The following is a 57671-nucleotide window of genomic DNA, read 5'->3' on the forward strand; positions in this document are numbered from 1 at the left end:
TCTTTTGCGCCGATGGTAGTTGGGGGCTTCCCCCTGTGAGAGTAGGACGTTGCCAGGCATTCCAAAAGCATTCCGTAATGGAATGCTTTTTTTCTGCTGTATATAAAAAGCAGAGGAACAGGTGTCCCAGTTTCTGTTTGAACATATGACATTGGGACAAGGATGGACTGTATCACATGATCAAAATAAACTTGTAATCTGAGGTTTTTTTGGATTATAATGGTACTAATTTAATAGTTATTAAGAGTGGTCGAGAGAACTGGTTCAAAGACGCCACAGCAACCTGCTAGATCTAGATAGTAAGGTGCTACTACCAGCAAAGCTATTTACTTTGGATGATAAAAACGGATGTGAGGCTCCTTTTTGTAATCTACTGCAAGAAGGAGTTTTTTTCTGATCAAAAGGAGGCTGTTAAAATGGAATACTTTATTGTTGAAAACGGTAAGGTAAAGGAATTAACCAAAGAAGAGTTTGAGAAACTTGAAGGTACACCTATGGATGAACATATTAAAAACATGACTGTAGAAGAATTAGAAGCATTTAAAAAGGACCGTCATGAAAAGTTTATTAAACCGTTGATGAACCACAATATCGCGGAAATAAAAAAAGAAAATATGTAAAGGGAGGTGTTCTGTTAAATGGGAGTTCCATTATCAAATTATACAGTTCTTAAATACTTAGCAGATGGTACGGAAAAGCAGAATGCCAATAGAAAAAGTATTGAGATGGAATTAGCATTAGATGCGTTAAGAAACTATAGTGTTTTTGCATTTATCATTCATGACCCTACCGTGCATAAAGATTTTCACGAGCTATTTGAAAGACAATTCAAAAGCCTGCATAACAGTTCAGGTGAGCACTTGGTCTTCTTTGGTTTGGTGGATTCCCCAAGTAATTATCGTTTAGTTGGGAGAAAGCCATATTATCAGGATGTAAGGGATATGGTGGACCTTTATGAAAATGAGAAACAAGATGAACTCGATCCAAGTTACACGGCATTCGCTATTGCAAATAGTTTAAATATTCAACCGGAAATGCTACCTGCCATAGTGGTAACCCAAGATACTCGATTACAAACCTACCGTTGGTATAAAACCTGCCCGGATAAGATAGAAACACAAATGAGCAGATTAACGGGGATCTCCTATGAAATGAACTATTATAAAGAAAATGAACAATTGCCTTTAGAGGAAAAACAAAACATTCTTTATCAATTGTTAGATGAGCAAGATATAGACCTATGTAAGGGAATGGGAACGACAAAGCTAAATAAAACTATGGCTAGGACCTTATCAGATTTGTTGAGTTTTCTTATTGATCAAGAAAAATATTCAAGTGATAATCAACACATCCAGAAAATGGCTCGCAAGCAACAAGAATTAGCTATTAGAAATATTGAATTGAGTTTAACCCACTTAAAATCAACTTTAAATGATGTGGACATTGATGACATAGAGGAACACACTCTCTATCCATACATTGAAAAATTAAATATTCAACTTGCAACCTACTTATCTATCTTAAAGAGAAAACAAACATATAAAGAACCAGAGCAAATTCCGGTTAACCCAAAATGGTTGGATACTAACTCTATGCATCTTCTTCAAACGGGTATAGATGTAAAAGGCTTTCTCCAGAGCAGAGAAGATACAAACGATTATTCAGCTAGTGCCATTTGCTTTGCAAAAATGTTTGAACAGGAAATTAATTATTCATTTGTACACTGGGTACGTAAACAGTATTCCATAGACCTTCCTGATTACTATAATAAATTTCAACCTGGCGTGGTTGCTGAAGTGAAACCTAACTTTCAATCAGGTAACCAAGGTTATCCAGTAAATTTTAATAATGGAAATAGAAGAACAGGTAAATGGATACCTCCAGAGTTAGGGAAATCAAAAACGATTGCAAGATATAATTTATCAATGGAACAATGGGAGTCGATTGGAATCAATAATTCAAGTGATTTTCTATCTTATTGGGATAAGATCCATCACGTTCGCAACAGAGCTGCCCATACTGAAAAGGTTACATTAGCAGAAGCGAATGAGATACAAGAAGCTATCTATAGATTATCCCAAAATAATACATTAGAGCGACTTTCAATCTTAAAAAAATCATACCAATCTATTTTGGCTTAACTAGAGAAGGTGAATATATGAACCCTATTGATCAGTCAGAGATAGCAGAGGCTCTTTTTAAAAGAGGATTCTTAGTGAAAGCCGTGACAGATGGATTTATTTTAAGAGAAGAGGCGCATCGGGGAGATCGGGAAGATTTAACCAAGATACTTAATGAATTAACTATTAAACATGTATGGAAAAGTGAAACCTTGTTCATTAACGAGGAACTAGATGAAACACAGTACAAGAAGATTCTTCATTACCCTGCTTCTAATCATGAAACGAGTACGCCTATGTGGGTGGGGACGTGGAAGAATTTCACCCGTCGAAAGTATGGACCTAAAACAAGAACAATCGTCTTAGAATCTGGAGTTGCAATTTTGGTAAAAGCTTTAAGTACTGTTGGTATTAGCACCGTAAGTTGTTGTGATGGCCATGGAAATAGGAAGCCTGTCATTGATTTTGCTAGCTATCATAATGCAATATGGTTTAAATACATTCAAGATAAGTATTTAAGTGATGTGCAATTACATTACGATTGGATCGTTGAACTCAATCATATTAATTTAGCCCGATTAACGGTTAGTGGAGACAAGTTTATTATTTCTTTATTGCAAGAAGATAGTTCAAAAATGGCAAAGATTCTACTAGATGTTAATGAAGAAATTTGTGCATTAAAGCTAAGGCTTTTTGATAAGGATAAAAAGCCGACAAACAGACTTTTAAAGGAGAAAGATTTTTATACTACGAAAAAAATAATGGATGAGATAATTAAAAAGCAATATGATTCTTTTTAAAGATCCTTCTCTGAGTTTTCTAGAGATCAAAATAACAACAGGTGAGGAGACCATACATGTTTAAACAATTAACCCTAGACGAACTCCTAGACCTAGAAGACGACTGGCTCAACCGTGATGGCCTAGGCGAGGGAGATGAGCGTCAGGCTTGGATAGAAGAAGGAATCGATCTATACAAAAAATTTCTTCGGACGAACCGGAATGAATCTAGATATTCGATTATGCTAGCGGACCTTTATCTTGAGTGGGGAAGAGACGAAAAAATTCGTCACGGAAATGAACGGAGGGCCTACGACATTTTAAGGAAGGCTGCTCTACATTCACCAAAAAAGCCGGATCCTTATTATCATTTATCCTTTATCTTAGCTAATCAAGATAGAAAGTGGGAAGCTGCTCTGTTTTACGGAAAGGAAGCATTGGAAAAAGGGATTGCTGGCAGTAAGAAGATTAAGCTGCTCTGTAATCTTGCTCTTGGGTATGCAAGGCTAGACTTCAATCAACAGTCAGAAGAATACATGAAAGAAACAAAACATCTTGATCAAGCTGGAGAGCACGAGTGGTTCATTGAGCTGTATGAGGACAAGATAAGGGAAAACATGAGAGAGCCCATTCTATTAAAAGAAGCGGAGAGCAAAAGAAGACCTGTTTCTAAGCGCGACTCCGAGAAATTAAAAGATGATGCGATGGCAGGGAACTGTGTTGTTGTTGATTTAGCTGGTGATGTGAAGTACTTTTACGGCTTCCAAGATACAGTGAGACTGGAACGAAGAGAAGCGGAAGTCCTTGGATTTCTAATGGATCACAACGCGCAAGTTTGTTCGAAAGCGAAAATTGAAAATGGTGTCTGGCTTGACCAAGAAGTAGCGGCTTCCACGATAAAAAAATACATCACTAATATTAGAAAAAAGCTTTCCAAAGCGATGAATCGGGAGGATATTAAAGAGCAAGTATTAATAACCACCGATGATGGGTACATGTGGAAAGCAGATATCGCTTCATTCGTTCTTCGAAGATAAGACCGGTTACGAGTTCGTAACCGGTCTTTTTGTATACTTTAGGTACAAAGAAAACAGGAGGCTGATTGATATGAATCTAATGAACCTAGAGATGATGAATGGAACAGAGCGTGTAGCAGAGGCACTACAAACGAGAGGGCTATTTGTAAAAGGAAAGGGTGACTTGATTGTTCTGACTACTGAAAATACAAAAGAGGACATAGAAGGAGTTCGTCATTTGTTAGAACAAGTGGGAATCCCGACATTCTGGTCTGATTATCAGACATTTCAAGTGCTTGTAAACCGAATTCCGGTTGCCTTGATGAAGCGGATCATGAATACGAGGGGCAGAGAGTTCCCAGTATCTATGGAGGGTTACCACTATAAATGGAGATCGTTTGTGCAAAGGAGATACGGGATAAAGGTGAATGCTCTTGAGATTGATGCGAATGTGGCTATGTTCGTAAAGACATTGAACCTTTCTGGGATCACCGCTCTTGCTGGCTGTAACGGTCATCATCGCTATCAACCTAATGTGCAGCTGTCGGGTGAGTTTCAAGGGGCTTGGTTTGAAGTGATTCAAGAGAAATATCTAGGTGATTGTTCACTGCATCACCAATGGAAGGTGCATTACGGAAATCAATCTGGATCTTGCATTGTCGCAGATAAAAAAGAACATGAGCGTTGGAATATGAATCATGTGTATCAGGATACCATGCAGATGGCCAGCCTACTGCAGCAACATGCTGAAGAAATACGAGTTCTGAAACAAAATACTTTTAAAAGGAAAGGTGAGATGAAGGACCATGCTGAAAGATTAGCCGGAGAAAAATCGTATAAAGAACTTGTCAATTGGATGAAGGGGGAAATAGCTAAAGCCACTATTTAATAAAAGTAGAATAAGGAAATTAGGAGGAGATCATATGGGCACTTTTACTGCACAAATGTTAATAGGGCAAGGGCATACGTATGATGGAGGAATTATTAATGTGAATCATACACTTTATTTATCTGAAAACAGCATTCCTTTATTGTCATTGCATCATTTCTCAGCTAGTGAAAGAAACACTAGCCAGCAGGAGGAGCGAATCATTTGGATTCCGACATTAGAGGGGATGCTTGAAGATGCGCTTTTGATGGTCGGGCTTTATGTGTTAAAAGATGAACAGCTATTGGAACTGGCAAATCGCTACTTTAATAAGCCAAAGGGCAGAAAAGCCATAAGCCTCTATGATGATGTTAAGGCAGTAGATCTGCAAGAAATCTACGAGTGTTGCCGGACTATTGATCATGGTCAAAAAATCATTTTGTCCGTCTTTGAAGGATCAACGATTTTAAATCAATTAGATGTACTTGAACGATATCCTTTTGATGTGGAAGTGTGTGTAACAACGTTTAGAAGAGAGCTTAATGCGTGGAGTGGCAGGAAAGAGGTAAAGGGGAAGTTGAATGTGTAACGTGCAGATTTTAGAAAGAAGAGCGACGTAAAAAGTTCGTTCTTCTTTCTTGCTACTCCTTAAACTCATAATAAGTCTTTTCATCAACCGGATAGCTAGCCTCTATTTTATAAATTAATGGATTGTGCGAGATTTTCAAAGAATCACTATAGGGAACTTCAGCTAAAGAGTGGAAGGAGAAGGAAAGAATAATAATAAATTTACAGTCCCTCAGTGTTAACCAAAAAATAAAGGCTGATATTTTTAATACGGGGGGGATGAATTCTATAGACTAACTGAAATAGCAACTGTAAACTAAAGGAAATACGGTTCATTTATATAGTGGGGGTGCTAAGGTGATAGAAAAAACTCTTATAAAAAATGAGATAATGGAAGTCCTAAACAGAGAAGTGAATCGAATCGTTGAATTAAATGTTGCTACAATACAAGAGGAACGAAACGTATTAGAGCGTGAGAACATCACGTTAAGAAAACAGTTAATGATAGAAAAGCAGAATGAAAAAAGCAGTGAATGGAAATCAAAGGATAAAGATATCGAATTTCAGCTATTGTTAAAATATCTATTAAAAAGTAACGACTTTGCCAACTTATACAACTTTTTATTAGAGCAGAAATCCTTATTCCCAGAAAAGTGGGTTCTAAAACAAACAAGCCTGTTTGTTTCGCAAATTGACTCTCAAAACTATAACATGTCAGCATATCTAATACGCAGTTTAGCGGACTTATTAACAGTAGAAGATTTCGAAAACATGGATAAATGGTTCCACTCCCTGCATAATGAGCTTAGTAAAGTCCTTTTACCTGTTCAATCTATTGAATCAGTTGATTATGATAACAATTATTCTGCGGTATTTCTATTATTGCCTAAGTTTGTCACTACTCCTTATTGCGACCAAGTAAAGGACTTTTTACAAGAAAATTCCAGGGTTCTAATGGACACAATTTTCCTTCTGAACTCACCTCAAGTCATAACAGATTTTATACGGTGTTACTTTATTTATAAATTGGAGGAATGTTTACATGTAATCTATGAGCAATTACTAGTCGAGCTGCCATTTCTCGAAGCAGATTTGAAAGCGGAGCATGTTATACACTTGCTATGGATTTCTTTTTCTATAAACCGTTACAATGAATTGTTAACGGTCTTAAATGAAGCTGAAATTGCCCTGCCGCAAACCCAGCCCGAAATCCGAATCTATCACACGCTGCAACAGGTGGAAAAAGAAATCGGTAAATACAAAAACGGCAAAAAACAAATTGAAAAATTACAAAAGCAAATAACCTTATTTACTAAGGCAGAACAAGACCTTCATTTTGATCATCTTAAAGAAGAGATTGCCAAACTAACGATAAAGTATAAGAAAGATCAAGCCATTAAGCATAAAGAAAGACAAACAGAACCGAAGATCCTTAAAGCTGAAGACATAAAGATTATGAAAATATCCAAATTGCCTAACAAACAAAAAAGTCATCCTTTGTTTGATCCGCCTTTAAGAAAAAGAGACGTACTGCTGGCTGTTTTTAATAATCAAACCACAAATCAAATTGATCATTATACGAAGATCTCAGCAGATTATTCAGATCAATTTTCCGAATATTACATCAATAAAGCTCAGATAAATTCCTTGAAGCAGAAAGAAAAGGGGAAATGGATTGAAGTTATTTATAAAAACAAACACAACAAGCAGATCAAAAAAGAAAGGATGCATTTACTAAAAGAACCGGCTGTCCCAAAAACAACCACTTATCCTGAAACTCATTCTAGCCAACAAAATAACCAGTCAAATGAAGTGGATTTAAACACAAGAAGTGAATTAAGGAAGCTCGGTTATCAAATAACAGGAGTAAGTCGAATAAAAAGATGGGAAATCCTTTCACAGAAAGCGGTGCCTAGACTTGGATTAAGAAAAGTCGTCTATACGATTGCCTACCTTGTCCGCGGAAGAAAAGCGATGAAAAATGGAGCAATTAAAAACAGATATTCAATTACTGAATGGGAAAAGGATCTAGCGTTATTAAAGAAACATTTTTATAAAAATGACTTTCCTTGGCCAAAGACAACGGTTTGAGGATAGGAAGTTTACTTTGAAAAAGGTAAACCAAGTAAAAGAATACAATAAAGTACTTGGTGCAAATACTATTATGGTAACAAATGGGGATAAGTTAGAGATCTACAAGTGGAATAATCAAACACTTATATAAACTGAATTAAATAAAATTCCGAACTATTATGACCTAGTTAAACAAGCGAAACTTATGCCTGTAGATTACTAATGTGCGGCAGCAGATCAACACGGACGTTTGGGGAGGCAATTAATTTGTATCATTTATCAAATGATAAACCAGTAAAAATCAATGCAACGACCTTTGCAGAGATGAACTTTAAAGAAAATGATATTGAAGAATTACTAAGGAAAAATATCGATATGATATGTGATGAAGAAGAATCAATGCTCATTGTCGGCAAACAAGTAAGAAACTCAAAGCAAGGAATCAGTGATCTGACTGCGGTTGATAACAAGGGGAATATTGTATTAATTGAAATTAAGAGAGATCGTAAAGATATCGAAGGACGCAAAGAGGCCTTTGAATTTCAAGCTATCCGCTACGCTGCAAGTTATGCGACCATTGAAGACCCAGATGACCTCGTGAATAAAATATATGCTCCCTATATTGAAAAATATCGGACTGAATTTGAAAGTGGCCCTTTAACAAGTTCTGAACTTGGAACACGGAAATTAACCGAATTCTTAAGAGAAAATGGAGCTGAAAACAGTTTTAATAAAAACCAGAAAATCATCCTGACAGCTTCTGACTTTGATGAACAAACGTTATCAGCGGTTGCTTGGTTAAATAGTAATAACGTAGATATAAGCTGTTTTAAAATGATTCCTTACAAAATAAATGAAGAAGTTTATATCAGTATTGAAAAGCTCTTACCTTTAAATACATATAAAGATTATTATGTAAATTTCCTAGATAGCCCAGTAAAAAGTGTAAAACAGAAAAAGGGAATTACTCGCCGGACACTTCCGAAAATAGACGAAATGCTCGAATGGGGAGTTGTGAGTGCTGGCGACATCATCACTGCAAAAGGACGCGATGATGAGGGGAGGTTACTTAGCAACGGAAATGTAGAGGTGAACGGAGAAGAGCTGACCATGCAAAAGTGGCTGAAAGACCTATTTGGCTGGTCGAGTATTCAAACATACGTATTTGCTATTCATAAAGAAAGTGGAAAAACTCTGTCGCAAATAAGAGAAGAATATTTGGAGAAAGAGCAGGAAGAGAGTATTTGACTTCGATAACTGTAGATAGTGTTTGTGGGTGATTTGGTTTTGTGGGGAAACTGTTGGAAAAGGAAGGATTTGAATTCGCTTTACACAAGAAAATACCTTTAGATTGTGGAGTAACCCTTATATTTTATGTAGGAAATTACTGCACAGTCGACGCTTACTGCAGACGACTTGTGAAAGCAAATGAATTTTCCGGTAAGTTTTGTTGAAAGAGATCCCCCTCAAGGATTGAGGGAGAGGAGGTCGACTTTAGTTGTACAGATTTCGAAAATTAGGTGGGTGTGCGCAACGCTCGAGGTTTAATTATTGTGCATCTTGGTGCGCTCCGCCGCCGAAATGAAAACCAATTGTAAAAGGAAATCAATTTTTGGTTCTTTTAAGTCATGACTTTATAGATATTGAAGATTAATCGTCTATTACAGCTTTTCCTTGTTCACGTAATTTTTTTAAAGATGTAAGCATATGGTTTATTTGTTCATCGGAATGGCTTTCCCACGAACTTAATTCAGCTATTATTTTCAAAGGCGATTTAGACCTATAAGAACGTGTTGGGTTTCCTGGAAATTTTTTGTCAGTTAAGTTCGGATCATTTTCAAAATCACCCAATGGTTCTACAATGTAAATTCTTTCTTTTGAGATAGATGTTGCTAATTCAGCACCCCATTTAGCCGCATCTAATGTTGCAGTGAAATATATATAGTTCGATTTTTTGTTTTGGTAATTTGATAAGTGTTGCGGTTCTAATAGATCTCCAATTTTTAGTTCCGCTTTAGTACCATGAAAGAAAGGACCATTATCTAAGACATCTTTTTTGTCATTCATATTAATACACCTCTTATATTTTTAAATTTGTAATTAACACTATAGTATAGGAATTACAAAAAGAGTAGTCTATAAATACTTTATAAGTAGTAGTATAATGAAACTAGAGAGAATGATATCCAACAACATTTACCTATTCCCAACTATTTAATTGCTCGGGTTTATGTCCTAACATCTGGTTTTGTTTTAAGAAGTGATATGAAACAAAACTAGGTTTTAGTTTAACTAACAAATTGATAACTAAAAGCCCGAAGAACTTCGGGCTTTTTCATTATGATTTGATAGTGAAAGTTCTGTAATTTCGTGTGATACTGCTATGTTTTTTCGTATTGCACCCCATCATTAAACCCGTTAGTCTTGTGCAACGGCTTCTTGCTATATGTTACGTTTTTCCCCTTATAATAATATCCTTAGAAAACTTTTTTATTCTAGTACCGCTAGTAGGAAATTCTCTCAAACTCTTTATTCGCTATAGATAGAACGGATCTGGGATCGGATTTCACGTTCATTTGTTGTTTGAAGAGCAAGAAACTTTGGTGGGGCGGGAATGGAGAAACTTACGTGAGAATGTGACATCTCCATCAGAAGTGTACCGATTTCTACATGCTTTCTATTTTTTATTGAAAGCCAGAATACTCTTTTTTCGTTCAACGGTGTGCCCCACTGTTCTTTTTCAAGAGAATGGCGGAACAGTAGAAAACCGGCTATCACGAAGTCATCCTCTTTTATTTCGGCTGTTGAATGGAAACCGGCCTCCTCTACTTGCCGCCAGACGGGTACGAGCAGCTTTTCTGCATAAATACCGTAAGTGGCATCTTCATACTCCGGAAATAAGGTTTCAAACTCCTCACTGTTGTCTTCAAGGATTTTCTTCCAGTTTAATTCAACATAGGCATTCAGTGATGTCTCAAGTTCTGATATGGTCATGTTCTGATTAAATAAAGTCATTGGCTATTCCCCTTTCTTTTTTGTTCACCCTTATCGTACAACCTTAAAGCAAATTGGAATGTTTGATATAATAAATTCAGGATTTAAAAATGATTTGCAGGAAAAACTTTGCAATATAGTGAAGGAGAAAAATAAAATGGATAAGCTTAGACCTGCCGACATTGCGGCGAAACTGAATGTAAGTACAAACACACTTCGTAACTATGAAGCAAAAGGACTTGTACCTTCGCCAAAACGGACAGCAAGTGGATATCGTGTTTACTCGGACATTCATCTTGTCTATTTTTCATGCATTAAATCGCTATCCGATGGTTTTGGAATGGATGTAGCAGTGAAAGTTATGGAAAACATCGGGAATAAGAAAATCGATGAAGCACTTTGGATTCTTAACGATGAATTGATCCGTAGAGGAGAGGAAAAGAAGTTCGTGATGGAAGCCGTCGAATTAATTGAATACTCCGAGAAAAAATCGTGTCTTTTGTCCTTAGGGGAAGCCGCAGAAAGAATGAATGTTTCCCGAACAGCAATCAGGTATTGGGATAAGGAAGGGTACATACGGGCGATTCGGGATCCGGAAAGTAGCTATCGTAATTTTGATGTTCTTCAATTGGCTAAAATAAGTCTCCTTAAAGCGATTAACCATCGGTTTTATACGGATGAAAATGCACGCATGAAGGACAGGTTTGGGGGAGTTGAGGGAAGAGCGGCATGTCGAAAACTTGCCGAGGAGGTTCTAACCCTGCTAGGTATCAGAAATAGAAGGCAATTGAAAGCGATGGCCGCTCTAGAAAAACTTTTGGAGGTAATTGAATATGAATAATTCAAATTTAATGAAGTTTAATGTAAAACAACAGAGTAATTTGCTGCGAAGTACAACCATAGAAAATGATATTTCACAATAGCTCAATTGCGGAAGACCAAAGCCTAATTCCTCGGTAAAGATAAGGAGGATTAGGCTTTTTCACTTCAAAACCGTTGACGTTTTGGTAAACACGTTGACAGCAAGTGGTAATTTCCTGGTGTCTGCTGGTAAAAAACATGGCAGAGATGGTCATACTCTTTTGGACGTATTCAGTTTCAGTAAATTAATATTATTATTCTTTTGTTCACCTTATTGAATGGTATAATTAGGTAAATAGTCATGAAAGGACGGATTACGATGTTAGCAAAAATAAAAAAAGTGAAATTAAAAACTGAAGGTAAAAATCCGGTTTTTAAGGTAATTCTAGAATGTCCTTTCGGGAAAGCAACTCTATATTCACTTTGATTACTCCTTAACAACGAAGAATTATTGGCCACTAGAAGTCATTTATGAAGGCAAAAGTAAAGGTGCAAAGCTAGCATGGTATACAAAAAATTGTTGAAAACACGACGGTTGAAAGGCTTTTAGATAAAATCGCAAAAAGGATAAATGAAAAATATGGGTTTGAATTGAAAGAATAATAGGGCTAGGGTAACGAAGGGGAGAGGTAATTAATGAAAACGGATATTGGAGAATACATTGTAGGTGCATATCTAAAGAGTATAAAAGATTGCAATTTTATTGATTACAATGTTCGAATTCCGGGTGGCGGTTTAAAAGGGTTATCCGAGTTAGATGTAGTAGGTTTAAATTTTAAGACGAATACAGCGTATCTTTGTGAAGTTACCACACACATAAGAGGACTTTTATACGGTAACAATCAGACAACTGTACAAAAGATAATCCAAAAGCATGAAGTACAAAAAGAATACGCCGAAATAATATTAAAGGACATCCCCAATATAGAATTTATGTTTTGGTCTCCATATGTACCAACAGGTTATATCACTGATAAATTAGGGGAAATAGATACGCTGCAGCTAGTGATTAACCAGGATTATACATCATGCATTAATGAAATGCGAGAGATTGCCTCAAAGCATACAAATGATTTAGGTAATCCTTTCTTAAGGACGTTGCAGATACTCGAGCACTTGCGTTAACTGTTTCATATGTCAGAAGAGCATTTAAAGAGTGGCAATTTATAAATGTTGCACCGATAAGTCAGCAAGAGAGAAGTATCACGATTCAACTTTGTTTAGAATTAAATACATAGAGCAGTAACAAATTTTATAGCAGTATAAAAAAATTCAGTATTCATGTGTCCAATCTATGTAGTTACTACTATTACTTAAATTAAATCTTACAATTCTCCAATGGTCTGAGCTAGTTAAATAGCTTTTTGCAGTAGATGATTCGTCATATATTACTGGCCTTCCATCCTTTTTATAAATAAATGGTTTCAAGAAACTTAGACCTACACCACAGTACCTAAGTTTTTCTTTTGGATTCTTTTTTCTCCTTTCTTGTTCATGCAAGATATTCTGTATTAAGCCTGACAACGGTGCATCTTGAAAGCAAACAGCAGGTGTTGAACCAGTTATAAATCCAGTTTTTGTAGTACTTCCGTTAATTCGTTTATCTTTTAATATTTGTATAAGGTTATCAACTGCTTTGAGGTTTATTTCATTAAAATCCATATCAGTCAAATCTAAATCTTTAGATGGTTTTGTTAAATGAGTAACCATCCCGGTAATATCCATTCTTGTTTTTATTCGATCAATCCAATCTTGCTTTGTAAATGGCATTATAATCTACCTCTTTCATATTATTTTTAGTATTCCACTATATTACCTTAAAAATCCAGAAACTATCTATAGTGAGTACCATAGGTCCTTTTGCATCAAAGCAGAAGGTTATGAATGGACAGGCAAAATCGTTACGTGTGAAAAAATGAAAGAGCATTTAAAAGAAATTATCGATGGTAAGTCATACATGGTGCTTGGTGGGATAAACAATGTTATTAAGTCAAATATATCCATAAGGGCACCTACACTTTATCCCTCTATAATGCTACTACAAAATCTATTTTTATAGTAAAATATAACCATGTATAAATAATCATAATCTTTGGAGGATGAAAATGGTTAATTACTCTGTTAAAGATAAATTTGAGAAAGATGAATATAGCGTTTATGCTGATGGCGGTGTTTTCCACTTTCATAACGCTTCGCTTGTTGGAGAAAAAAGCTTTTTTATTACAAATAAAGGGAGAGTCTTCGGTTATGACTCTGGAGGCTTTTTTGGAGAAGAACAAGTTAGACAATACAATCGGCTTATAAACGTTGAATGCCTTAACTATGGAAATGTTCGGTTAACGAATGAAACCTCTAGCCCCTTTACGTTTAACGTAACTTTACCGTACGATAAGTTTATCGACTTATACAACAAACTCCCAAAAAATAAAGTATTCATCAATAAAGAAGGAAGTAAGTATCCTTGCCTTTTCACTTACAAAGTAAAAGGCCATAAAGTGCTTACAGCTTTTTCTTATGACAGTATCGAACTAAAAGATGACGCTATTACCTTTCAATCATCTGGATTAGGACGACTACCATTTAACCGAGTCGATCAGGCAAACCAAACTGAGAAATGTATTGAATTAAAAGGGTGGTTTAGCAACACCATTTCAGAAATCACCGAAGTAAACCTTTATATTTTCGATGAACAATTGAAATCTCAATTAATGGACAAGCTTGAGCAACAACCAAGTATATTTAACTATGTTCACCATGATGCCGAACTTTTTGAAGCACAGTACGTCACATACGTACAACAAGAAACGGTTAAATTTGAAGAAATCATCCTTTCGTTTGATGAGAAGAAAATAAGTTTGATTAGTAGCACGACAAACGAACTGATTCATCAATTACCGAGAAACGATACATCCATTTACTATGATGGGAAAGAAAATACCGTCGTTTTTGAATACAAAAAAATGATTGATATCGTTCAAATCTCAACGGAAAAACTACATACTTATTTGCAAACTCATGTCACGCGTGATCAACATACTGTACATATTGATATTGGTTATTTAAGCGGAAGCTTTTTTGGAGAAAAGAAAGATCAAGAACTTATTAGCTTGTTAATTTCGCCAACGACAATCTCATTTTTTCAATTAGAAACAAATGCGATCATCAAACAAGTAAATGTTTTCGACGGAATATTCTTTTTAGACCGTAACCTTTTGTTTATCGTTTATGGAAAAGAAGTTTCCTCTATTAAACTAGAAAAACAATTACCAGAAACTCTCTTGCAACGGGTAACAAATCAAACGACTTTAAAACTTGGCTATATGGCAGACTTTCAACCCTTTTATATCGTTCAAGATGAAAAAAAGGTCGTGCTATATCAAAGTGATTATGTACTACTCAAGCAACTTTTCTTCAAAGATTTTATAGACGTTTCGATCACAAAACAACCTGAAGAACAGTCGTTATTCACAGAAGTGACGATCAAAACAGCTAATGATCAGAAAATGGTCCTTTATTTTGATACTGAGCTTGTAAAAACGTTCATTCATCATAGTTACTATTTTCCAAAACGTCAGTCCTTGCCTAATGTTTCAGGAGAACAAATGTATGTTAGCTACAGCAGGCAAGTAAATGATTTTGTTCTTTTTCAATTTTTTGGGCAAATGTTTGCGATGTACAAAGGACTAAAAGAAATTGAACGGAATGAAACAGATATCGACAAACGAAATAAAGCAATCATTAACTACATCTACTATTCGATCCAATCATTGAAGAAGCATTTTGATATGGTGTCCGTTTATCTTCCCTCTTCTCTCGAAAATGAGGTGGCGACTATTTTTGAAGGACAAGCGATGCAGCAACCGTTTAAAAAGTTGCAGCGTCATTTAATGGGGATATCTAACCAGTTAAACCGCTCATTAAATGAAATTGAAAGTTCTGTTGCTGCTGTTTCTCATTGTTTAATAAAAAGAGAAGATTACAATCAGTTAGTAAAAGACCGGACAAAACGAGATTATCAATTTTCCGCAGGGTTAGGAATAACTGGTGTAGCAAGTGCAGCGTTTTTGTCAGGTGGACTTTCCATCATCGCCACTCCTTTTTTAGTCGCTGGCTTCTCAAATGGTATTAGCACATATTTACGTAGCGAAGATGCAAAAAAAGAAGAACGATTGAGGAAAAAGGATGAAGGCCATAAAGTCAGTTTCTATGTTGACAGAATGTATCAATCACTAGAACATCTTGTCCAAGCTATGTTCCCTTATTACATTTCAGAAACAAATGACATCATTTACGACACATATCAACAGCTGCATCAAGAAATCTCACCAAAGCTTGGTACGGTCATGGTTAAAGAAAATCTATTTCAAAAAATATCAGCATATTATACATTTAAACAATTGCCAATTGATGAATCAGTAACGACACAAAGAAGAGAATTAATCGACTTTACACATGAGGCAGTAAACTTAAGCCAACAATACATCGACCAATTTTCAAAGGAGGTAGAAGTAAATGTTCCAGAACCGATTGCAATCACAACAAAGTAATGAAGACCCTTTTGACAGCATGGGAAAAATTGACGAAGCTTCTCTTGAAGAAAAAGAACACTCTCCTTTCCTAAACCCAGATTACATCACGGCAAAAAAAGACCCTGATTTACAATTTGTAGAGCCTCATTATGTGATGAGTTATACGCGCAATGACGGAACCCATGTTGAAGGTTATTGGAGAGACGGTGACGGGAATACGAGTGTGGACCGTTCCTTTGAAGATGGCGGCGGATATTTACGATCCACCCCTGACGGTGACCCATCCACAAACCTAGGGTTTTAACGAGCGGAAGGATATATAACGATTACCCTCTTTAAAATCGCTTCAAGCATTGCTAAAAATAATATGAGAATGAATTGTTTTAAGTAGTATGGGTGTAGTATTGAAAACCTTAATTTTTATTTGGAAGCATATAGAAGTTTTCAGTAACCATAGCCTTAAAGTAATAGGAATCTTATAAGGTGGGCCAGTAACTAGCTTAATATCGCTCGCTACTGGTCTTATTACTTAATAGAGCAATTATAATTGATCACCGTACAAGATATCTGTAAAGCCTTTACTTGCTCCTGTTACATATAAACTTGTTATACTTTCTGTCAGAGTGGATATTAGAATCCTCATATAGCCAATAAGAAGAAGGGGACGGATCTCTTGCTTCTTTAGTTTCGCTAAACGAAGGAAGCACAAGAACCGTCCCAGCATTTTTCAGTATTTTTTTTTTTTAGCATTTTTTTTCTTTCTAAATTCCTACTCCTCAAACTCATAATATGTGTATTCGTCAAACGGATAGGTAGCCTTGTAATCTAATGGATAACTAGAAGCCTCAGTAAATGGATAGGGAGGTATATCTCTTTTTGCTTTTTCAAGCTTTGTCCGAAACGCGTCAAGTTGATAGTGAATTTGATTGACTTTTCGTTTTTTCTGGGACCATTCTTTTTTATAATGTCGTGTAGTGAAAAGGAGAATTGCTAGCGGAATGCCGCCTATAAGGAACAGCTGAAATCCTTCGCGCGGAGCAATCCAAATAAAAAATAAAAAGATAAAAGCCATCCAAAGCCAAAGTACCATGAAGCAGCACATGAGCAGCGGACTTTCTAAAAAACGTTCTATTTTCTGTTGTTCATAAAATGTTTGCCGTGACTGATTAATAAGCGAATAGTAGCGGCCTTTAATCTCCTGATCAGACATATCCTTAATATTCTTCATGTTTGCTCCTTTTTCTTTTCAATGGATAGTATTATTTTATAACGGAAAACGTTCCGTGGTTTATGGAAATAACAACCAATTTAAAATCCCCCTAAATGAATCGTTGTTGTAAAAAAAAGTAAATTGATCTGTTATAATAATTAAGAGGTACAACCTATGAAGTTTAAGCATTGAGGGGGACTATTTTTGAAAGATGTAAGCAGTAAGGATCGTCTTTTAAAACTAAGAGAATTACTAGAAAGGGAAACGGATGAGAACCATGAGTTGTCCGTAGACGAAATCATTGCAAAGTTAAAACTTGAGTTAGGCGATGAGTTTAAAGTCGAGAAAAAAGCAATTAAGGACGATATTGAGAGCTTGAATAGATGCGGGTTTGAAGTAATGGCTCAGCCTGGGAAGTTTGGGAAGAAATATTATAGCCATCAATCTCGAATGTTTGAACTGTATGAGCTTCGTTTGCTCATTGATGCTATTCTTTCTGCACGATTTATAACGAAAAAAGATTCGGAGGAATTAATCTCTAAGATCAAGTTCCTAACTAGTAAGCAATTAGCCAAAGATTTGCCTAGTCAAATTTTCTTCGATCAGTCAGTCAAAGGTAATTATAAACCAATTAAAATCGACATCGATCGTTTACATATAGCCATAACGGAGAATAAGAAGGTTCAATTTCAATATGGAAGATATAATGTAAATAAAGAATTCGTCTTAAGTCGTAATGGAGAATTCTATGAAGTAGCGCCTTATGCTCTTGTTTGGAAAAATGATTTTTACTATTTAATTGGGATATTTGAAAATGAAGAGGAGTTTCGCCATTATCGAGTGGATAGAATGAGAAAGGTTGAAATAACGGACCAGTCATTCCAGCGGACGTCTATTAATATTTCCGAGTATGTTCACAATACATTTCATATGTATGCAGGCCAAGAAGAATGGATAAAAATACGTTTTAAAAAGGACTTAATCAATGTCGTTCTAGACAGGTTTGGGTTGGATGTAGATATAAAAAAACTAGATGAGGATTACTTTTTATTAACGACAAAAGCGGCGGTTAGTGATGGGTTGGTTGCCTGGATTCTCACATGGGGCAGTGACGCTAAAGTGGTTGCTCCTCTTGCACTTGTTGATAACGTTAAACAGGAAGTGAAAAAACTGTTTCAACAATACGAGGAATATTATTTGAGGGGTGTACGGAAAAACGTACACCCTTTATTGTACAGTGTAAATAAGGAAAGATATTCAAAGAAGGTTTGTACAAATCTAGTGTCGTTTAATGGAACTCTATGTAAGGGAATTATTATTGATAAGGAGGGCTAGTATGAGTGTTATCTTTCAGCAATTAGAACAAGTAATAGACGATCATTTTTTAACAGAAAAGGTTTTTGTCGTGCCTTCTCATCGAGATGGAAAGCTTGCGATCCAAGGGTTAGCAAAGAGAGGGAAGAGTGTTTTAAATGTGAAGGTAAAAACGTTTCACGATTTGGCAATGGAGCAGGTTCAATCTAAATTAAAAAAGAGTAACCTTACGACATTACCAAATGTCGTTGGAAGACAGTTTATTTTCCAAGCGCTAAAGCACCTAAAAGTGAAAAATGAGCTTACGTATTTTAAAGATGTTCAACTTACCCCTTCATTCTGTCAATCGTTTTACCAGACTCTTTTAGATATGAAGCAAGTGAACGTCAGTCTTGAAAGTTTTCCAGAAGAAGCTTTTTTAAAAGGAGAAAAAGGGCAAGACATCAAGAAAGTCTTTGCTATTTATGAGGAGAAACGAAAGCAAGCAAAGTTTATTGATGTAGCTGACTTATTTCAGCTCGCTAAGAAGTCAGAGTCTCCCGCACGGAGAGAGAGGGTTTATGTGTTTTTTCCACATGAAGCGTATCACGTCTTAGAAAAAGAGTTCTTTCTCCACTACACGAAGGATGCAACAGTCATTCCGCTAGAGCTGCCAGAAGTCGATGGGGGAGAACCTCTTTCGGTGATGATCAAACGTGAGGAGCCGGTTACAACAAATCATCCTTTTAAAAACCTCTATCAGGTCGAAAAAGCGATTGAAGAAGGGATCCCATCCTTTTCCCTTTCAGCAGCAATTAGTGAGGACGAGGAAATACAGTCGGTCTATCGACAATTAAAACTGAAAGAAATCCCCTTTGATGAGACGGTTCTTTTTTACACAAGTCAGCGTCCTTACATAGAAAGTTTGTTGCGCCTTCAGCAAAAATTGAATCTTCCCATAACGTTTGGGGAAGGAATTCCAATGGAGTTGACGAAACCTGGAAAGTTTTTAAAAGGGATTTTCAGGTGGATCCGTGACGATTACAATGTAGCAACATTAGCAAAAGTTTTACGTGAAGGTGCGTTTGATTATAACGCGGTGCCGCTTCCTGGAGAACGAATGGTGAAGTTACTAAAAGACTGTGACATCCGCTTTGGAAAAGAGCGTTATCTGCAAAAGCTTCAAGAAAAGCTAGATTCGTACAAAGAGAAAGAAAAGCAAGGTGTCATAAACCTAGAAGGTCGAATTGATCAGTACAAGCAATTATTAAAATGGATGTCCGATTTTCTTGCTCTTATTCCAGTTACAAAACCATGGGAGCAGGTCAACTATAATGATTGGTTAGAAAATGTGAAAGTGTTCATTTCTACTTATGCAAATGGTGGAAAACAATTTGATGAGGACAGGCAGCTCTTTAACAAGCTTGCAAAGGAAGAATTGCTCAAGGCAGTGGAGCAAGTGTTGGACGTTCAAAGTGAGCATCTTACATTTAGTGAAGCGATTAGCTTTACAGAGCAATGGCTTCTTTCGTTACCAATCGGAGCGCGGAATCCGCTACCGGGACATTTGCACGTTTCTCCTCATAGAAACGGCCTGTATGTGGATCGTGACCACGTCTTCATTGTCGGGATGGATAATGGCAAATTTCCTGGAAGAGTTAAGGAAGATCCATTGCTATTAGATCGTGAACGGAAGAAAATCCATGAAGAAATGACACTTGGGAAAGCATTTGTGAAGCGAAATAGCTTTTTATTCGTCCAAGTGCTCTTAGCAACGAAGGGACAAGTTCATTTGAGCTTCCCATTTATGGATACGGTTGAGAATCGCCAAAGCTCTCCTGCTCATCTTTTTTTACAGTTGTTTCGTATAGAATCAAAAGACCCTGATAGTACGGGTGAAAGATTAATGGAACACATGCAAAAAGATGTTCATTTTATCCAAGAAGATATCCGTTCGATGTTGCAGCAGACAGAATGGTTCGGTGCCCAGATTTGGAATAATCATCAACTAGATGACGCCTTGCTGAAAGAGGAATCGTTCGAAAATATTGTGCAAGGGTTTAAAGCAAGAAACGCTCGCTTAGAAGAGTCTGTAACGGAATACGATGGATTCGTATCATATAAAGAAGACCTAGACCCTCGTGAAAATAAATCGATGCTTTCGCCAAGTAGGCTAGAACAATTAGGTACTTGTCCATATTCTTATTTTCTACGATACGTACTGAAAATTGAAGAGGAAGAAGAGGAGGAAAATGACAGGTATTCATGGCTTGATGCCGCGAAAAGGGGAAGTGTGCTTCATGATGTGTTTGAACGCTTTTATCGTACGTTAAAAGAAAAAAATGAAAAGCCGAGTTTTGAAAAGCATCTGTCCCTTATTCTTGATCTTTGTCGTGAGGTTTTATTAGAAAAAAGAGAGCAATTACCCCCGCCTAGTGAAATGGTGTATGAGTTAGAAAGTCAAGAAATGCTAGAGTCATGTAGTTTGTTTCTGAAGGCAGAGGAGGAGGCGAGTGAAGACGGGGAGCCGTTATTTTTTGAATATACGTTTGGAATGGACGGAAGCAACCCCGCAGTCATCGACCTTCCTTATGGAAAACAACTTCAGCTAAGAGGGAAAATAGATCGGATTGATCGAAGACCAGATGGTACGTATACGGTTATTGATTATAAAACGGGAAGCTCTTACGGATATGGAGAAAAGAACTATTTTAACGGCGGACGGAAATTGCAGCATATACTCTATGCCAAAGCTTTTGAAAAGTTAGTTGAACATGAGGGGGGGCGCGTGAGTTCAAGTGTGTATATTTTCCCAACGTTGAAAGGCCAAGGAGAGCGTGCGTACCGGACACACTCTGAAGAACAAAAAGAGGCATTTGCTCAAATTGTCGATCATCTTTGTAACTATTTAAAAGAAGGACATTTTCCATATACCGATAATGAGGATGATTGTAAGTTTTGTAACTTTAAGAGGATATGCAGTCGTCATACGTACGGAGAAGAGCTGCTACGTAAAAAAGCGAAAGATGAACGGGCGACAGGATGGCAAGCACTAGAGGAGGTGCGAAAGCATGACTAACCGCGAAATAGTCGATCAGCTGGAACGCGATAAAATCTCGAAGGAACTGACAACGAACTTTTTAGTAGAAGCAGGGGCTGGATCTGGAAAAACACATAGTCTTGTGGAGAGAATGGTCAATCTTATCACATCAAATACGTTTAAAATTCAGCAAATTGTTGCGATTACTTTTACAAGAAAAGCGGCTGATGAGTTAAAGGAGCGTTTTCAGACAGGACTAGAAAAGAAGCGAAAAGCAACAGAAGATCCATTAGTGAAACAAAGAGTGGAAGATGCTCTAGCTGATTTTGATCAGTGTTATTTAGGGACCGTGCATGCTTTTTGTGCGCGACTTCTAAGGGAGCGTCCGATTGAAGCGGGGCTTGATTTTGATTTTTCCGAAATAGATGAGCGGGAAGATAAACAACTCGCAGATGAGGCGTGGGAACGCTATATTCGTGATGTCAGACTGAAGCAAAAAGAAAAAATTGATGAACTGAGTGACCTAGGGTTTCACATTGCCGAACTTCGAAACACCTTACATTATTTGAGAGAATATGGGGATGTAAAATGGCATTTTGATGTGGTAGAGAAGCCTGACCTTGCACCAGCCTTTGCTGAACTGAAGAAGTTTATTGAACATACAAAGCGATCATTGCCGGAAGAAGAACCGGAAAAAGGGTATGACACCCTTCAAAAGAAGATACGGAAGACGGTCAGGCAACTTAAATATTCAGATGTAGAAAAAGAGAAAAACATCGTTACAATGCTGCGACCGTATGAAAAGAAAAGCGCTGTTGTATTAAATCGCTGGAAAGATAGTGCAGAGGCAAAGGAAATTCGTGATGAGACCCAACTTCTGTTAGTGGAGGTCGTTCAATCGACACTTGAGCGCTGGTTTGAATATTGTCACAGCAAGCTCATTCCATTTTTAAAGCCGGCACTTGCTTACTACCAACATCTTAAAAAGGAGCGCTCGGCATTAAATTTTCAAGACCTACTCGTCAATACAGCTAAGCTGTTAAAAGAAAATAGTGAGGTGCGAAGCTATTTTCAGCAGAAATACGGCTGTCTTTTAGTTGATGAATTTCAGGATACCGATCCGATTCAAGCTGAGATAATGCTTTATTTAACAGGGGTGGAACTTACAGAAACAAATTGGACAAAAATTACACCGAAGCAAGGTTCGCTTTTTGTAGTTGGAGATCCAAAACAGTCTATTTACCGTTTCCGAAGAGCTGATATAGATATTTACCAAAGAGTGAAGGAAATGATTGCTGAAACAGGCGGAGAAGTGCTTCATTTAACGATGAACTTTCGAACGATTACGGCAATTACAGAGCCGTTAAATGGCGTTTTTGAAGGACCGCTTCCACAAGAAGAAACATCTTACCAAGCAGCGTTTCGACCATTACACTCTTACCATGTTGGGGAAAAAGATGAAGAGGCTTTAAAAGGAGTGTATCAGCACATCGTTCCGTATAGCAAGAAAACGGCAGAAGTAATTGAGGCAGATTCGTCAGCGATTGCTCGTTTTATACGTGCTTCTATAGACAATAAAAAGGCACAGCCTAAGGATTTTATGGTGCTCACTCGCTATAATTCCAATTTGAAAGATTATGCTGCAGAATTAGAAGAATACGGGATCCCTGTAGTGACAACTGGGGAAATCTCACTAGCTAAGGATGAGGAGATTCAAGCGCTTGTTCATGTCATTCGCCTGTTAACGGAGCCTTCAAACAGCCTATATATGGCTGCCGTGTTACGTGGCCCTTTATTTGGAATAAGTGACCGACTTCTTTATGAATTCGTGACAAATAAAGGGAATTTAACATTATTTCAAAATGTGCCAGAACCATTACAAGAACAGGACAAACTTCTATTAGAACAAGCATATTCAAGACTTAAAACCTATTATACATGGTCGCGAGATGATTTACCGTCCGCCGCCATAGAAAAGATTATGCATGATATCGGCTTATTATCAGTTTATATAGGCTTACGGAAGGGCAGAAGAGATTATACACGACTGTATCAGGTGATGGAACGTCTGCGTACGTTTGAAGCAAATGGAAATAGTGAGTTTCATTTAGTAGCTGAACGACTCGTTGAAATGGTTCAAGATGAAGCAATTGGCGAAATGACATTACCAAACGAACAAAATGCAGTGCGTGTCATGAACGTTCATAAGTCAAAAGGGCTCGAAGCTCCGATTGTTTTCCTAACACAACCAAACAAATTTATCAATACAGAAAAGAAAATCAGACAGCACATTAAACGTCAAGGAATCGAATCCATTGGTTATTTTTCGTTTGCAAATGATAAAGACGAACAAATGGCACAGCCGGTTGATTGGAACAACTATCGAAGAGAGGAGTACGAGTATTTGCAGGCTGAAGAGCTGCGACTTTTATATGTAGCAGCAACAAGAGCGAAACAAATGCTAGTTGTAAGCGGCATGGAGAAAAACAATGAAAAGAACAATCCGTGGAACATGCTTCTTACAGGGATGGACCTCGAATCTTTAACGATTCCAGAAAACATCGAACAACCTAAGCCGATAAATCATGAGAAGACGGATGTGGAACAATTTAAAGCCGTTCAGGCAGAGTTAGAAAGCTGGATTCCGCCATTAAAAGTTCCAACATATAGCCAATATAGTCCAACAGATGATACAAAAGAACTTCCTTATGACGTCGAACGTGAAAAAGGCGGGGGAAAAGCGTGGGGAAGTGTGATTCATGAAGTATTTGAATCTGTCTTAAAAGGAAAGGAACTAAGCGAGGATGAGATTGAAGCTATTCTATTTAAAGAGGAATTGCCAGAAAAACGCCTTCAGGAAGTAAAATCAACCATTGAGAGCTTCAAAAGTTCTGATCTGTTTCAACGAATACAACAAGCCGACACATCCTTTGCTGAAATGCCGTTTTCTTTTTGCGTAAATAATGGCCATCCTTTGTACCCTGAGAATGGTCAAGGAGACGTATACATCACTGGAATTATTGATTTAGTCTTTAAAGAAGAAGAACAATGGGTAATTGTTGACTTTAAAACAGACAGAGTTCAGGCAGAAGAGGACCTAAATAAACTAGCCACCCATTATACCCCTCAACTGCAACTTTATAAGCAGGCATGGGAGTACATGACAAATGAACAGGTGAAAGAAACCTCTCTCTATTTTGTTACACCTGATAAAACGATGAAATTGAACGTTTATTAGGTTTGAGTTAGTGACTCCTAGTTGAACTGAAGCTGTCAAAAAATGCGTATGAACTGATTTATATACTGTCCCAACCTACAATGTACGAAAGGGTGTACCAAAAATGGTGCACCCTTTCGTATAAACTAATAAATAAGTAGGAAATGACTTTATCATTGAAATAGAATAAGCTTAAAATGTTTATTACATACTCGGATAAAAAGGCACCATAACACTACAGTAGGAAAAAGGAGAAACGAAAATGGAGAGGATCCAAAGCATTATTAATAAATATAAGATGATTACTATTGAAGAAGTTTTAAGTGAGCATAAAGATCTATATGAATCGGAGTATCAAAAAGAAGGTAAATTCCATAAGGACTACTACGACCGAGTGAATGATGCAACTTGGGATGAAGAGAAAAAGAGATCAGTTACACGTGTGATTGATATTATTAGAAGTTCCTCCGAACTATTTGAAGAGGAAGATGCGACGGATTTAGATATTTTTACTGGAACGATCGACTCAGTTGTAAGAACAAATAACTTCCTGAACAATCTTAAATCTACAAAACTTGATCTTGTATCATTTTTTAATGAAAGCAAAAATGTTCGTGATTATCGTGAAGTATTAGAACAAATCAAAATGCCATCAAAATTGGAAGGTCACGCAGTCCATCTATTTTCTATCATCAAAAACATTCAATTTCCTGATGAGTTTATTGTTAACTATAAGTTCGAACGAAGTATTAATAAAACGATCTTGAATAAATCAGATGATTATAATGATCTACTTGATACATACCAAAGCTTTCCTAAAAATGACCGAAAAAAGGATGTAGCTTTTTATGCATACACAATTACAATTCAACGTCTTATTGAAAAGGAGATTAATGAGCTGCACCCTCCTTTAAAACAAAAAGAGGTAAGAAAGTTAGATCGTCTGTTTCAAATTGTTAATCGCGCAAAAACATTACGTGTGGATTGTTCGTTACTCTCGTTTCAATCAATTGAATCCATTAAGAATATGAATGAAAAGGTAAATACAGGTGCGCCTGTCATTGCAACTATCGAGACTGATGAGATTAATATGAAGACATTGATCGCTACGGACCAGGCGCAACTCTATATTTGTGACCTTGCTACGAAAGAAGTAGAGTGGAAAGCGCACGTTCAGCGGATTTGGACGAACGAGGAAGAAGCTCCTAGCCACCTTGATGTAGTAGAAATTGGACCAACTACTGCAAAAGGGAACAAGGTGTGGCTCGAAATTGAGAAACTTACAAAAATCCAGCCGAGAATTATGCTCGATCAAATGGTTCCTGTTCATCAAAAAGTGGATCAACTAACAAAGCGTGGACTTCATTTAATTTTCAATATGGATATGGAGACACAAAGAGTCGAACATGTGGAGACAGAGGAGGACGAACTAATGCCGGACTACGATGAAGAATTACTTTATAGCAATCCAAATCTCATTCTATATGGGCCACCAGGAACCGGAAAAACATATCAGCTGGCGACCAAGTCAATGGAGATTATCTTTAATCGACCTGCAGATGAATTAGAAGAGCAAATCGACGTAAAAGAAACGTTTAAACAGTTTCAACAAAGAGAACAGATTCGGTTTGTGACGTTTCACCAGTCTTATTCCTATGAAGATTTCAATGAAGGGCTTCGTTCAAATGAAGAAGGAAGGTTCGTCCCGACAGATGGAATGTTTAAAAAAGTAGTGATTGATGCGCTATATGCAGGTTTGAACCTTGATGAGTATGATCAGTCATATGACGTGAGAAAAGCTCATGTACTAGAGGCGCTTCAGAATAACGGGGCGTTTGATTTCGAGCGTGCAGATAAGTTCGTTATGATCATTGATGAAATCAACCGTGCCAATATATCTAAAGTATTTGGTGAATTAATCACTTTATTAGAAGAGGATAAACGACTAACTAAGGAAAATGAGACACGTGTCCAATTGCCTTATTCAGGAGAACCATTTGTCTTGCCTCCGAATCTATGGATTATTGGCACGATGAATACGGCCGACCGCTCCATTGCTTTGCTTGATACAGCACTACGAAGAAGATTCGACTTTGAAGAAGTAATGCCGAAACCGTCGTTACTACCGACAATTGACGATATTGATTTACCAACGTTGCTCCACCGGATGAATCAAAGAATTGAAGTTCTTTATAGCCGAGACCATACAATTGGCCACGCTTATTTTATTCATGCGGAAACGATAGAGGACGTCATAACAATCATGCATAGCAAAGTAATTCCTTTATTAAAAGAGTATTTTTATGATGATTGGGAAAAAGTTGCATTGGTACTAGGCGGAGTAGGAAAAAGTGAACAAGAATCCTATATCATTTATCAGGAGCAAGTTGATGTTCAAGCCTTGTTCAAACGTTCCTCATCCTTTACAGCAATGGACTTTCCAGCGAAGTATCGTGTGAAGGCAAACATTACGATTGATGATATTAAAGGGATTTATGAATGATGAAACAAGTGGTTGTTAGAGAAGCTTACGATTGGATATTTTGTGATGAGGAACAACATAATGGTCTTACTCAAATTGAGTGGGACCACCTCCTCCTTTTTTTAGGAGAAAGATACAATCATGAAAACATCGTAGAGTATTCTAATCGCAAGCTTCGATTCATTAATCTAGTTGGTGTTATTCAATTAAAAACGGTTAGAATTGAAATTCTACCAAAAATTGATTTGCATGTGGAAAATGAAATGCTTAATCGACGAGCGTTATTAAACATGCTCTCCTTGACGAAAAAACTCCCTATTGAAATAGGAGATAAAACTCTAAATCAGTACGAAAAGGTTGATCTGCTTCACATTTTAGCGAGCTTATATATTGTGGAACTTACCAAGACTCTTCATCGCGGTATTTACCGAGAATATCGTTTAACAGCGGAGAACATTCCAACATTAAAAGGTAGCTTATTGGTTCCGGATCATATTCGTAAAAATGTACAACGAACCGTACATGCTTTTTGTGAATTTGACGAGCTCACTCCGAACATCATGGAGAACCAAGTATTAAAAGCAGCAGTTAAGGTTATTTTTCCGTATGTACAACACTCTTCCTTAAAAATCAATTTAATGAATGGACTTGAACTGTTAGAAGATGTAGATGATGTACATATTCATTCAACTATGTTGGATCAGATGGTACTCAATCGTCAGAATAAGCATTATGAACAAGCACTACAACTAGCCATCGCCATTTTACAGTCGAATTCGATGAGCAGTGCACAAAATCAACAAATCGGTTTCGCCTTTTTGTTTAAAATGAATGATCTATTTGAAGGCTATATTGGCGAAGTGCTAAAACGAATCTTGTTTCCTACTTCTTATGAAGTTCGGTCACAGCATACAGCGAAAAAACTATTACAAAACATAACCACAGGCCGGGAAGACATCCTACTAAAACCGGATTTTGTCATAGAAACGAGTGAGGAGGTACCCAAAGTCATCATTGATACTAAATGGAAAAGTGCCTTCGTTAATTATCGACGTAATTATAAGCAAAGTGACTTGTACCAAATGTATGCTTACATTACTACTTATAAAACAGCAGAACACTGCATTCTATTGTATCCCAAAATAGAAGAAGAAGGTCTGCTCCCAAAATGGGAAGTCCCTGGTTCCATTCCCCAGAAGTATATTGAAGTAGAGACGGTTCGATTGGATACGTTTGAGCATACTGTGGAGGATTTGGAAGGGATGTTAAGTGGGAGTTTGGGGTGAAGGACTGAGATTGACAAATAGGGTGTACCAAAAATGGTACGTTAAAATTCATTTATATTTTCGAATGATTAGGTGAAGAATACGGGGAAATGAGTTTAGTGTTTAGTCGGAAAATATTTAAATCACCTTTAAGAAACATAGATAATCACACAACAGTAAGTAGGTGAGAAGGTGAGCAGCATCAACATAAATAATTTTCATGAACGAGAACTTCATCCTTTTTTAAATTATTATTTACACCACAGTTTGGGGATCGCTGCAAAAACAATCTACCAAGAGAGATCTATCAACACCACAAAAGGTGAAAATGAGTGGATTCATCCTGATATGGTTGGTTATAGTATCACAACGTCTAATTGGAGCGAAAAAGTGGTATCCTTGGCGGAACAGTATAATATGCCTAAGGTCATCCTTTTCTCATTCGAATTGAAAAAGGAAATAACAATGTCTAACCTCAGAGAAGTTTTCTTTCAGGCGGTATCTAATTCAAGTTGGGCTAATGAAGGTTATTTAGTAGCTGCGGACATAAATACAGAAAATAAGAAATTAATGGAGAAGATGAAGCGACTATCTAACTCTTTTGGTATCGGAATTATCAAGCTAAATATAGAAGATCCGAAGTTTTCGGTTATCCTTTCAAGTGCGAAACGTAGAGAGGAAATAGATGGAGATACAGTTAATAACTTGTTTGAGATTAATAAAGATTTTAAGGACTTTTTACTAGATGTAGAAAGTGGAGTAAAGATCAATAGGATAGTTCACTACAATCTAGATGAGGTAAGAACATTGTCCGAATTAAAGGATGTGATCGTTAGTGGTGAAGAGCACGATGTCGTTACTGACAATATCAATCAAGAAGAATGTAGTTTGAATGAACAGATAGAAATAATGGACTGGTCCTCAAACGTGACAGGTAAAAAGCCAAAAAGGATCGTCATCTATGACCAAGAATATGAAGCAACTAGTTGGAAGGGCATATATATTAGCTTTTGCCAATTTCTTTGTAGTAAGAAATTGGAACAGTTTAAAAAGACAAAACTAAAAGGAAAGAAAAGAGATTACTTCTCTACAAGTGATAAGGAGTTGCGTGTAGCGTATTATCTTGAGGAAGCTGAATTATATATGGAAGTAAACCTAAGTGCACAATCCATTCTTAATAATATAAAAGCATTGATGGAGGAATTCCGGATGGATCAGCAAAATGTTAAGATCATTCTTGAAAAAGGTTGAAATTACTTTGCGATATTTAACCTTTTTCAAGTTATTCTTTAAAATAAGTTGAAACTAAAATAAAAATCAAACAGAGAATAGGGTGTACCAAAAATGGTACGGTTTTGTTGCGACTATTTCTTGAACGGCAGATACTCCGATGTTTGAACTGTAACGTTTAACTACAACTGTCTTAACGCCATTCTTACTAATTACGAGATCAGCACCGTAGCCTCCCGAACCTTTTGTCACTTTTGGCTTAGGTGCCTGTCATAACTTCTCGAAGTATGTCGAAATCATATCAACAAAATATGAGTGGTGACAGTATGGTATGTCAATTAGTTTTATTGATATTTTAGATACAAAATAAACTCATGAGATATTTTACAAAAAATGCCAATGAACAACCAGCAGAAAGCTTTATGGATGAGTCTCACTCTTCTTGGACTTGAAAAGAACACTACCTCGTAAACATCAGAGGAAAGCCTATATAGCTTTAGGTAATTAGTTCATTCGTAATGCCTTTTACGTTCTCGAAGCTTATCATAATATGAACGAAGGTCCTTATTCTGTCTGGCTAAACACTTTCCAATTGTATAAATAATAAACGAAGATGCTTATTTCCCTGCTTCGAAATTTTCCGTATCTAGCCCCTAAGCTTAAATGAAAGTGTATAATGTCCAATATTTATACATAATTACATTGTTTAACAACTGATTATATTAGGGTCCTATTCTAAATATGAAAAAGCTGGAATAGGAACCTTTTCTGAGTTAGAAAACATCATAATAATATGGTAAATGAACCTTAAGCTCCAAGCTGTGGTGGCTTATTTTCTGGGTGTTTAGAGAAGCGAACAATACAGTATGCTGTCCGGTGCATTTGTTTTTCAAGGGAAGGGTAGGAAATAGATAGTGGTAATTCTTTATAATTTTTGAAAGAGATGATAGTTTGACTAGGTTCATGCGCATTAACTCTTATGGATCTAATGTGATGATAAAAAATCCAAGAACACTCGTGCAATTTGGGCGAATGAGTTGGGAAAGCAAAGATTTGGTCAAGTGGATTAACTGGGATGGGAACTTTACTTTGAACTCCTAACTTATGTATTACAGCTTTTCTTCTACCGGCGTAATCGGCTCCGCCTTCTAAACAAGCTTCTTTAATAAGTTGCATAGGGGTTTGTTTAACATAGTATTCTTGGTCGCGTTCTAATACAATGGTATAGTAATCTGAGTGATATGCGGGCAATAATGCAATAGTATCTCTGTTAATCTCATAATCCTTAATTACTTGTTTGTTCATGGACAATCTCTCCTTTATTCTAAAAATATAACCTTAATCTTAAATTCCTCCCTTTCTTTGAACTTATTATTAGAATATATAAAAAGTATAATTACAGTCAATTTTTTGGGTAGAAATACTTACATAAAAATACCCATTTTAAAAGTGGGCTTATTTACTGCACTAGTAATAAGTGATTTGACAATAACAAACTAGTCTAAAGAATGATAATGTAAAAGGTTTTGGTGATTGGCAGACACGCACGACTCAAAATCGTGTTCCTTCTGGAGTGTCGGTTCGACCCCGACCACCGGTACCATTACATAAAGTTAGGTTAAGTTAAAACAGATTATAAACTCAGAAGTGTTGATAAATCAACGTTTCTGAGTTTTTTGTTTTTTAGAGAATAAGCTAGAAACAGATAGAACGCGATTTTTTTACACGGAATACAGTTAATTTTAGCTGTATATTTACCTATTTTCTAGGAAGAAAATGTAGGTATATAGTAAAACACTCCTGTTTAATTATCTTAATATATTTTCGGGGATTAAAATGGTGTAACTAACAATTACTGAAATTCTGTTGTGTTTTTAAAGAAAGTCTTGACTAATATATTTGGTAGTTATATATTATAATATTACCCTTTAGAGGTAATTAATTCCGATTTTCTGGGAGGGTGTTAATGAATATGAAAAATGTAAAGAAAAACCTATTAAAGTCGATTGTGTTACTTACTTTTGAAGTTGATGGTGTATCTGTAGAAGGGAATGCAACTGTGTATAAGCTCACTCATTCAATATTTTCCATACCTTTTTATGTGAAATGAGGAAGGGAAGGGTTAGAACTATTTCAAGGGGAAGACCATCTTCTTACTTCTACTCACTTCTGTAATTTATTATTACAGAAAGGAGAGTTAATATATGCTAAAAAATAAATTAGAGAATTTTAGAATGTTAACCAACCTGTCTCTTTTGTCTACTACTAAGTTTAATTTTGGTATTAGACAAAAGAGACAGGTAATTATATTTATGGGGAGAATCCAATGAGACTTGACATTGTTGAATTTTCGAAAAGGTGCATATCTTTAGTTTTAGTAGTAATTGTACTTGATGAGATGCTCTCGAAAACTTTTCTATCTAATTCTAATATGGCATTAAACTTACTTTATATCTTTTCTATTTTGTCTTTAAGCATAATTACTGTTGCACTTCTTTTTAAGAGAGTAAAAAGAATAGAACAAAATAGTATTAATTGTGAATTAGAAGAACCGATACCTAGTAGTGATGAAGAGGTGATCGAGAGGATAGCTTATGCAATAACGAATTTCATTTATCTAGGGGTATATACGATTGCGCAATATTTCATTATTAAATATGCATTTCCCGACTTTACTGATTTTTCACTTGGGAATACGCCATTATTTATTCCGTTAATATTAGGGAATTCATGTATTATGACAAAAATCTCATATGAGTATAGTAAGTACATGAAATTCAACTTATAAATTATGGTTGTAGCAAAGGGAGGTTAATCATGTACACTCCAGAAATACCTTCTTATATCTTTGGTGTCATTGGAATTTATGTTTGGGTTTTAATAGCGAAACAGGGACTACCTGTTGAAATAGCAAAGAGAGGAATTTTTGCGCAGACATTTTATTATCACATTATTAGCTTTGTTTTTGCGTACTTAGTTTTGCTAACAGGTGTTGCACTATTAGTTAAAACTAGCTTAATTGAAGTTAGTGATTTAATTAGATGGTAGAGCGCCAGATAAGTGTTCGAAGTGACAATTGCTTATCAGCGAATTGCTCCTTTTATATATTATCGATTTGCTTAGGGGGTAAATTATGAATGAGACTCATAAGAGAAAAATTGTTAATGTTTTGGAAAGGGGATAGACAAGCTCGTAGAATTGTAAGGATCGCTCTTATAGAAGTTGGATATGTATACTTTGAGTACAAATGTTAGCAAGAGTATGGGGAAATACTATCGTTGTTTAGCTAAAGTTACAGGGCGATTATTGGTTTACAAAACTAATAGGTAATTAAAATAGTTAATTAAATATATAGAAGAATATTCGAAATAAGCAGTGAATAAAGATGAAAATAAAAGATAACAATAATTAGAAAAACAGGTTAAAGGGTGAGGCAAAGTGAATAGTATGATTTTGACCAAACTACAAAATGATATTGAAGAATCAGTAGATAGGTATAAATCTATCTTAGCAATCCCCAGAAAGGAAGAATCTTTATTACAAGATCTTGAACTAGTGTTCAAGTATGTTAAGGATACCCCTGATATGCACATTAATCAATTCAATGAAAAGATTGTCGAAGGTTTTGGAGTTTCCTTTAATACTGCTCGTAATGTAAGACCAATCTTAGAGAGAGCAAATCTTTTAATGAAAACTCAAGATTCTAAAATCAAATTAACTGCAATGGCTGAGAATTATTTTAAAACGGAAGAAATTGGTTACTTATCAAAGGGATTTATTTATAACTATTTTGGTTTTTTGGAATTTTTGTATCTTATACAAAAAAATGGACCAAGCCGTAGAAAAGATTTAATTTCTGAATGGGAAAGCTTGTATGAGAAAGAATACGGTAAAAGAATAACTACAACAAATATAACTCAATTTAGTAGGATTTATATTTATCTTTTAGGTTTAGGTTTGATAAGGTTGAATAATCGGAAAATAGAATTAAACGATGAACACTATTTGAGTTTAGAGAAAATAGAATATTGGTAAACTGTTAATCGTTAGTAATTTCTCAACTTTCAAGACCAAACTTCTAGTGTTGGGTCTAAGGGAGAAAATAAAATTGGCTCTTAAATAGCCCTAAAATGCAATTTAAATGCAAAATTAGGGTATTTACTTTAGCAAAGGCATTTAAGGCCATATATGAGCGATATCATTTATTAAAACCATTTTGTTAAATCTTCATCACCATGAGGGTCTTTAGTTTTAGTTAGACCGTTTTTAAGGTAATTACCTAACAACAAAAATGAACACCGTAATTCATTAAGTTCTAGTAAAAATTGATATGAGGCTACTTCGCCAGAATGAAGAGTATTATGGCCTAATTTATAGATCGGCGCTTTTTTCCATTCCTCATAGTTCACCAAAAACAATGTAATTCCCATCTTCTTTGTCCCAAATGTCAAAAGTACTCTATTCCTCTTCAGTAATTCTTCCATCCATGCTCTTGATAAAACTAATAAATTTAAACGTCTTTCATAATCAGAAGTATTTTCAGCAATTTTTTTAAAAGTTGTGAGGCTTTTTCATCGAGTATTTTTTTTTTAGGAACAATAACTCCCCAATTTTTCCTCTAAAAGTAAAGTGCTGTTTTCCTTTTTTAAGTAACTGCTGCCTGCTTTTATTTGTATTTGCAATAAGTCTACCAGTTACAAACTCATCGTCAACTACTTCCATATAACCATCAATCCCGTAATCTTGAGTTGGTTGTTCTCTAAAAATCGACCCTAATTCCTCCATAACCTATCTCTCTACATGTTTACACTTTTACTACCTTTGTTACGATCGACCCTTGGAAAAGTCATAGTTGTCTCCTCAAAACGTCAATTTTATTAGTGAAATTATAGCATTCTACTTTCTAAACTGAGCAATTTATTAATACAATAGAAAAATGTTTATGTCGTTTTAAGTAGATGATATAATCGAAATAGTAAAATGAAAACGATGCGGTGATGCGTAAATGAGGTGGAAAAATGGTCCCACAGGTACGTACTAAAGAAATACTTAAACAATTTAATTTATCAAGACAGACACTTTATAACTGGGTAAAGGATGGAGATATTACAGAACCAGAGAAAGATTGGAGAGGCTGGAGAATGTGGACGAAACAACATGTTGAGGAAATTACAAATACTATTAGAAAAAAAGAAGAACAATTTACTTTACCTATTGATTGTGATCAAAGGCTCAACATAAAAAATAGAAGATATTTAGGTAGTAAATACAAACTATTAGAATTTATATGGAAGGTTGTAAATGAAAATTGCAAAGGTGTTAATACCGTGGCAGATATTTTTGGAGGAACCGGGGTAGTTGCTGATAGGTTTAACATTGAAGGTAAGAATATTATAGTAAATGACATATTGTATTCTAATCATTTAGCATATTGGACATGGTTTAGCGATGAGCCGATTGATTTTAATAAAGTCGAAGGTTTAATAACCCAATTTAATAATTCTAACCCTCTTGAAAAGAACTATGTATCAGAACACTTTGGTGGAACCTATTTCACAGAATATAATGCAAGAAAAATTGGGTATATAAGAGAAGAAATAGAAAAATTAACAAATCATATTAACTTTCGTGAAAAGGCTATTCTTATTACTTCATTACTCTATGCAATGGACAAAGTTGCGAATACGGTTGGTCATTATGACGCTTACAGAAGAAAATTAGACTCACTTAAAGAAATCAAACTTTTAGTACCAGAGTTTAAGGATTCCAATAATAAAGGTAACTGTATTTTCAATGAGGATGCGAATGAGTTAGTTAGAAGAATTAGTGCGGATTTAACCTATATCGACACACCATATAATTCACGACAATATGGAGATGCTTATCATTTATTGGAGAATATTGCCGAATGGAAAAAGCCTGAGGTTTCAGGAGTTGCCAAAAAAATGATAAATCGTTCTCATATTAAAAGTGATTATTGTACTATGAAGGCTACTAAGGCTTTCGAAGACCTAATTTCTAATATATCTGGTAAGTATATTCTTGTTTCATATAACAATATGGCACAAAAGGGTGTTGGCCGTTCAAATGCAAAAATTTCTGCTGAAGAAATAGTTGAGATACTAAAAATGAAAGGTAAGGTAAGTATCTTTGATACTGATTTCCAAGCATACACAACTGGTAAGACAAACATTGAAGATCATAAGGAAATACTGTATCTCTGTGAAATAAGTAGGTGATAAAAGTGTTACAAACTGAAACAAAGTATCTCAAGTCATGTTTAAATTATACAGGTGGGAAGCATAAATTATTAAAGCAAATTATCCCTTTGTTTCCACAAGATATAAACAATTTTGTTGATTTATTTTGCGGTGGAGCAAATGTGGCTATAAATGTTAATGCAAAAGGGAGTATGCGGGGCATAGATAAGCAAAGAGAGGTATTAAGGCTTTTTAATACCCTAAAGGAAACATCCAAGGAAGAAGTATTCAATATCATTTATAATATCATTTTAAAGTACGAGTTAACTGATACCAATAAACATGGGTATTCTCATTATGATTGTGAGTCGGGAAGTGGACTTGCAGTTTATAATAAGGAGCGATTTGTAAAGTTAAGAGAGGATTACAATAATCGTATAAATGACAATAACTATTATGATCTTGCATTTTATCTTTTAACAGTATATGGGTTTAATAATCAAATCCGGTTTAATAAAAAAGGGCATTATAATATTCCCGTAGGAAAAAGGGATTTTAATGACAAAATTCAATTTAACTTAATTAATTTTCTCGATGTAATTAAAGAGAAAGATATTGATTTTATATGCCATGACTTTCGTGAAGTTGAAATGGGACTTTCGAAAGGGGATTTTCTTTATGCAGACCCGCCATATTTAATCTCGACTGCAACATATAATGAACAAAATGGGTGGACCGAAACGGAAGAATATGACTTATTAAACTTATTAGATAGGTTAGATGCAAAAGGTGTAAAATTTGCATTATCGAATGTACTCGATCATAAAGGAAAAGAAAATACTATTCTAAAGAATTGGGCTAAGAAGTACGAGATTAACCATTTAAACTATAACTATAATAACTCCAATTATCAAATCAAAGAAAAGACAACTAAGACATCTGAAGTACTTATTACTAATTATAGGAAATAAATTGTTACCTTCTCAACGCTGTTGGGGAGGTTTTTTAATGTGTGCCCGGCATGTCTAACAGCTAGGTGGTGTAAGTCCACTACAGGCTTGGCGGTGGGAACTGTTAGCGAATGGCAAGGGTGTCTAGGGCGACTTAGAATCTGAAGGAAGCCGGACGAGTTTCCATTACAAAACGAAGTCCAACACTGCCCGAATCTCCTGCAGTAAATCCAGTGTCTACGAGAGGAAAGCGGTTAGACTTACCCGGGGAGGTCTTACTGAAGGGTTTAGTATCCGTTTGTGATGTTATAAAATGTAAAGAATAGAGAGGTATTTAGATGATTGGATAGAATGTTTAATATATTCAAATATGCTTGGAGGTATGGTTTTGATTATTAATTCAACGCACTATACGTGGGTAATTGGGAATACAGGTTTTAGAGAAAGTGCCTTATATCAAAAAATTGAAGGTTACATTCTTCTTCTTGAGGAATTTACAAAAAGAGGCTACCAATGGGACAAGAACCAAACTGAATTTTTTGAGTTAATGAATGAAGCAGGATTTATGGAAGACGCTAGCACAAATGCTACTAATATACCTAAGGCTTCTAGATTAAAAACATCTCCTCTTCAAAAACTAGGTCTTGTTAATGAATCAAGAGAGATAACAGAGGTCGGGAATGTGATTTTACGACGATCAAAAGAACGTCTTAAGGTGGAAAATAAACTATATTTTGACGATGAGCATTTTCTTGAAAACGATGGCGATATATACATAAAACAGCTGCTTAAACTTCAGTTTTCAGCAACCAAAGATAAAGGTATTAAACCTTTCATTCTATTTTTAGAGTTATTAAAGGAGTTTGGGAGCTTATCAAGAACAGAAATAACTTTTATACTTCCCTTAATAATAACCGAAGAATTAAAAGAAGAAGGAAAAAGAGCCATAGAAGAATTCCGGAACAAAAAGGAACAACAAGAATGTAGTAAGGAAGACATTGAAATTTGGATACAAGATTACATAATTAAACAGAAATATAATCTTAGAAAATATGTTGAGGTAAAAGCATATATTGAAGAAAAGGCTGAAGAAGTTTTATCACATTTAAAAGAAGAAAATGATAAAGATATACTAGACTTCATATTACCTGTTGATATGAATGGAAAATCAGCTGACTATAGTAAACCTTTAGTACCTTTGTTAACAGGTATATATAATATATGGCTTAATATTAAAAATAAAGAAGATACTTGGGATTCAATAAGAGAAACTCTTGATGCTATAGAAAAAACCACAGGTACACAAGAAAAAAGGTGGAGAGATTCACTGTTTGGAATTAAAAATAAGGGAGTGTTAAAGTCTAAGGATATTGAGGGATTAAATAACACTTTACTTAATGAGTTTAAGAACCGTGTATATACTGAGGATTTTAAAGACCTTTTGATTAAATTCTATGACATTCTTACATATATCAAATGGTACAATAACTTATTAGATTACGCGGACCATAATTTAAGGTATTTAAAGCTATCTAATATTTTGGAAGAGACTTCATTATTTGAAGAAAAAGCAATTAGAATAAGTGATTTTTATAAAGTTCTTGTAGATAAGATACTAGATGACAGTGAAATTAAAAAATATCATACTAGTACAGATGATTACTTTGATTTCTTGTATAACACCAACTATCAATTGCCAAAGTTTGAAGACGATGATTTTATTAAAATATCTGATGAAGTAGTTAAAAGAATTCAGGAAATCAGTAAAGATGATGTGGAACTACCTGCGAAAACGGAAAATCCTAAGCAATATGTTTCATCACTAAAAGATAAGTATAATGAAACAAGAATTAAAAATATGAAAGATAACTTAAGGAAATCTATCATAAATGAAGATAATGGTAACTTGTTAGAGTGCTTATATTTATTAGAAAAACGGAGTAAAAGTAAGGATAACAAGTTAAAGGGTTATATGGATACAGAGGCCGATGTGCCAACAATATTCGAATATTTGCTTTGGCAAGCATTCTTATTACTAGACGGATACGTTGGAAATGCAATTGACTTTGCAAACTTCGATTTAGATATTGATTTAAAACCGATTCAGCACGCTGGAGGTGGAATGGCAGATATTATCTTTAAGTATGCAGACCATCACTTAATATTAGAAGCGACTCTTACAAATGATGAAAATCAAAGAAGAGCTGAGATGGAACCTATACCTCGACATTTAGCTAAGTATAGACACGAAGTAGACGATAAGACTAATTGTCTTTTTGTAGCACCATATATAGATCCTAATGTGGCTGTTGTTCATAGAATGTTTAAGTTTAACCCGTATTATGTTAAAGACAACAATAATTATGTTGGAATCGAAAATTCAGAGATTATTCCATTAGGTATTAGTGAATTAAAAAATCTAATAAAATTTGCTGTAGCTAATAATAAGAATTATCATTATCTCAAAGAAAATGTTATTGATATATTGAATAGTTCTGAAGAAAGAGATGGATATTTATGGTATAAAGATGAAGTCGTACAAACGATTAATAACATAAAAGAGAAAGTAGAAACAGCTAGTTAAGTATTAGGAGGTAAATATGGCACAAAGTAAATAGTTATTTTTCCGATAACACTAATTCTTGAGACTTTTGTAAATTCTTTTATAATGGGAAGTAGCAAAAGATTTAAATGCAACCTTTATTTTGTAAAATTATGTTTACACCTAATGAAGATAAAGTAATAATCAAAATTTTATATGATAGGAGTATTCAAAAAGAAGAATTAAGGCTATGAAGAGCATAGCTAGTATCCTTTTTTAGAGAAGAAAATCAAGAATACTTATAAAAGAATTTTTAGCACTAACAACCTCCCGAAGGTCGTTGGTGCTTTTTGTTTTAGAAGTATTTTTACACCTATATTCATAATAGAATCCGTGCTGAAACAATCTTGTTCTTTTCAAGGAAATTCCAATCATTTAGCTTATCTAGTTTTTAGTCTAACATTTTTCTTAATAGAATTTGGTAAAATATGATATAAATTTATTGGATTATGATAAAAATTATTTAAAGTATTAATTTTGGAGAATCGAATGGAAAATGGAACCTTTAGGCTTTAATGACAAACTATAAAGATAATTCCCTTTTATCTGAAAACTTAATATAAAGACAACTCCCTGTAAAGGAGGTTGTTTTGTTATAATTGAATTTAGTAAATATTGTATTTAAATGAAAAAGGAGAATACAATGATTTATACAGTTGACAGGGTACAATTTGATGTTAATGGAGAATTGATTGTTTTTGAGTTTATTAATCGCTCCAAAGATGACAGAAATTTTGTGAAGAAAAAGTGTAACTCTCTTTATCTCATTCCGAATGTAACTTTGGTTGTTGTCATCTATGATGATCGTTTTATGGATGGAAATGAGATTATAGTCTTAAGAAAAGGTAACAGAAAAGTATGTAAGTGGAATGAATATAAGGAGTGGTTTTTATTAAAAAATGCTGCTAGCGTGACTAACTCAGTTTCAATTTCAAAGCGTCTTGGGTCAGCTACTCAAAACCAGGGAGATCCTTATGTACATGAAGTGTTAGAAAGAATACATAGAATTGATTTTTCTTTGGATGATAGTGGTTTAGGTATTACAAAAGAAGCATTAAACAATGAAAGTACTTATGGTTTTGATTTTGACTTATTTGATGATACACATAATAATATTATTGAGTTTTTAAATAATGAAACAAAAGAAAAAGATAAGAATCCTATTGAAAACATACAAGCTCACCCTATGCGATATTCATGGATTTCTGAAGAAGAACAGAAAAATTTTGCAAAAAAAATGAAAGAGATTTATCCTAATTGGAACAATCCACGTAAAAGTGATAATCGGCAAAAATATATATCTTTGTGGAAAGCTAAACAAAAGCTAAAAGGAGAATTATATCTTGTAAATTATAACAAGCTTAACAAAACTGAAGACTTATCAATAATTGAAGTAATTGAATTAGATGAAAATAAAGGGATCATGTTTGATATTTCATATAAAGTAAAATATGAAGATATGATTAGTTGGTTAGAAAAGATGAATACGGTTCCCTATGATGCAAAACAATATTTAACTAAATTTCCAAAAGAGGTTCGTGACAGTTTTTTTTGGGGTAATTATTATCGAAATCAAGCGAAGTATCCAGTTCCTAAAAGGAGTCATATTGGAAAGTGTTATAAATAGAAACTTGAAAATGTTATTAGTAACGAAAAGAAGGAGATAAAATGAAAGTAAGTAAATTAGACCAAGTCTTCAATTTATTTGATACAAACGGACGTAGAAGTGACGTTATTAATGCGTATAATATTTATACAAATATATTAGAACAAGTTTATGAAGAGAGTGAATCTAGTGTATGGAGACGCTATCCAAATGAATCGACACAGTTTCGATTTTATGAGTTGGCAATAGAAAAATCCCCTGAGATATTTAAACAACATCCAAAGTACGATAACTTTGTTAAAGCGATGGAAAATCCCAAAATAAAAATGGCTTTTGATAAAGGTGACATTAGTTATCTCAAGCAAACAAATGGGTTAAAGCAATTATATGCTGATTTAGATAACGCAATTGAGGGTAGAGCACGCCACTACTCAAGTAACTTAGTGAAAATTGGTTTAGCTGATGAACATCGTCAAATTTCACCAGTCGGGAAATCATGGATTCACGGTAAAAAATTACGTAGAAGTAGGTTTGAAAATCTATTACCAATTGATGAAACAAACTTGATTTTTTTACGACAATTATTGAAACTTAGAGTTTACGCCAAAGATGGAGAAAAATATTACTCTCCTATGTTGATGGCGATGTATATTCTTTTGAATTATCAACGAGTAAGCGAAGATTTGTTTATTACGATGATTCAAATGCTGAATCCTTATTTACCAATCGAACCATCCAGTTTTGTTGAAGAATTCTTAGGTGGTCATGCTCAAAAATTAGAAAGAGAGTATGTTCCATTTTCAACTGATGCGTTAGATAAAATAAACAATGAACCTATCCCAATGTCAAAAGAAGTCTTTGCTAGTCATTTTTCAAGTGGGAAAAGTGAGAAAACGATTAAAATTTATCGGGAGTTCTATGAGAATTTGGTGAGGTTTAATAGGGAAGGAACAACTGAGAACCTTGAAAAATTGGTCGAATTATTTTCTGATACGCAGAAAAAGTCAATGATAAACAAGGCGTTTGGTTTTGGTCGCAACGTTTTCACTTTTGATACAAGAGATAGAACGAATGTCAGTAAGTTTATGGAGCTTAATGAAGATGTAGATATTCTCACAAACGAAGACTTAAACACAAAATTATTCTTACAATTCCAAGCTTCCAAACGTCATGATGGGGTTCGTGAATATGGTGATGTTACTCGACGAGTAATGAAAGTAACAGGAATAATTAGCTTTAAAAATGGTGTCGTTGAGTTAGCACAACGCGATTTATGGCAGAAGTTTTTTTCTAAGATTAATCTGGAAAACATGGTATTCGGAGAGTCAACAAATGAAGCATATGAGAGCTACGAAAAGGAAATGACTTCCCCTTTCTTAAACCATCTTACGCTTGAAGAAATCCTTGAATATGAGGATGAAAAAGTTGAACAGGCTATTGTTGAAATTAAGGATGAATTGAATTTAGCTAGTGAGGAAGAAATTAGAGAAACAATATTTAATCAAACAAGTGAGGCGTTCATTCAACATATTGAAACGAATTATCCAAAAGAAAAAATACTTGAGATATTACAATTATTTTCGGATCGCAGTAATGACTTGAAAATTCAAAAAATGGTTGCGGAAAATACGGATGTTCCGACGATTTTTGAGTATATTGTTGGAATTGCTTGGTATCATATTAGTTCTAAAAAGTTTGATTTATTTTCTAGTTTTAATTTGTCGATGAGTGCAGATTTTGAACCCGAGACACACGCTGGAGGGGGAGCAGGGGATATCGTTATTGATTACGATGATCATATCTTAATGCTTGAAGTAACATTAATGAATAAGCATGCGCAGAAACGTGGAGAGTGGGAGCCTGTTTTACGACATGCAACCAATTTAACTATTGAATCAGCACCTAAAAAAGTAACCACCTTATTTATTGCAGACGATTTGGACGAGAATACCATTAATATTTGGCGAGCTGTTGCAACTGTTCCATTACAATCTTCGCGAGAAAGCGATAAGTTTGCTGATACAGTCACAATTATGCCGGTGAAAAATGAAGAGCTTGCTAAAATGATACAAAATCGAAAAAATGAGACTGAACTCCTTGAAAGTATAAAAGAGTCGTTCGATAAGTTATCAACGGATTTCAATATGGGGTGGCGTGATGAGATAATAAAGTTTATATAAATTATAAACCTCTTTTACTTAATTCATCACCAAAAATAGAGAGGAAATTGGTGATGAATATACTTCTCGCTTATATAAAAGAAAAAAAGCTGATAATAACTTTAAAGTAAATTCTTATATAGGGTTACCAAGTACTTCAGGAATATATAGCTTATTATTCATGTTTCTTCGAGGAATGTTTTTTAGTAAAATATATACACTGATTGAATAAGGTAACCGCAAAAAAGCTAGGGTAATATTTTTACACATTGCTGTTGCAATACCTTATAAAATCAACGGTTAAAGTAGAGTGTGGAATTCAATTTCTTTTTTCGTTGGGGGCCAGGTACCAATTCCAAAGACTGATGAATAAGTCCATATGTTTTGATAGTTTATCTAATTTTAAACTATTGGAGCAATCAAACCCGCTCATTTTTTCTGGGCGGGTTATTCGCATAATAAAACACACTAAACATTTGATAGGACCTCATTTACTGTACGTTTTATAGTCGATATTTGGAAAAAAATCCTATATAATGGCCGTATGGACACAGGGAAAGTTAATAATTATAGAAAAAAATATATCAGTAGGAGAACGTAATGACGGATGAGAAGAAACTAATTGTTAACTCAAAAAGAGGGAATTTATTAAACGAGCTTACAAAATCTATCGTTGAGTGTAAGAGCTTTTATTTTAGTGTGGCTTTTATTAACTTTAGTGGACTTCAATTATTGCTCGATTCTTTTAAAGAAGCCGATCAAAAGGGCATAAAGGGGAAGGTCATTACTTCCACCTATTTAAACTTCACAGAATCAAAGGCGCTGAAGAAAATTACTGAATTTAACAATATTGATTTGAAGGTTTTTGTTACAGATAAAGAAATTGGGTTTCATACAAAAGCTTATATTTTTGAATATGAAGATCATTATAAAGTGATTATTGGATCTTCCAACATTACGCAGAGTGCTCTAAAAAGCAATATTGAATGGAATGTAGAAATCATCTCAAAAGAGGAAGCGACTTTTATTAAAGATGTTATAAAAGAATACGAGCATTTATGGTCCATTAGTGTGGAAGCGAATGATGAGTTTATTCAAAACTATGAAGCGTTTTTAAGTAGGTTGATTAATCCCGAGATGACGCAGCATCAACTCATCTATGAAAACTCGACTTATATTACTCCTAACCGCATGCAAAAGCGGGCGATGGAAAACTTAGAACGAATTCGATCTTTTGATGAAAAGAAAGCTCTTGTGATCGCAGCTACGGGGACAGGGAAGACGTATATGTCTGCTTTTGATGTGAAAAATTACAATCCAAAACGAGTGTTGTTCATTGTCCATCGTGAAGAAATTTTGAAAAAGGCAAAGGAAACGTTTGAACATCTCATTTCAAATAGTGGGATTTCCTTTGGTTTGCTAACGGGGAATGAAAAAGATGGGAATGCTGATTATGTGTTTGCTACCATTCAATCGATGTCTAGACGGTATGAAGATTTTCGTAGAGATGAATTTGATTATGTAATCATCGATGAGGCTCATCATGCAACAAGTCCAAGTTATCAATTAGTTTTGGATTATTTTGAACCAGCCTTTACATTAGGGATGACGGCTACGCCTGAGCGTAGTGATCACAATAATGTGTTTGAGTTGTTTGATAACAATGTTGCGCTTGAAGTACGATTGCATGATGCACTTGAAGATGAACTCGTCATCCCATTTCACTATTTCGGGATTACGGATATAGAAGACATTGACTTAAGTGACGTCGATATCGATGACATCGCTGAGATTACGAAACGGCTGAAAGTGAATGAACGAGTTGATTTCATTATTGAACAAATGAACTTCTACGGACACGATGGGCAAAAACGTAAGTGTCTCGGATTTTGCGCGAGTGTCGATCATGCGACATACATGTCAGATGAGTTTAACAAAAGAGGATATAAAAGTGTATGTTTATCTGGTAATGATACCGTTGAAAGACGTCAAAGTTTTATGAAAAGGCTAGAAGATGATGCGGACGAGCTAGAATTTATTTTTACGGTAGATATTTTTAATGAAGGGGTCGATATTCCTTCAGTGAATCAAGTGCTCATGTTAAGGCCAACGAATTCTCCGATTGTGTTCATTCAGCAATTAGGACGGGGACTACGAAAGCATAATAGCAAAACGTTCCTCACTGTTCTTGATTTCATCGGCAATCATAGCAAAACATTTTTAATTGCAATTGCATTGAATGGGAGTCGTTATTATGACAAAGAGAGTTTAAAGGTTGCGATTGCTACTGGATTTGCGAATATTCCAGGAGCTACTCATATTCAAATGGATAAAATTTCACAAGAGAGAATTCTGGAACAAATTGACCAGGAAAACTTTAACTCCATGAAATATTTAAAGGAAGAGTATTTTGAATTCAAGAAATTGAACCAAGGGTACACGCCTTATTTCTTAGTTGATTATTTGAAGTTCGATGGGGCTCCAGATCCCGTTAAATTCATTGATCGTGAGAAAACGCACCTTCAATTTGTTGCAAAAGTGGAGAAAGACAAGGAGTTAAAAGGGTTACTGGAAGATGATTTATTCGAAGGCGCGTTAAAAGAGTTATCGGGTAAGTTGCCGATTAAACGGGTGTATGAGTTTGTAATTGCTAAGTATCTTCTAACGCACGAACGTATCAATATAAAAGAAGCCAAGCATGAGATATTAAAGCATGTGAAAGAAGTAGATGAAGATAGCATTTTACATGCATTCGAATGTTGGAACCAAAATTACTACGACAGTGTGCAGAAAAAAGGGAAGCTGAAATTATTTGAATTACATGATGAGGTGCTTTATAAGACAGATGCGTTTCAAACTGTGTTGAACAAACCGGAGTACCATAAATATATTGAAGATACGATTACATATGGAATGTTTCGTTATGAAAAAGAGTTCAAAAATGATTATTATGGGGTACCTCATTTTAAGGTATTTGAACAGTACCAAATGATTGATGCGGCATTGCTTTCCAATTATCGCAAAATCCATACAGCGTTTCGAGGTTCTGGTCTGCTTGCAAATGGAAATGAGTATTTCTTATTTATTGACTTACAAAAGGAAGAAGATATTAAAGAAAGCATTAATTACAAAGATAAATTTATCGATCAAAACTTCTTTCAGTGGCAAACTCCAAATAGTACAAAGCAAGATTCAGATAGAGGAAGAAACATTATACTTAATCAAGAACGTGGAATAAACCTTCATTTATTTGTTCGTAAATATAGAGAGATTGATGGGAAAGTGGAGCCCTATATATACATAGGCAAAGGAAATACAGTTGAATACAAAGGGGACAAACCGATTACCGTTAAGTTTGAATTAGAAACAGAAGTACCTGCAAACGTTTATACAGAATTTGTGAAAAAAGTATAGAAACAAAGGTGGACCCCAAGTTACATGCTTGGGGTCCAACGTTTACTTTATTTCGTTTACCAGTTGTTCGACAGCTGGGATATCAGCCGGAGCCCATACAAGAGATTCGAGATTGTCTCTTTTCAACCAGATTAACGTTGAATGTTCGTTCGCAATAGGTGTTCCTTTTACAATTTTTGATTTAATTGCAATTAAATTTATGATGAACTTCTCATATTCATGAGTGATGTCATTAAATAACTCAGATGTATCAATTTGACATTGTAGTTCTTCTTGGATTTCTCTTTTCAGAGCAGTAAAAATGTCTTCGTCTTTCTCGACCTTTCCACCAGGGAACTCCCACATATTCGGAATGGCCATCTCTGGAGATCTAAGTGCACATAAGATTTCATTTTGTTCGTTTTCTATAATTGCTGCAACAACTTTTACTGTTTTTTTCAAGGTGATGCTCCTCCTATTGGGTATTGATGTGTCATTATCATAACATTTTCAGCTAGAATCGTGTCTAATCTTATGGTTGAAAATTTTAGTTTGGGAAAAAATGAACGAAATCTCAGACAAAATGTATCTATAGATTGTATAATTTTGTTATCTGAATTTTTTATGGAGGGGTTACATTGGTTTGGGCAAATATTGATAAGCCTACAAAGCGTATTACATTGCATCCTAACAATGATTTAATGAACCCGAATGCAAAATACAAAGGAATGAATGAGGTCAAGAGAGATTCTAGTTATTCACTTTTGGATAAGGTTTAAATCTGAGTAGTTTAATAAAGGGTAATAAGTAGGAGGAAATTATGAAAGAAAAAGCTTGTCCATTTTGTACAATTGGAAGCTATTTAGTAGAAAATCAACTCGCCTACGCCATCTACGACCAATATCCCGTTTCAAAAGGACATGCTCTCATCATCCCTAAACGACATGTAGCAGATTATTTCGATACGACTGAAGAGGAGAAAGAAGCACTCCACTCTCTTGTTCAACAAGTTCGAGAACTTCAAAAAGATCAATTCTCTCCAGACGGATTTAATGTAGGAATGAATTGTGGAGAGGCTGCAGGGCAAACGATTTTTCATGCTCATATCCATGTTATCCCTCGTTATAAAGGAGATATGGCAAATCCACGAGGTGGTGTTCGAGGTGTCATTCCATCAAAGCAGTCTTACTAAATAGAAAGGATCGTGGTTATGCCTACATATAACAAACTTGTTCGAGATCGAATTCCTGAGGTCATTGAAAAGAGTGGGAAAAAGTTTCGGACAGAAATATTAGATGCTAATACATATGAGAAAGAGTTACGAGTGAAGTTGAAAGAGGAAATGGACGAGCTCTTACAAGCGGAGTCAATTGAGGCGAGAGTAGAAGAGATGGCTGATTTGTTAGAAGTACTTTATTCGCTTAGTCGTCATGATGGAGTTGAACCAGAAGAAATTGAACGTGTGAGACAGAGGAAGTATGATGAGCGAGGTGGCTTTCAGGAAAAAATTTTATTAATTGATGTAGAGGATGACTAGGATGCGTCTTGTTACAGAGTTATTAATTGAAGAGATTGTTGAGGCGATTGAACAGTCCTCTTCAGTTTACATTTTAACGGCTTTTTTAATGAAGTCTGGTGTCGATTTACTAAAAAAGCCTGTAAAAGAGGCTCTAAATCGTGGGGTAGAGGTAAAGGTATTAACGGGTGATTATATGTATGTCACTCAGCCAGAAGCGCTTCAAGCCCTATATGAATTGGATGATCGGATTGAAATTCGGTTGTGGAAAAGTAATGGACGTTCCTTTCATCCGAAAGCGTATTTGTTTCAATTTGAAGAAGATCAAGGTCATGTCATTATTGGATCGTCAAATTTATCTAGGTCTGCTTTGACCAGAGGGGTGGAATGGAATGTTTCCATACCAGCTGGTGAAAGTGAAGAGTTACATAAAGAAGCACTTGATTCCTATTTGAAACTTTTTCTAAGTGAAAATACAGTGCCTGTAAATGAGCCAACCATCCGAATGTATGAAGAGAACTATAACGAAGTGAACGCTAAAACAGGACAATTTAGCGCCTTTGATGCTGAGGATGAAGCCGAGTTGATGTTTGGGGATGAAAAGGACTACGAACATGTAGTTGCTGAACCTAAAGAACCTTATGAGGTGCTATCGCCACGTCAAGCACAGGCCAAGGCTTTAGAGGAACTGGAACGAACAGTCGAGGATGGCTACAACAAGGCACTGGTTGTTATGGCGACGGGGCTTGGGAAAACATACTTGGCTGCTTTTTTTGCTAGACGCTTCAAGCGTGTACTCTTTATTGCTCATCGGGAAGAAATTTTGTATCAAGCAAAGCGAACGTTTGAACATGTGATGCCTGATAGGACACATGGAATTTTTAATGGAAAACAGAAGGATGGAGAGGCTGATTTTGTCTTTGCTTCGATTTTTTCAGTGGCAAACCGGAAGCAAGTAGAAGAATTTGGACAGGATGCGTTTGATTTAATTGTCATTGATGAATTTCATCATGCAGCGGCTCGCTCGTATCAGCATGTACTCGATTATTTTTCTTATTCGTTTTTGTTGGGTTTAACAGCAACACCTGATCGAATGGATGGGAAAGATGTGTATGCCATTTGTGATGGGAATGTTGCTTATCGGATTGACTTTATTCAAGCAATTGAACAGGGTTGGCTTAGTTCGTTTCGTTATTACGGCATTTATGATGAAATTGATTATTCGCAAGTTACGTGGCTTGGGAAGCGCTATGATGAGGAAGAGTTGCTAGGCTTACAGTTAAGGAAGGATGTTTTTGATAACATCTACCAAGCTTGGGTGAAGCATAAGCAAACGAGGACGCTGGTGTTTTGTTCTTCTATTAAACAGGCTGATTTTTTAGCAAAATCTTTTACAGATAAAGGAGTAGCTTGTTTAAGTCTAACGTCAAAAACGTCAGCTAGGGATAGAAAAGAAGCTGTTCAGAAGCTTGAATCAGGCGAACTGGAAGTAATTCTAACTGTTGATTTGTTTAATGAAGGAGTGGATATTCCGCTAGTAGACACTCTACTGTTTGCTAGGCCAACGGAATCCCTTAGTATTTTCACACAACAAGTAGGGAGAGGATTAAGGCTTGCTCCGACAAAAAAATCATGTGTCATTATAGATTTAATTGGAAACTATCGGAATGCAGATGTGAAGTTGAGTGTGTTTCGGAATCAGGACAGTGAAGGAAAAAGGGAGGCTGGTGTAGCTATTCCGGCGGTTCCTGATGTTTGTTCGATTGATTTAGAAACTAAGGTCATTGACCTATTAAATGAGTTACAGCGAAAAAGAAAACCGCGACGTGAGCAAATGATTCACTCTTACTATGAGGTTCGTGCTGAGTTAGGAAGAGATCCTTCTTATTTAGAATTACATCTCCATGGAGAATTTGATGGAACCCAATATAAAGCTGAATTTGGTTCGTACTTTGCCTTTTTGAAGGAAGCTGGAGTATACACTGATGAAGAGGAACAGGTATATAGTAGTTATCGTCAGTGGTTTCTAGAAGTGGAACGTACCACAATGACCAAAAGTTATAAAATGGTGGTCCTTTCATATATGTTATCGCGGGGAGTGGAGCAATGGTTCAAACCTGTAACACCTGTAGAGGTGGCATCTTATTTTCATCAATATTATATGTCGGAAACGTATCGAAAGAAAATTGATTTTTCAGCTAAGAATACAAAAGCGATGTGGGAGTATGATGAAGGAAAAGTGGCTAGGCTCGTTGCTCAAATGCCAATGACAAAGTGGGCGAATAGTTCAAAGGGATTGGTAACTTTTGATGGGGAGACTTTTGAATTAACTTTTGAGGTTGATGGATCTTCTAGTGGGAAGGTGAATGAGTGGACGAGAGAAGTTTGTGAGTATCGGTTGCATCGGTATTTTGAGAGGAAGGCTGGTAGGTAGTGAGGTTAGTCTGCTGGAGTTTAGGTGCCACTGTCACCAGCTAGCAAATCGAAATATGATGCCAAAAAAGAAGGGAGCATACAAAAAGGATTTGCCCTAGACAAATCCTTCATTGCTCTTGATTGCTTAATGTTGTTTATTCGGTAATTTCTTTTCTGGATGCCCTTTTCCTTGACGTTGTCTATTTTGTTCATCCTTTTGTTGCTTGTCGTGTAGTTTGTCTATAAATTGTTTTGTATCATCCATCATGCATCGTCCTTCCTTATCGTTATTTTCTTTATTAGGGTTCCAAATTGATGGGGAAACATGTATTGATCTGAGAATGTCCTTAAGCTTACGGGAGAGCAATTCTTCAAGAAGGTATTGCTCTTTTTCTGATTGAAATGATGGTCAGGATAGTGTAACTGCGGTTTCTGATATCTAAAGTTATATAGGGAACAATTATTCATAATACCACTTGAAGAAGAAGGGAATTATGGATGAGAAAAATAATGTTTTTAACCCTAATGACATTTGTACTATTGAGCATAACTGCAATGGTCGCTAATGCTGAAGTAGAACATGATAAAGATATAACTAATGTTATCAATGAGTATATACCTTCAAACTCTTCACTGATAAGTCCTGAACACCCTGTTTCTACTAAACCATTTCAGCTATATGATTTTAATCATGACGGAAACGATGAAGTAATTATTAACTATAAACGTAAAGCGAAGGAACAACCTTCTCCATCACAGTACGGAGCGATAATATTAAAAAAAGAAAATAATGAATGGAAGAAAGTTTGGGAAACAAAATCTCAAGGAGTTGGATTAGACTATTCGGGATTGGCTGATATTACTGGTGATGGTACTAAAGAGTACCTATTCGGTGTAACAATTGGCGCAGCTGCAGGAAATAAGCTTGAGATTTTTAAATGGGAAAATAATTCATTGAAAATGATAACAGAGGTTTTTTATCACATGATGGAACTATTAAGTAATAAAGATGTTGGAATGATAGTTTGGCAAAGGTATATTGCCGATACCTATTTTGTAGATGTTCTTAAATGGAATGGTCTAGAATTAGTTCTTGATGAAGGGTTATATTCAAAATACTATCCTGTTATTGAAAAATTTCACAAAGATAAAATATCAAAAATGGATGCTTGGTTCTATTGGTATACACTTGCAGACGCCCAGATAAAAGCAAATTTATTTGATAAAGCTGTGAAATCTATTCAAAAAGGTACTTCATTAGCCGAGCAATCATCTTTAGCTGATGTGGTTGAAAAATTTAATCAATTAAATGTTAAACTGGAAAACAAGAAAAAATCTAATGAAACTGAAGGAGCGTTAGATGAATAAGGTCAGCGCACTACTTGTTGAATTAACGAGGTAATTAACTGGTTAAGAATACCAAACATCGCACATACCTTTTATTGAGGAGGTATGTCCATTGAAGCTGTTAGTTGTTGATTTGAAATCAAAATGGTGGATTATTGTTTTTTCTTTGTTCTATATTTCTTTGGTGTTATTCGTTAGCTTTGGAGGAGGCAGTTCGTTTTATCCAGGAAGACTTGATGGAAGTTATACTGGAGTGTCACATAATTTTGTCCCTTTTTCCACCATTGGTACTTACCTATTTAATATTCATGCCTATAATTTTGATTTTTGGTTTTATAATACTTTCGGTGTAGTGTTACTATTTATTCCAATAGGAGTATTAATTCCTCTACTATTACCTAAATTAAAGAACGCTTGGACAATAGTATTAATATTGATGTTTAGCCTTACTATTGAATCAGTGCAATACGTTACACAATTAGGTGTGTTTGATGTAGATGATATTATGTTAAATTCATTAGGTGGATTTATTGGTATTTGGGTTTCTAGTTATTTAAAAAGAAAAAGGTATTTGAACTAAAGGAGGCGTTAATCCAAAAGAGGGTTAGCGCTAGTTGTCGTCGGCAACTCCTTATGTTTATTGTGTTTATGAAACAGGTTAGTTGTAGAAACTTCACATTTATTTGAAACAAATTTGTCCTTTTAATCGTAAGTGATATAAATAAGTTCACTAATTTAATAGGCAACACCATTTTTGAGGTTAAAGGTGAAATGAAGCAGATTTCTTCATCTATAAGGAGGGGTAACTTGAAGAAGGTAAAGGGATTTTTAATATTATCAGTTATTGGAATCGGAATTGTGTTATTGGTATGGAATGCAAGTACCCAGACATTTCTAGTAGAGAAAGAAATAAGGGAAATAGAAGAGTTAAGTAAGTTTGATGACCGAAATATTTTACTACCAACATACGCTCCTTTTAAAATCCATGAAGTTGATTATGAGGAACTTTACAGTGGAGGACGTGCTATTAAGGATAATGAAATTGTGTATGTTGATGAAGAGAATCTAGACTATTTAACCCCGAAAATTCACTATCACTCTTATGATAAACCTAATAGAGAAATGGAAGTCTTTATTGTCAAAAGTCTGGATAATATTATATATGATGAGATTGTTGAGTTCGGTGATGGTCTTAAGGGGTTTTATCGTGTTCATCAAACAAGACAATTTTTCGTTTGGGAACAGGATAGTGTCTTTATAGATATGGTGGTTACAACCGAAGATGAAGCACAACTATTATCAGTTGAGGAAATTGTTAAAATAGCTGAATCGTTTAAGAAGTTGGACACGGGAACAACTTAAATACAATCAATATTAAATTAGCGGAAGCGTTAGTTGAAGAAGATGTCATTACAATTATAACCAAGCTCCTTTTAATTGTGCTGTTTTCTCTGTTAATTACCGTGTCAATTACTGGTGGATCAGGTTAAGCACCCGACCTGATAAATAAACGGAGAAATTTCTATTAATTAGCAATTAGCACTGAAAATAGTTTAAATAGACGGAAAAATTCCGCTTATTGACTCGAGGAGAAATCTTAAATTGGGAAATTTTTCTTTGCTTAATCGGAAAACCTCCCCCTATATCCCCCGGAATGAGCTATATTCTGCATCTAACCGGAAAATCTCCGCTTATTTTACTATACTCAATTATTGACAGCCTTCTTAATTAGAAATCAATATAGAACTTTTGTAGAAAGCATTTTACTCTGGTTTGTTAAGCTAACGGGCTCTAATCTTCAAGAAGGAGAATAGCCTTCTCTTATTGAAGCAAAGGTGATATAAACTCTTATATTAAAGGAAAAGAAGCTCTTGTATCTGAAATAGAACGGAAAGCTCTTACGTGTCGAAGGAATAAATGGGAGCATCTTTATTGAACTATTCAATAAAGATATTAGTGTTAACAACCTCATCGCATTGAACGAGTTAATGAGACCGTTGAATGTCATAAACCACGTTGGATATATGAACACAATTGTTCCCCAACACAAAAACATTGCTATTTTTGTGTGGCAATGTAGATTATCGAAAACACCAGAATTTGAATGGTTAGACTTTTAAAAGTCTAAGGCTATTGAATCACTGATAATTGATCAACCTCCTAAGGTATAGGAGGTTTTTTTCATGAGCAAAAAGAAACAAGAAGACAATAAGGTTCGAAAAAAAACAGTTGCACAAAGGAGAGACAGGTCATCTGCTGGTGTTGTGGGCAGTGCTTGCTCAACGGACATTCAGTATATATGACGAAAAAAGTTTTATACTTTAGTACATCATGTACGTTGCATGAGAAAATTTAGTATATTATGTTTAGTTTGTATTAAATTACATTAAAAGTTTTATTAAAGGGGAGAGATCAGTGAATTACGATCTGGAAAAGAACGATCATGGGTTAAAGTGGACCCCCTTTAAATCTTGTGTAGTCCCAAGGCCTATTGTCTGGATTCCTACAATAAAATAGCTCATTTGCTTAACAAATTTTCCTACTATTTAGATCCCTCTTTTTGTAAGGGTTTTCAAAAAACAGGTGGGGTATCCTCGGAATTGTCGAGATTCCATAAGAGAGGAGTAGTCCCCTACCTTGTCATCGAGTATAAACAATTCCGCACTCACAATTCCGCACTCATAAATCAACTGGAAGAAGTCCTAAAATCATTTGTTCAGGAAAAACTTGAATTGATTATGAAAGAAGAACTGGAGAACTTTCGTTAAAGTTGTAAGACCCGAATTTTAAAATAGAAAGAACGGCTACTATCAGCGTTCATTGGACACTAGATTGAAAGAACCATTAAGGATATTCGCAAAAGGCTTAAACCTACATATAGTTTTGGAGTTTCATAGGTTAATGAGTTTCTGTAATTCTCTATGATTTACAGAGGCTTCATATAAATATAATGCTGTCTGATTTGAATGAGGGGGTGGTTTCTATGGAGTAGTCGGAATATTTAAATTATGTCAGAGGGGAGAAAAGATGATGAAAGCAGTCGTAGTGGGGATTAAGGATGGATATGCTGCATTGCTACAGGACGATGGAATGGTGTGAAAATGAAGAACAGAATTTTACGAAGGAGTGATGAATATGCAAGAAAAGACGATGCGAAGAAAAGGCAGATTAAGTGTTATAGTGACAGTAATGTTTTTGATGTTGTTGGGTGCCGGAGCATTTGGAGTAGCAGCTGAAGATAAAATAACAAAAAATGGAATAAAAACAGAGAGCGCAGCTGAAACTTCGGGCTATGAAATGGTTCAGGAAGCTAAAGCTTTGGGTATCACACCTGGAAAATATCATATAATCACTAATTTGCTTGGCGAAGAGGTAACGGAAGAGAATATTGGTTTATCCGTTAAAGAATTAATGTCTCGATTTGTACAACCTGGTCCTCCATATAGAGTGTCTCAAACGACTTCTAACCTTGAGGTAGAAGCTGATGGCGATTCTTTGTTCAATGCACTAGTTGACGCTCTTGACATTTCAAGACGTGGAGATACCATTGATGGTTCTGCTGTTACTCATTTCACGTACATTTCCGATAATGAGAATGTTGTTGAAAGTGTAATCAATGGAGATCAATCTGCTGTCGATAGCAGCCTTAATTTAAATGGAACTGCTAACTTGGAAGTGCTTACATTAACAATTGATGACAGAGTTGAGTCTGTAGATTTACAGTTCACTGTTCAAAAAACAGGTGCTATTGTATTAAGTGACGGATTCAAACATGCTGAATACGACCGTAATTTCCGATACTATGTACCATCCAGTTATGATGGTCAAAGCGATGTTCCATTACTGTTTTACTTCCATGGAATGGGTGGAAGCGGTACTGTACAAGGAGTTTGGCGCGATATAGCTGAAGAAGAAGGCTTTATTGCCGTATTCCCAAGTTCAACCGTATTGCCAACAAATGATCCGAATTCAGGTTATCTTCCAGGTTTCTTCGGTAATCCGTTACCTGTTGCAGGTACTCAATGGGATCCTGGTTACTCTATCGCTCTTCAGTATATTTACAGAGATCAAGTGGACGATGTAGGTTTTGTTTCAGCAATGATTGATCATTTTGATGAACTATACTCACTTGATCTTGATCGCGTATATGCTACTGGTTTCTCTAGTGGTGGTATGTTCTCATTCAACCTTGCTGTGAACTTGTCAGATAGACTTGCTGCAGTTGCACCGCTTGGAGCTACTATGACCTTAGGATATGAAATTAATGATGAGTCTCCAACAACACCAATTTCAATAATTCACGTAATGGGAGAAGCAGATACTGTTATTCCATTCCAAGGCGGGACTGACAACTTTGGTGCGAATTTTGGTGAACCTACTTTCCATCACTTCTTAGATGTAGGTCCTTGGTGGGCAGATAAGCTTGGCATTGATAACGATGGCCGAGTAGATGGAGAAACTGTGTCTGATCGCGTGACTAGATACTCCTACACTGGTGATCATGCCGATATTATTCAATATGCAATTGCTGGACATGGTCACTCTGAGCCTAACAATGCTGATATTAACCGTCAGATCGTTTGGGAATATCTAAGTCAATATACTTTGAACACAGACCTACTTCAATAATTGGATGTTTCGCTGAGGGTCAGGGTCAGGGGGACAGGTACCTCGTCCCGCCTTGTTGGCTCCAGTGACTCATTAACTGGCACTATTACGAATTCCTATTGTTACGCATGGTAGATTAGGTTTAAGTGAACTCAGTAGTGGAAAAGAGATGTTTTAGGAAGCATACAAAAAGGATTTGTCCTGGACAAATCCTTTTTTGCTTCTGATTGCTTAATGTTGTTTATTCGGTAATTTCTTTTCTGGATGCCCTTTTCCTTGACGCTGTCTATTATTTTTTTGAAACTGGAGAAAAGAATAGTATTTTGGGAACTTAATTCGTACCATGTACCGCACGTGGACATTCGACAGGCTTTTTCTGTATGGGGTACATTGTGCTTAGTTTGGTACTTGTGTTTGTTTTTGACCACCGCATTTGTTTCTATGCGGTGTTTTTTTCTTTGAACGTTCGTTACTATAATTTTTAAAAAATAATTTTTCTAGGAAAACTATCCACTTGTAAATGGTAAATAGTATACTTTATCTAGTATGTACTTCCAATGATCTAACTATTTTAAAAAAGGAAATATTTAAAAATAATACTAGCAAGAGATTATGAGGGTGGGCGAAATTTATGAAAATAGTAATTGCAGAACGGGATAATCATGAAAGAGTTGCAATCGAATGGTTGATTTCGACCTATTCTATACCGATAAACAACGTTTTCGTTGCCGGTACAGTGAAAGAAACAATGGCCCTACTGGAAAAAGAACTACCTGAGATTTTATATCTAGAGCTAGACATGATTCCAGCGGAAAATTGGGCACAAATTCATAGGTATGTTAAAAGTTACTCTCCTAAAATTATCGCTGTTACAGCAGAGGCAACCTTTGAACGGGCTAAACAGGCGATTGAACTAGGGATTGTTGATTTACTCGTAAAACCATTAGATCCAGTAAAAATTAGGCAATGTCTTAAGATGGCACACTCCCTTGTCGCTCACCACAAAAATGTCCATGTCTTTTCTCCTCATCAGGACGAGGGGTATTCTTACAGGACATTATTTTTAGATGAAGAGCTCAATAATGGTGATATGGCCTTGCTCGTATTACGTGCGGAAAGCAACAATAAGCTTGCTGATTTGCTTCAATTTTTAACGTACTTTCCGTTTCGTGAACAGCCAACTGTCCTGCCATTAACAGATATGGTAGTTTGTTTATTTAAAAATCAAACTCAACATTTAAGAGAAGAGGCATGGAAAATATTAAGCGAGTGGGAGGCGTTAAGTGCTGATCCGCTTGTAGCGGTGCTTATTCCAGCTAATAACAAAATGA

At 35.5% G+C, this 57671-nt stretch carries 48 protein-coding genes and 1 riboswitch (1 of these 49 running past the window's edge); of the genes, 37 read left to right on the plus strand and 11 right to left on the minus strand.

The genetic code is table 11. The features are described from left to right. Positions 1-234: 234 nt before the first annotated feature. Positions 235-345: riboswitch (SAM riboswitch) on the plus strand. A gap of 71 nt (positions 346-416) precedes the next feature. From MF646_RS16550 to MF646_RS16585, 8 genes are all read left to right on the plus strand, one after another. Beyond that, positions 417-620 carry a hypothetical protein gene (locus MF646_RS16550; RefSeq protein WP_250097626.1) on the plus strand — a complete coding sequence of 68 codons (204 nt, stop codon included), beginning with the start codon at positions 417-419 and terminating at the stop codon, positions 618-620. 18 nt (positions 621-638) lie between these two features. Then, positions 639-2141, plus strand: coding sequence for a hypothetical protein (locus MF646_RS16555; protein WP_250097627.1), 1503 nt, complete (start codon positions 639-641; stop codon positions 2139-2141). Positions 2142-2158: 17 nt separating this feature from the next. Further along, positions 2159-2920, plus strand: coding sequence for a hypothetical protein (locus tag MF646_RS16560; protein ID WP_250097628.1), 762 nt, complete (start codon positions 2159-2161; stop codon positions 2918-2920). 56 nt (positions 2921-2976) lie between these two features. Next, positions 2977-3936 (plus strand): helix-turn-helix domain-containing protein, encoded by a 960-nt coding sequence (locus MF646_RS16565; RefSeq protein ID WP_250097629.1) that lies wholly within the window; start codon positions 2977-2979, stop codon positions 3934-3936. Between the two features lie 70 nt (positions 3937-4006). Beyond that, a complete protein-coding gene (locus MF646_RS16570) occupies positions 4007-4804 on the plus strand; it encodes a hypothetical protein (protein ID WP_250097630.1) in 798 nt (265 codons plus the stop codon). Between the two features lie 34 nt (positions 4805-4838). Next, positions 4839-5372 (plus strand): hypothetical protein, encoded by a 534-nt coding sequence (locus MF646_RS16575; protein ID WP_250097631.1) that lies wholly within the window; start codon positions 4839-4841, stop codon positions 5370-5372. A gap of 335 nt (positions 5373-5707) precedes the next feature. Further along, positions 5708-7441, plus strand: coding sequence for a hypothetical protein (locus MF646_RS16580; protein WP_250097632.1), 1734 nt, complete (start codon positions 5708-5710; stop codon positions 7439-7441). A gap of 249 nt (positions 7442-7690) precedes the next feature. Then, positions 7691-8671, plus strand: coding sequence for a hypothetical protein (locus MF646_RS16585; RefSeq protein WP_250097633.1), 981 nt, complete (start codon positions 7691-7693; stop codon positions 8669-8671). A gap of 402 nt (positions 8672-9073) precedes the next feature. Here MF646_RS16585 and arr read toward each other — a convergent pair whose 3' ends face one another. Together arr and MF646_RS16595 are read right to left on the minus strand one after the other, a co-directional pair. Beyond that, complete coding sequence (arr, locus tag MF646_RS16590; protein WP_250097634.1) at positions 9074-9490, minus strand: NAD(+)--rifampin ADP-ribosyltransferase; 417 nt, start codon at positions 9488-9490, stop codon at positions 9074-9076. A 462-nt stretch (positions 9491-9952) separates the two neighbouring features. Beyond that, positions 9953-10438, minus strand: coding sequence for a DUF6022 family protein (locus MF646_RS16595; RefSeq protein ID WP_250097635.1), 486 nt, complete (start codon positions 10436-10438; stop codon positions 9953-9955). A 136-nt stretch (positions 10439-10574) separates the two neighbouring features. Between MF646_RS16595 and MF646_RS16600 the strand changes: the two genes are divergently transcribed. Continuing rightward, on the plus strand, positions 10575-11258 hold the full coding sequence (locus MF646_RS16600; protein ID WP_250097636.1) for a MerR family DNA-binding transcriptional regulator: 684 nt from the start codon (positions 10575-10577) through the stop codon (positions 11256-11258). 656 nt (positions 11259-11914) lie between these two features. Continuing rightward, positions 11915-12403: a hypothetical protein gene (locus MF646_RS16610; protein WP_250097637.1), complete on the plus strand. Its 489-nt coding sequence runs from the start codon at positions 11915-11917 to the stop codon at positions 12401-12403. A gap of 147 nt (positions 12404-12550) precedes the next feature. Here MF646_RS16610 and MF646_RS16615 read toward each other — a convergent pair whose 3' ends face one another. Continuing rightward, a complete protein-coding gene (locus MF646_RS16615; RefSeq protein ID WP_250097638.1) occupies positions 12551-13048 on the minus strand; it encodes a DUF2971 domain-containing protein in 498 nt (165 codons plus the stop codon). A gap of 335 nt (positions 13049-13383) precedes the next feature. On the opposite strand from MF646_RS16615, the gene MF646_RS16620 reads away from it, so the two are divergent. Together MF646_RS16620 and MF646_RS16625 are read left to right on the plus strand one after the other, a co-directional pair. Next, positions 13384-15825, plus strand: a complete 2442-nt coding sequence (locus MF646_RS16620) for a hypothetical protein (RefSeq protein ID WP_250097639.1) — start codon at positions 13384-13386, stop codon at positions 15823-15825. Continuing rightward, positions 15791-16111: a DUF3892 domain-containing protein gene (locus MF646_RS16625; RefSeq protein WP_250097640.1), complete on the plus strand. Its 321-nt coding sequence runs from the start codon at positions 15791-15793 to the stop codon at positions 16109-16111. Before MF646_RS16620 ends, MF646_RS16625 begins: the two co-directional genes overlap by 35 nt. A gap of 465 nt (positions 16112-16576) precedes the next feature. Here the strand turns inward: MF646_RS16625 and MF646_RS16630 are convergent, their stop codons facing one another. Next, a complete protein-coding gene (locus tag MF646_RS16630) occupies positions 16577-17035 on the minus strand; it encodes a hypothetical protein (RefSeq protein WP_250097641.1) in 459 nt (152 codons plus the stop codon). A gap of 186 nt (positions 17036-17221) precedes the next feature. On the opposite strand from MF646_RS16630, the gene MF646_RS16635 reads away from it, so the two are divergent. From MF646_RS16635 to MF646_RS16660, 6 genes are all read left to right on the plus strand, one after another. Further along, positions 17222-18352 (plus strand): helix-turn-helix transcriptional regulator, encoded by a 1131-nt coding sequence (locus MF646_RS16635; RefSeq protein WP_250097642.1) that lies wholly within the window; start codon positions 17222-17224, stop codon positions 18350-18352. A gap of 1 nt (position 18353) precedes the next feature. Beyond that, positions 18354-21389 carry a PD-(D/E)XK nuclease family protein gene (locus tag MF646_RS16640; RefSeq protein ID WP_250097643.1) on the plus strand — a complete coding sequence of 1012 codons (3036 nt, stop codon included), beginning with the start codon at positions 18354-18356 and terminating at the stop codon, positions 21387-21389. Then, positions 21382-24588, plus strand: coding sequence for a UvrD-helicase domain-containing protein (locus MF646_RS16645; protein ID WP_250097644.1), 3207 nt, complete (start codon positions 21382-21384; stop codon positions 24586-24588). The genes MF646_RS16640 and MF646_RS16645 overlap by 8 nt, the downstream gene beginning before the upstream one ends. Positions 24589-24829: 241 nt before the next feature. Next, the gene (locus MF646_RS16650; RefSeq protein WP_250097645.1) at positions 24830-27070 is read left to right on the plus strand and encodes an McrB family protein; all 2241 of its coding nucleotides are present in this window, start codon (positions 24830-24832) and stop codon (positions 27068-27070) included. After that, positions 27067-28335, plus strand: coding sequence for an McrC family protein (locus tag MF646_RS16655; RefSeq protein ID WP_250097646.1), 1269 nt, complete (start codon positions 27067-27069; stop codon positions 28333-28335). The genes MF646_RS16650 and MF646_RS16655 overlap by 4 nt, the downstream gene beginning before the upstream one ends. Positions 28336-28506: 171 nt before the next feature. Continuing rightward, positions 28507-29565, plus strand: coding sequence for a hypothetical protein (locus MF646_RS16660; RefSeq protein ID WP_250097647.1), 1059 nt, complete (start codon positions 28507-28509; stop codon positions 29563-29565). 66 nt (positions 29566-29631) lie between these two features. Here the strand turns inward: MF646_RS16660 and MF646_RS16665 are convergent, their stop codons facing one another. Beyond that, positions 29632-29796, minus strand: a complete 165-nt coding sequence (locus MF646_RS16665) for a restriction endonuclease (RefSeq protein WP_250097648.1) — start codon at positions 29794-29796, stop codon at positions 29632-29634. A 555-nt stretch (positions 29797-30351) separates the two neighbouring features. Further along, the gene (locus MF646_RS16670) at positions 30352-30849 is read right to left on the minus strand and encodes a competence protein ComK (RefSeq protein ID WP_250097649.1); all 498 of its coding nucleotides are present in this window, start codon (positions 30847-30849) and stop codon (positions 30352-30354) included. Between the two features lie 661 nt (positions 30850-31510). Between MF646_RS16670 and MF646_RS16675 the strand changes: the two genes are divergently transcribed. The 4 genes from MF646_RS16675 (at position 31511) to MF646_RS16690 (ending at position 33579) form a co-directional block, all read left to right on the plus strand. Next, positions 31511-31654: a hypothetical protein gene (locus MF646_RS16675; RefSeq protein ID WP_250097650.1), complete on the plus strand. Its 144-nt coding sequence runs from the start codon at positions 31511-31513 to the stop codon at positions 31652-31654. Between the two features lie 216 nt (positions 31655-31870). Continuing rightward, positions 31871-32332, plus strand: a complete 462-nt coding sequence (locus MF646_RS16680) for a hypothetical protein (RefSeq protein ID WP_250097651.1) — start codon at positions 31871-31873, stop codon at positions 32330-32332. 29 nt (positions 32333-32361) lie between these two features. Then, positions 32362-32592, plus strand: a complete 231-nt coding sequence (locus tag MF646_RS16685; RefSeq protein ID WP_250097652.1) for a hypothetical protein — start codon at positions 32362-32364, stop codon at positions 32590-32592. Positions 32593-32982: 390 nt separating this feature from the next. Next, positions 32983-33579, plus strand: a complete 597-nt coding sequence (locus MF646_RS16690; RefSeq protein ID WP_250097653.1) for a hypothetical protein — start codon at positions 32983-32985, stop codon at positions 33577-33579. 170 nt (positions 33580-33749) lie between these two features. On the opposite strand, the gene MF646_RS16695 is transcribed toward MF646_RS16690, so the two are convergent. Continuing rightward, positions 33750-33995 carry a hypothetical protein gene (locus MF646_RS16695; RefSeq protein ID WP_250097654.1) on the minus strand — a complete coding sequence of 82 codons (246 nt, stop codon included), beginning with the start codon at positions 33993-33995 and terminating at the stop codon, positions 33750-33752. A gap of 100 nt (positions 33996-34095) precedes the next feature. Beyond that, the gene (locus tag MF646_RS16700) at positions 34096-34329 is read right to left on the minus strand and encodes a DUF4365 domain-containing protein (RefSeq protein ID WP_250097655.1); all 234 of its coding nucleotides are present in this window, start codon (positions 34327-34329) and stop codon (positions 34096-34098) included. Between the two features lie 233 nt (positions 34330-34562). Between MF646_RS16700 and MF646_RS16705 the strand changes: the two genes are divergently transcribed. The 6 genes from MF646_RS16705 to MF646_RS16730 all read left to right on the plus strand — a co-directional run bounded on the left by MF646_RS16705 (position 34563) and on the right by MF646_RS16730 (position 46475). Then, positions 34563-35783, plus strand: coding sequence for a DNA adenine methylase (locus MF646_RS16705; protein WP_250097656.1), 1221 nt, complete (start codon positions 34563-34565; stop codon positions 35781-35783). A gap of 5 nt (positions 35784-35788) precedes the next feature. Then, complete coding sequence (locus MF646_RS16710; protein ID WP_250097657.1) at positions 35789-36715, plus strand: Dam family site-specific DNA-(adenine-N6)-methyltransferase; 927 nt, start codon at positions 35789-35791, stop codon at positions 36713-36715. Positions 36716-37082: 367 nt separating this feature from the next. Beyond that, positions 37083-39278 (plus strand): AlwI family type II restriction endonuclease, encoded by a 2196-nt coding sequence (locus MF646_RS16715; RefSeq protein WP_250097658.1) that lies wholly within the window; start codon positions 37083-37085, stop codon positions 39276-39278. Positions 39279-39939: 661 nt separating this feature from the next. Next, a complete protein-coding gene (locus MF646_RS16720; protein ID WP_250097659.1) occupies positions 39940-40923 on the plus strand; it encodes a hypothetical protein in 984 nt (327 codons plus the stop codon). 41 nt (positions 40924-40964) lie between these two features. Then, a complete protein-coding gene (locus MF646_RS16725; protein WP_250097660.1) occupies positions 40965-43082 on the plus strand; it encodes an AlwI family type II restriction endonuclease in 2118 nt (705 codons plus the stop codon). A 579-nt stretch (positions 43083-43661) separates the two neighbouring features. After that, positions 43662-46475, plus strand: coding sequence for a DEAD/DEAH box helicase (locus tag MF646_RS16730; protein WP_250097661.1), 2814 nt, complete (start codon positions 43662-43664; stop codon positions 46473-46475). Positions 46476-46517: 42 nt separating this feature from the next. Here MF646_RS16730 and MF646_RS16735 read toward each other — a convergent pair whose 3' ends face one another. Beyond that, positions 46518-46916: a (deoxy)nucleoside triphosphate pyrophosphohydrolase gene (locus tag MF646_RS16735; RefSeq protein ID WP_250097662.1), complete on the minus strand. Its 399-nt coding sequence runs from the start codon at positions 46914-46916 to the stop codon at positions 46518-46520. 176 nt (positions 46917-47092) lie between these two features. On the opposite strand from MF646_RS16735, the gene MF646_RS16740 reads away from it, so the two are divergent. The 4 genes from MF646_RS16740 to MF646_RS16755 are packed head-to-tail and all read left to right on the plus strand — an operon-like array spanning position 47093 to position 50404. Continuing rightward, the gene (locus MF646_RS16740; RefSeq protein WP_250097663.1) at positions 47093-47233 is read left to right on the plus strand and encodes a hypothetical protein; all 141 of its coding nucleotides are present in this window, start codon (positions 47093-47095) and stop codon (positions 47231-47233) included. A 41-nt stretch (positions 47234-47274) separates the two neighbouring features. Then, positions 47275-47646 carry an HIT family protein gene (locus MF646_RS16745; RefSeq protein WP_250097664.1) on the plus strand — a complete coding sequence of 124 codons (372 nt, stop codon included), beginning with the start codon at positions 47275-47277 and terminating at the stop codon, positions 47644-47646. Between the two features lie 18 nt (positions 47647-47664). Next, complete coding sequence (locus tag MF646_RS16750) at positions 47665-47991, plus strand: nucleoside triphosphate pyrophosphohydrolase (protein WP_250097665.1); 327 nt, start codon at positions 47665-47667, stop codon at positions 47989-47991. Next, a complete protein-coding gene (locus tag MF646_RS16755) occupies positions 47984-50404 on the plus strand; it encodes a DEAD/DEAH box helicase family protein (protein ID WP_250097666.1) in 2421 nt (806 codons plus the stop codon). The genes MF646_RS16750 and MF646_RS16755 overlap by 8 nt, the downstream gene beginning before the upstream one ends. Before the next feature lie 126 nt (positions 50405-50530). On the opposite strand, the gene MF646_RS16760 is transcribed toward MF646_RS16755, so the two are convergent. After that, positions 50531-50650, minus strand: a complete 120-nt coding sequence (locus tag MF646_RS16760; RefSeq protein ID WP_084138602.1) for a DUF4023 domain-containing protein — start codon at positions 50648-50650, stop codon at positions 50531-50533. A gap of 233 nt (positions 50651-50883) precedes the next feature. Between MF646_RS16760 and MF646_RS16765 the strand changes: the two genes are divergently transcribed. The 4 genes from MF646_RS16765 to MF646_RS16780 all read left to right on the plus strand — a co-directional run bounded on the left by MF646_RS16765 (position 50884) and on the right by MF646_RS16780 (position 56361). Beyond that, on the plus strand, positions 50884-51753 hold the full coding sequence (locus MF646_RS16765) for a hypothetical protein (RefSeq protein WP_250097667.1): 870 nt from the start codon (positions 50884-50886) through the stop codon (positions 51751-51753). Between the two features lie 91 nt (positions 51754-51844). Further along, positions 51845-52312: a VanZ family protein gene (locus MF646_RS16770; protein ID WP_250097668.1), complete on the plus strand. Its 468-nt coding sequence runs from the start codon at positions 51845-51847 to the stop codon at positions 52310-52312. A gap of 227 nt (positions 52313-52539) precedes the next feature. Beyond that, positions 52540-53094, plus strand: coding sequence for a hypothetical protein (locus tag MF646_RS16775; RefSeq protein WP_250097669.1), 555 nt, complete (start codon positions 52540-52542; stop codon positions 53092-53094). 1773 nt (positions 53095-54867) lie between these two features. Beyond that, entirely contained in the window at positions 54868-56361 is a 1494-nt protein-coding gene (locus tag MF646_RS16780; RefSeq protein WP_250097670.1) for a CE1 family esterase, read from the plus strand. A gap of 210 nt (positions 56362-56571) precedes the next feature. Here MF646_RS16780 and MF646_RS23520 read toward each other — a convergent pair whose 3' ends face one another. Next, positions 56572-56685 carry a DUF4023 family protein gene (locus tag MF646_RS23520; RefSeq protein ID WP_420842530.1) on the minus strand — a complete coding sequence of 38 codons (114 nt, stop codon included), beginning with the start codon at positions 56683-56685 and terminating at the stop codon, positions 56572-56574. A gap of 286 nt (positions 56686-56971) precedes the next feature. On the opposite strand from MF646_RS23520, the gene MF646_RS16785 reads away from it, so the two are divergent. Continuing rightward, on the plus strand, positions 56972-57671 hold the 5' end (the start) of the coding sequence (locus MF646_RS16785; protein WP_250097671.1) for a helix-turn-helix domain-containing protein. 806 nt of this gene lie beyond the right edge of the window; the window shows 700 of its 1506 coding nt (coding positions 1-700); the start codon lies at positions 56972-56974; its stop codon lies beyond the right edge, outside the window.

This window comes from Halalkalibacter alkaliphilus, assembly GCF_023555415.1.
GTDB lineage: Bacteria > Bacillota > Bacilli > Bacillales > Bacillaceae_D > Halalkalibacter > Halalkalibacter alkaliphilus.

What these genes read in the sequence shown, in the direction of transcription:
- MF646_RS16550 (WP_250097626.1), top strand. Translation starts at nt 417, where the DNA reads ATGGAATACTTTATTGTTGAAAACGGTAAGGTAAAGGAATTAACCAAA.
- MF646_RS16555 (WP_250097627.1), top strand. Translation starts at nt 639, where the DNA reads ATGGGAGTTCCATTATCAAATTATACAGTTCTTAAATACTTAGCAGAT.
- MF646_RS16560 (WP_250097628.1), top strand. Translation starts at nt 2,159, where the DNA reads ATGAACCCTATTGATCAGTCAGAGATAGCAGAGGCTCTTTTTAAAAGA.
- MF646_RS16565 (WP_250097629.1), top strand. Translation starts at nt 2,977, where the DNA reads ATGTTTAAACAATTAACCCTAGACGAACTCCTAGACCTAGAAGACGAC.
- MF646_RS16570 (WP_250097630.1), top strand. Translation starts at nt 4,007, where the DNA reads ATGAATCTAATGAACCTAGAGATGATGAATGGAACAGAGCGTGTAGCA.
- MF646_RS16575 (WP_250097631.1), top strand. Translation starts at nt 4,839, where the DNA reads ATGGGCACTTTTACTGCACAAATGTTAATAGGGCAAGGGCATACGTAT.
- arr (WP_250097634.1), bottom strand. Translation starts at nt 9,490, where the DNA reads ATGAATGACAAAAAAGATGTCTTAGATAATGGTCCTTTCTTTCATGGT.
- MF646_RS16595 (WP_250097635.1), bottom strand. Translation starts at nt 10,438, where the DNA reads ATGACTTTATTTAATCAGAACATGACCATATCAGAACTTGAGACATCA.
- MF646_RS16600 (WP_250097636.1), top strand. Translation starts at nt 10,575, where the DNA reads ATGGATAAGCTTAGACCTGCCGACATTGCGGCGAAACTGAATGTAAGT.
- MF646_RS16610 (WP_250097637.1), top strand. Translation starts at nt 11,915, where the DNA reads ATGAAAACGGATATTGGAGAATACATTGTAGGTGCATATCTAAAGAGT.
- MF646_RS16615 (WP_250097638.1), bottom strand. Translation starts at nt 13,048, where the DNA reads ATGCCATTTACAAAGCAAGATTGGATTGATCGAATAAAAACAAGAATG.
- MF646_RS16620 (WP_250097639.1), top strand. Translation starts at nt 13,384, where the DNA reads ATGGTTAATTACTCTGTTAAAGATAAATTTGAGAAAGATGAATATAGC.
- MF646_RS16625 (WP_250097640.1), top strand. Translation starts at nt 15,791, where the DNA reads ATGTTCCAGAACCGATTGCAATCACAACAAAGTAATGAAGACCCTTTT.
- MF646_RS16630 (WP_250097641.1), bottom strand. Translation starts at nt 17,035, where the DNA reads ATGAAGAATATTAAGGATATGTCTGATCAGGAGATTAAAGGCCGCTAC.
- MF646_RS16640 (WP_250097643.1), top strand. Translation starts at nt 18,354, where the DNA reads ATGAGTGTTATCTTTCAGCAATTAGAACAAGTAATAGACGATCATTTT.
- MF646_RS16645 (WP_250097644.1), top strand. Translation starts at nt 21,382, where the DNA reads ATGACTAACCGCGAAATAGTCGATCAGCTGGAACGCGATAAAATCTCG.
- MF646_RS16650 (WP_250097645.1), top strand. Translation starts at nt 24,830, where the DNA reads ATGGAGAGGATCCAAAGCATTATTAATAAATATAAGATGATTACTATT.
- MF646_RS16655 (WP_250097646.1), top strand. Translation starts at nt 27,067, where the DNA reads ATGATGAAACAAGTGGTTGTTAGAGAAGCTTACGATTGGATATTTTGT.
- MF646_RS16670 (WP_250097649.1), bottom strand. Translation starts at nt 30,849, where the DNA reads ATGAACAAACAAGTAATTAAGGATTATGAGATTAACAGAGATACTATT.
- MF646_RS16675 (WP_250097650.1), top strand. Translation starts at nt 31,511, where the DNA reads ATGAATATGAAAAATGTAAAGAAAAACCTATTAAAGTCGATTGTGTTA.
- MF646_RS16680 (WP_250097651.1), top strand. Translation starts at nt 31,871, where the DNA reads ATGAGACTTGACATTGTTGAATTTTCGAAAAGGTGCATATCTTTAGTT.
- MF646_RS16685 (WP_250097652.1), top strand. Translation starts at nt 32,362, where the DNA reads ATGTACACTCCAGAAATACCTTCTTATATCTTTGGTGTCATTGGAATT.
- MF646_RS16700 (WP_250097655.1), bottom strand. Translation starts at nt 34,329, where the DNA reads ATGGAGGAATTAGGGTCGATTTTTAGAGAACAACCAACTCAAGATTAC.
- MF646_RS16705 (WP_250097656.1), top strand. Translation starts at nt 34,563, where the DNA reads ATGGTCCCACAGGTACGTACTAAAGAAATACTTAAACAATTTAATTTA.
- MF646_RS16720 (WP_250097659.1), top strand. Translation starts at nt 39,940, where the DNA reads ATGATTTATACAGTTGACAGGGTACAATTTGATGTTAATGGAGAATTG.
- MF646_RS16725 (WP_250097660.1), top strand. Translation starts at nt 40,965, where the DNA reads ATGAAAGTAAGTAAATTAGACCAAGTCTTCAATTTATTTGATACAAAC.
- MF646_RS16730 (WP_250097661.1), top strand. Translation starts at nt 43,662, where the DNA reads ATGACGGATGAGAAGAAACTAATTGTTAACTCAAAAAGAGGGAATTTA.
- MF646_RS16745 (WP_250097664.1), top strand. Translation starts at nt 47,275, where the DNA reads ATGAAAGAAAAAGCTTGTCCATTTTGTACAATTGGAAGCTATTTAGTA.
- MF646_RS16750 (WP_250097665.1), top strand. Translation starts at nt 47,665, where the DNA reads ATGCCTACATATAACAAACTTGTTCGAGATCGAATTCCTGAGGTCATT.
- MF646_RS16755 (WP_250097666.1), top strand. Translation starts at nt 47,984, where the DNA reads ATGACTAGGATGCGTCTTGTTACAGAGTTATTAATTGAAGAGATTGTT.
- MF646_RS16760 (WP_084138602.1), bottom strand. Translation starts at nt 50,650, where the DNA reads ATGGATGATACAAAACAATTTATAGACAAACTACACGACAAGCAACAA.
- MF646_RS16765 (WP_250097667.1), top strand. Translation starts at nt 50,884, where the DNA reads ATGAGAAAAATAATGTTTTTAACCCTAATGACATTTGTACTATTGAGC.
- MF646_RS16780 (WP_250097670.1), top strand. Translation starts at nt 54,868, where the DNA reads ATGCAAGAAAAGACGATGCGAAGAAAAGGCAGATTAAGTGTTATAGTG.
- MF646_RS23520 (WP_420842530.1), bottom strand. Translation starts at nt 56,685, where the DNA reads ATGGTACGAATTAAGTTCCCAAAATACTATTCTTTTCTCCAGTTTCAA.